Here is a 57,671-nt window from a genome sequence, read left to right on the forward strand (position 1 = left end):
AGAACACGGGTCTTGCCTGTGCCAGCACCTGCGAGCACAAGCACAGGACCATCAAGGCTTTCAACCGCATCGCGCTGCTCAGGGTTTAAGCTATTAAGATAATCCGTGCTTGGTTGCGCCCCACCACGCGCTGCCATGGCACGGCTGGTAATGCTGCCACCAGAAGGGGTGGGGGCGGGAACGTGAGCGGGTGGAAGGTCTGCTTGATCAACATCTTCAATTCGCGCCTCATCTGGCAAATAACCACCATCTGGATCATCGGCGGCAAAAGCCTCATCCCCCATGCCACTGCCATCATGGGCGGGCACATCTTCCCACCCTTCAGGCGGGCTAAGGTCGTCATTCGATGGTTTGATAGGTTGGCGGCTCATGGGTGTTCAACATTGCGAATCTTTACAAGGAGAACACTATAGCAACACTGGGACGGTTTGTTGATGGGGTGGTGAATGTTGTTTTGAAGAAATTAGGATGGAATTTTCGAGCACTCTTCGGCTTAATTCTGTCCTCGTGATTGAGCGCTGGGGTTGCTGTGCGTTCTTATAATCACAGGCTTAAACAGAACCGTGAGGAACTGTGAATTGTGCTGTTTTGAATGCTCTGCGAGGCTACCCGCTCAACTTAGGAGAAAAGATTATGCGGTTTATTACAGTTCTTATTACTATGTTCTTCTTGTCGTCGCTGAATGTTTCGGCCGGAGGATCTGTAGGCGGAAATCTTAATGGAAAGCATGAAGGCGCCATTGAGCCACTCGTTGAAGAGCTTAGAAAAGCAAAGTTCGGCAACAGTAATAAAGTACGCGATGAAAAGCGCAGCGGTAAAGATGAAAAGCGCAGCGGTAAAAAAGCAAAGCGCGGCTAACAAAAGAGCCTCTGCCCCACAAGGGGCGGGCACTGGCGCGTGAGCGGAGTTTATTAAAAACGACGACGTGTGTTTGAAAAAGACCCCTTATGTATTCGACAATATCCGTTGCTTCATCTGTTCAATATTTGCCTTGGTATTTTGTAAGTCTGCGCTGATCTGATTTGTCGCATTGCATTGTTGATCAATATCAGCCGACAATTTGTTGCTCAAAGAAGATAAATCTTTTATGCGCTGGTCTGCATCAGAAATTGACCCAATCGCTTCATTGATCAGTGTAGAGGTGTTTGTGGATTCGTTCGCTATCTGATCTGTTGCTTTGGCTGCTTGGTCGGCTAGGTCTTTGATCTCTGAGGCAACAACGGAAAATCCTCGACCATAATCACCAGCTCGAGCAGCTTCGATTGTGGCGTTTAATGCCAAAAGCCGCGTTTTCTTGGACACATCCTCGATGACATTAACGAAGCTATCTAATCCCTCGATAATATTGTTCATGTTTCCGACTATGCTGGTTAGCTCAACCATTTTTTCCAAGGTTACGCCGCACTCGCTTGAACTTTGATCAGCAATTTTAAGAGAAGCCGTCGCGCTTTCGGTTAGCGTGTGAGAGGAGCTAACAATTTTTTCAAATTGTTTTCCAACTTCATTGTCGAAGTCTTCAAACATATTTTCCAAGGCTTTGTCGGCAGCCTTCTCCGAGGTGACGTTATCGTATTCCTCGATAGAATAAGATAATTCTATGAAAAACATTCGGATGATGGCTTGAACCTTTTTAAATTCAATACTGCTGCTGTCTTTTAGAACCAATCCGACCATTTTTTCCAGCAACACTGCGCCGGAGGCTACATATAGTTCGCTGGTCAGGCCGCATCGTTCATGCGCCTTTCCAATTGCGCTTGCGTTAGCGGCAAATTTGGCGTTGTTTTTACCTTCGAAAAAGAGGTCCCATTGCTCAAATTGTTTTTCGTTAATGTGCGCAACCAGATCTTCAGCCTTAATATTATCCCGCTCGCAAACACTTTCCACAATTTCAAGCATCTCTGGTACGGCTAGAACCTTATCATAAAACGCATCCATGATTTCTTTGCGGCGCGGGAGGATGTCTGCTCTGCAAGCCTGAAGGAGCTCTGTGTCCTCCGCAGTCAGAGGTATCAATGCGGAAATATTGTTCATGAAATAGCCTTTGACATAACTTTTATAGTAAGCTGACTAGGTTAGTTTAGATTGGTTAATCAGGTTTAAATTCTCTGTATCTTTCCAAGATTAAAAATTATCAGATAAAAACGGCTTATCAAATAGGGATGCAAAAACTAATAAAGCAAGACCATTATGGATGGCATGCTTTCCAGCTTTTTGATGGGCGAAGGTCGTCGTTGGTTGGTTTGGGTGGTTTGCAATATGATGAATTTATTGCTGCTCATACCGTTAAATTCAGTATTTGTCCGAATACTTAAATAAAATTATCATATTAAATAGGATAAATATAATTCATTAACTTTTTTAATTGAATTAAAAGTAATAAATTTATGAAAATATATTCATTGATAATTTTTTAATGTGGGTTGTTGGAATTTGACATGGAGCGACATTGTTTTGAGTAGAGTAAAATTATACATCAGCCTTATTGTCTTATCTTTATTCGCTTCGCTGGCGATTAATCCTAATGTTGTGCTGAATGCCCTAGGTGGGGCGTATGAAACGGGCTTTGTGGTTTCTCAAAACGATGTAAAAGCGGCTAAGTGGTACGGTATCGCGGCTGAAAGAGGCAACACAAACGGGCAATATAAATTAGGCTATATGCACCAAAAAGGCCGGGGTGTTCCTCAAAGCGATGAAGAGGCGGTTAGGTTGTATCGCCTTGTGGCAGCAAAAGGCTATTCTACGGCTCAAAATCAATTAGGTATTATGTACAAAAATGGCCGCGGTGTTCCTCAAAGCGATGAAGAGGCCGTTAAGTGGTACCGTCTCGCGGCAGAGCAAGGCGATCCATCCGCGCAACGCAATTTAGCTTGGATGTATGCCAAAGGGCGCGGTGTTCCTCAAAGTGAGGAAGAGGCGGTTAAAAGGTACGGTCTCGCGGCTGAGCAAGGCGATCCATACGAGCAATTCAAATTAGGTTGGAAGTATGCCAAAGGTGATGGCGTTTCTCAGAGCGACGTTGAGGCTGTTAAGTGGTATCGTCTGGCTGCCGATCAAGGTAACTCCCGCGCACAAAACAATCTAGGGCTGATGTATGCCAAAGGTCGAGGTGTTTCGAAAAGCAATGCCAAGGCGGCTAAGTGGTACCGTCTTGCTGCTGAGCAGGGTAATGCCACCGCACAAAACAATCTTGGTCTCGGGTATTATACCGGACGCGGTGTTTGGCAAAACGACGCAAAAGCTATTAAGTGGTATCGTCTTGCTGCGGAACAGGGTCATGCTGGCGCACAACGCAATTTAGGTTGGATGTATGAGAGTGGTCGTGGTGTTTCGAAAAGCAATGTCGAGGCTGTTAAGTGGTATCGCCTTTCAGCTGATCAAGGCAATGCATCTGGACAAAACGATCTAGGCCGGATGTATTCCAAGGGACGTGGTGTTCCTCAAAATGATGCGGAAGCCGTTGAATGGTACCGTCTCGCCGCAGAACAAAACCACGCGTATGGACAAAGTAATCTAGGCTTTATGTACGAAAAAGGCCGTGGTGTTCCGCAAAGTGATGCAGAGGCAGTTAAGTGGTACCGTCTCGCGGCTGAGCAAGGCAACGCGCTGGGACAAACCAATCTGGGCGTTATGTATGCCAAAGGTCGTGGTGTTTCTCAGAGCAATCGAGAGGCTGTTAAGTGGTATCGTCTGGCTGCCGATCAAGGTAATGCAACCGCACGGGGTAATTTAGGTTTTATGTATGCCAAAGGTCGTGGTGTTTCTCAGAGCAATCGAAAGGCTGTTAAGTGGTATCGTCTAGCAGCTCGGCAGGGCAATGCTTCTGCCCAAAACCGTCTGGGTTTTATGTATGAAAAAGGTCGCGGTGTTTCTCAGAGCAATGTCAGAGCGGTTAAATGGTACCGTCTCGCTGCTGAGCAAAACCATCAATACGCGTTAGATAAGCTCAAAGTGCTTAAGAGATAAAACGCGGAGATTTGTCGCTTTTAAAAACAATGGTAGTTTGTTTGCAGAGCAGGGTCCCCTCAATCCCCCAGCAAAACCACAAAGCTTGTCACTGGCACCGCTTGGCAAGAAAGCTTCCAATTGCAAATCCTAATCTATTAACGAGAAAATGAAGTAGAAAAATCACGATGAATCCTGCAATCGCTGCCATGACTAAAATAAAATTAGAGGTGTTTTGTACAGCTTCAAGTGTACTTTGAGATGAGCTTGGATTCTTAAATCCTAAGCCCATAAAAATAGAAAAAATGATGCATGTGATGAAACTCAAAAATGCAGAATGAAACCATTTGTGTCTGTTGTTTAATTCTATTTTATCTACGAATTTTATCAAAAACCCAGAAATAGTGGGTGGGATCAATATTACGGTTGCAAAAAATAGGTTTGTTGCAATTTTCGGAATGTTGTAATTTACATATAATAAAATGAAAAATGGGAAAAAATAATATAATAATATTTTGTATTTCATCTTTATGCCTAAAAATATTTTAATTTGATTGTAGGTAATTTTGGTTTTTCAAATATTAATTTATCCGGTATTACGACGTGCAGCTGATGGGGTTGGATTTAAATATCTTGTAAAATTGGAAACTTACGGCTGCGCTGCCTAATGTAGGTCCCTATGAGTAATAAATTGGGTTGGCAGGCTAATACCAAGCCCCGCTCATTCCCCCAGCAAATCCACAAAGCTCGTCACTGGTACCATAAACGACGTCTTATGAGGCGCGATACCGACCATTATGCCGATGAACGTCAGGCCATCTTCACCACGCTCAAACACCGGCCCGCCGGAGCCGCCGAAGTTTGTGTCGCAGTCTGTGTGCCATAGTTTCGAGGTGCCACCGCGCATACGGCATGTTTCGTCGATTGCGGGCAGGGTGGGGCGGTCTTTGGAATAGAGGATGTGGGCAAGCGGAAGGTTTTTTGTCGGCAGTGGTGCGGCAAGCGGGGGCGTTTCAAGCTGCATCGGTTTGTTTAAAATTAAGACAGCAACATCGGTTGCGAAAAACGCATGGTCTGGCGGCAATTTTAGTTTGAAGTTTGGCAGCAGTCTTACTTCTTTGACGGTAGAATGGGCCACGTGCTTATCGAGACGCTTTCCTGCGACGAAGTGGATTGTATCAGGCGCTGCGAGCTTTCCGGTGCGATTGCTGTGAATACAGTGGGCTGCTGTCACCACTTGGTTGGGTGCAATGAGCGTGCCTGTGCACGTACTTTTTCTTGCGAAGCGGGCAACATTGACGCGGCCAATGGCGTTATAAAAGCCATCGCTTTCAGTGAGGATACGTCGGCTATCAATGCCGATCACACCGAGTACGCGGCTTTGGGCTGTCGCTGTGTTTATTGTGCCAACCAACATCAACAGCGATAGACTTGTTGCGAGGCGTGTGATCATCGGTGTTCTTCTTCGCTCGTGCTGATAAGAGCAGAATTGAATTGTCTTAAGACATCCACCTGCTGCAGATGCGCGACGATCTTGGTTGCATCATCACTATCGACCACCAAAATACGTGTGCGCCCACCTGTATCAAAAGCGCGAAGGGCTGCTTCTAATGTGTCTGTAGGGCGTAAATAGGTTTCACCAGATGCGGGGTCAAAGGTTGTTTCCTCTTCGTCATCTATAGGCTGCATCAATTCGCTAACACGGGCATTTTTGAGCAGGTATTTGTGCGGGCCATCTTGCACGAAAAGGCCGCGCATTTCGAGCTGCCAGTGGAAGAAGGAGCGGCCATGGAAGGCTTGGGTCAGCCCGTAAGAAATCGCAATGGTGACCATCAAGGCAATGGTTATTTCATAGCCGCCGGTTAGTTCAAACACGATCAAGACTGTTGAGATAGGGGCACCGATAACACTTGCTGCAACGGCGCCCATCCCAAGCATGGCGTAAACCCCGCCGCTGGAGGAGAGATCAGGGAACATGCCCGAAGCGATGATCCCAAATGCGCCGCCTGTCATGGCGCCAAGATAGAGGGCCGGTGAGAAAACGCCGCCACCAAAGCGTGATGCGAAGGTAATCGCGGTTGCTATTGTTTTTGCAAATAAGAGGGCAAAAAGCATAGAAAGCGATAATTTGCCTAAGAGGGCAAGGTTTGTTGCCTCATAGCCAACGCCCAGAACTTCGGGGTAGAACATGGCGATGAAGCCGATCAAAAACCCACCGATGATAGGGCGGAACAAGAGGCGTATTTTGATGTTCCGTGCGATCCAGTCTGTGCCCACAAGAGAGGCTTGAAAGGCGATAGCGACAAAGGCGCAAATAACGCCCAGTATGGCGAAAGCTGGAAACTCCCAGTAAGATGTTATGTCATAGTCAGGGATCAAAAAGGCCGCTGTTTCGCCAAAATAAACGCGCGATAAAACCGTGCCTGCAACAGAGGCAATGGCGATCGGCACGAAGGCTGTGGCGGCGTAATGGCCCAGAATTACTTCGTGGGCAAACAAGACCCCAGCGATGGGCGCGTTAAAAGAGGCTGACACGGCAGAGGCAACACCACAGGCTAAAAGCGTGCGCTCTGGCTTGCCCGTTAGATTGAGCCATTTTGAGAAGAAGGCTGACATCGTCGCGCCCAAATGGACGACTGGCCCTTCGCGGCCTGTTGATGCCCCGAAGCCAAGTGAGATTGCGGAAATGATCGCGCTGAAGAAGCCTTCTTTAACGCTCACATTTCGTCCGCTCATGACGCGGGCTTCTATAACGTCGGCAACGCCGAATGCACGCCTGCCAGACATTAGTTTTTCAAGCATCAATCCAACGATCAAGCCACCGAATGCAGGGGCTATCAAAACAATCCACCAAGGTTGGGATCGGGCAGCCGTGGCGACGAATTCACTCATGTCTCGAAGCCACGCTAATTGAACAAAACCGATTAACTCACGAAAAGCGATGGTGGCGATGCCAACGATTGCACCAACGATGAGGCCTGCCATCCATAGGGTTGGCTGTTTGGTGGTCCAAAAATAGGTGAGATTTGGTTTGACCCAACGCGCGACTACCATTGCCCCAGGCACAAGACGGAGTATGGCGATAAGAGGATCACGAAAACTCTTTTTGGTTGGCATTTGGTCGTCGTCTTTAGATAGGGACATTGGCGTTTTGGGACGTTTCAGCTGCGTTTTGAAGTTAGCGCGGTTTCATAAATCGAAGAATAGAGAATCGACCTTTGTTTATGAGGTTACGCCTCAGTGGGCATGAAATCAAAAACTGTTATTGCCTTTCCCCTTAATCCGATGACAAATAGGGCTCAAATGCAGGTGATCATGTTGCGATGACCTTTGGAAATATCAGATGATGAGAGTTTAAATGTCAGCACCACAAAAAATTGCGAAAAATGAAGTAGGCATTGAAACGGCGATCAGCGTTTTAAAGCAGCGCTTTGATGAGCGTTTGTCGACGGCGCAAGCGGTTCGTGAGCAGCACGGGCATACAACGACATTTTTAAAGAACGAAGCGCCAGATGCGGTGATTTTTGTGCGCTCGACTGAGGAAGTATCCGACATCGTGCGTGTGTGCTCAGAATATGAAGTGCCGGTGATTGCCTTTGGTACGGGCACCTCTTTGGAAGGCCATGTGAATGCGCCGCATGGGGGTATCTCGATTGATCTTTCACAGATGAACGAAATTCTGGCCGTTCACGCTGAAGACCTTGATTGTGTGGTACAACCCGGTGTGACCCGCATGACGCTTAATACCTATTTGCGTGATACTGGCCTTTTCTTCCCGATTGATCCGGGTGCTGATGCAAGCCTTGGTGGCATGGCTTCAACCCGCGCGTCTGGCACCAATGCGGTGCGTTATGGCACGATGAAGGAGAATGTTATTTCGGTAACAGCGGTGATGGCGGATGGCCGCATTGTAAAAACGGCACAACGAACCAAGAAATCATCCGCAGGCTATGATCTCACCCGTTTGCTCATTGGCGCTGAGGGAACGCTTGGTATTATCACTGAATTGACCTTGAAGCTTTACGGTATCCCTGAGGCAATTTCTGGCGGGTCATGCTCGTTCCCATCTGAGGAAGCGGCTTGTAACGCGGTGATCCAGACCATTCAAATGGGCGTACCTGTCGCCCGCATCGAAGTGATGGACGCGCTGCAAGTCAAAGCGATCAATCAATATTCGAACCTTTCATTGCGCGAAGAGCCGTTGTTGTTGCTGGAATTTCACGGCACTGATGCCTCGGTTCGTGAGCAGGCTGAATTGTTCAAAGAAATTGCCGCAGATAACGAAGGTGGCGAATTCATTTGGACGACTGATGCGGAAGAGCGCACCAAACTTTGGCAAGCGCGCCATGATGCTTATTGGGCCGCTTTGCAACTTGTGCCGGGAAAAAAGGGCATTTCAACCGATGTCTGTGTGCCAATTTCTCGTCTTGCAGAGTGTATGGCTGAATCCCAAGCTGACCTTTTGGAGGTTGGTCTTATGGCACCAATTGTCGGCCATGTAGGGGACGGCAATTTTCATGTGCTGCTTTTGGTTGACGAAGATAACGCTGAAGAAGTAGAGCGGGCAGAGCAATTTGTGTCGCGGTTAAACATGCGTGCGATCTCGATGGACGGAACGTGTACGGGCGAGCATGGCATTGGCCAACGCAAGCAAAAATATCTAACCCATGAATTAGGCGATAGCGTCGACTTCATGCGTACGATCAAGCAAGCGCTTGATCCGAAAAACATTATGAACCCGGGTAAAATTCTCGCGGTTTAAAGGGGGGATGACTTGATTACTATTGACCTGAACGAGATTGAACGTGAAAGCAAAAAAGCGCTGATTGCGCATGGGGCCGCTGATTGGGTGGCAACTGAGGTTGCAAAAGCTGTTCGCAAAGCAGAAGCAACGGGCAATCGCATTTGCGGACTTTATTACCTTGAAAGCTATTGCAAGCAGCTTGTTAGTGGGCGTGTTCTCGGTGATGTGGAGCCTGTGGTCTCTAAACCCAAGCCAGCCAGTGTTTTGGTGGATGCAAAATTTGGCTTTGCACAAGCCGCATTCTCGCGTGCTCTTGCAACAGCTGTTGAGACGACGAAAGAAATGGGTACTGCGTCCCTTGCAATTGCGCATTCCCATACTTGCACATCGCTTGGCTATTTTACCGAACAAATCGCAGAAGCTGGATTGATCGGCATTGGTCTTACCAATGCGTCCGCCGTTGTTTCTCCTCCTAATGGCAACAAAGCGGTTCTTGGGACCAATCCAATCGCGATGGCAATTCCGGCAAAAGATGGCGGCGTTCGTTTTCAGTTTGATCAAAGCACCAGCGCGATTGCTCTTGGCAAAATTACAATGGCGGCTGCCGCAGGTGATGATATTCCGCTCGGTTGGGCTGTGGATGCTGACGGCAAACCAACCACGAACCCGAAAGAGGCTTTGAAAGGCTCGCTCGTTTCTAGTGGTGGTTATAAAGGCTATGGCTTTGGCTTGATGGCTGAAGTGCTTGCAGCTGCTGTTACAGGGTCAGTCAATTCAGTGACCATAAAAACCATCAAGCATCCCGATGGCCCGCCCCATGATCTTGGTCAGTTCTACATGATGATAGACCCAAGCGTTCATTCAGGTGATGGCTTTTATGAGCGGATTGAGATTTTAGCGGATGCTGTGACGTCGCAAGAGGGTGCAAGGTTGCCGGGATCGTTGCGGGTTTTGCCGGATAGCGTTGAGCTTGATCCTGCCGTTTGGGACTTGACCAAAACGCTTGCTGGAGGACCGCAATGAGCGCGCCTTTAATCGATTGTCTGCAATACGCCAATTTTTCTGAGAAGATTTTTCAGCAAATGCATGAAGGCAAAGTGAATGCTGTGCATGTGACAATTGCGTATCACGAGAGCTTTCGTGAGATGATCCTTAATTTGGAACAATGGAACCGGTGGTTCGAATTGTATCCAGAGCTTATTTTTAAAGGTGAAACGGGCGATGATGTGCGTCGTGCCCAAAAAGAAGGGCGCACGGCGATCTTCTTTGGGTTTCAAAACCCATCACCGATTGAAGATGATATTGGCCTGATCGAAATCTGCCACACACTCGGCATTCGCTTTATGCAGCTGACCTATAACAATCAATCCCTGCTTGCGACGGGCTGTTATGAGGAAAATGATACGGGCGTGACCCGATTTGGCAAACAAGCGATCAAAGAGATGAACCGTGTCGGCATGGTGGTCGATATGAGCCATTCAGCAGATCGCTCAACGCTTGAAGCAATCGAACTGTCTGAACGCCCCATTGCAATCACGCATGCAAACCCTGCGTGGTGGCATCCGGCTTTGCGGAATAAGTCGGACGACGTTTTGAAGGCACTGACTGGGCGCGGTGGTATGCTCGGCTTTTCGCTTTATCCGCACCACTTGAAAGATGGTACGAATTGCACGCTGGAAAGCTTTACCCAGATGATTATGGAAACGGCAGAGCGTTACGGTGTTGAAAACATTGGCATTGGCAGCGATCTCTGTCAGGATCAGCCAGATAGTGTTGTGACGTGGATGCGGGTTGGCCGTTGGTCGAAAGAAATGGATTACGGCGAAGGCTCAGCAAGCGCTCCCGGATTTCCGCCAGACCCTGCATGGTTTCAAGGCAATCTTGATTTCGGCAATATTCGCGCCGGATTGGAGAAGGTCGGTTTTTCAAACGACAATGTGGATCAAATCATGGGTGGCAATTGGCTGCGCTTTTATGATCAATCCTTCGGCCCACAATAAAGGTCGCTTCTGGGAGGGAGACAATGGCAGAAGTAGAGCATCTAGCAGAGTGGAATGAAGCGCCGTTGCGCGCACCCTCCGATGTGATGCGTCTTGAGCGCATGGGTTCATTTTTCCCAACCCGCCTAAGTTTTATGCGTACACTGACCCGCCGCTTGGCCCGTGAAGAAGCTAAGGTCTCTCGGCCTGTCTTTGATATGGATGATGAAGGCCACGGTCGTGCTGTCTACTCTGTCGATGTTGGCGGCAAGACCTACAGCCTTGTCGCTTTCTCCATCAAGCTTGATCCGAATAAGCGCACGGACCGTGTGATTGCTGAAGCGTGGGATACGAGCTACGCGCTTTACGATGGTGTGCCGTCAAAAGAGGAAGTTGATCGGTTAGAGGCCAATGTGCCGCATCAAGAAGCAGGCAGATGTTGTGCTAAAGATTTGATTTTAAGCCGCGCGAATAAATCAGTTCGTCTGTTTGAACATGTGGTCGATTGCCTTTCGAAAGGCGAGCAGCCTCAAATGGCGCAGATTGATGAAATTGGCTATTTGATGCGCACCACTGCGGTCTATGGCAATGGCAAATTTGGTATTGCCGACCGCACGAAAATTTGTGAGCGCGACGGATTGTCTGGCCCGTTTCAGGCGGAGATGCTGACGGTTTGGCTCATTCGAGGCTTTACCCATGATCTCGCCAATCACGTTGCGTCAAAACGAGGTGGCGATAAAGCGGTAGAACTTTCTGACGACATTAAACGCCATCTAGGTATCGGCAATTCCACAGGCCTTGGCATGGCACCCTTTTTGGTAAGCCATCCTGTTTTGATCAACAGCTGGATGCAAGTGCGTGAAACGGCTCTTGCAAGAGTGCGGGTCGTTGAAAGCTTAGATGAGAGTGCGGCCAAACGCGTTTTGGACTTGGTTGAGCGAGTGACCCGTCATTTAGCGCAATGGAATGTTGTCGACGAACGGCAAATGAACCGGATTGAAGTGGTGCGCGATGAATGGGCAACCATTACGTCGCAAATAGCGCTGGAAGCTCTAGTCCAACCTTACCCTTACGAGCAATTGTTAGAGCTTACAGAGAGCTGTTCGCTTGAATGTCAGGAATTGATGATTGCCCTTGTTCTTGAACCCAATGGCGAATTGATCGACGGCCTCGAAGAATGCATGGCAACGCCCTATGAAGCCCGACTTGAGCCGGCGATGAGTGTTGGTGCGCTTAAGGCCTTCATCGACGACAAAATGAAGTGGGCCTTGTCGCTTGATTTTGATCAAGCCAACGAGACAGCGCAATTTTGGTATGTGTCTGAGGAGAAGTTAGAGCCACGTCTCGGCCTTCGTTATGAAGAAGAGGGCGCGGAACTGGAAATGCCACTTGATATTGCAAGGCGCGTTCAAGCGCTTTACCGCGATATGGAGGGCATCGACCCAGACCAAACAATGGCTGAGTTCCTAATCGCCCACCCACATCATCGCTATGCAGCAAAGCGGGCGCAAACAATGGCACGTTTTCCTTATAGTGAAATCCAAGATAATTTGATCAGTGAGCGCTGCCTGCCCATCGACATGTTGCGCTGTAAACTGTCGTTTTTTGGTGCGTCAAAATTTGATCCAAAATCAGACCGCTGGACCCGCATCACGCTTTATCAAGGAGCACCGTTGTTTCATGAACTTGGCACCGACCAAGCCGATGACTGGTGGCTTCCAGCTTTGGAAAGAGCATAATGTTTTCACTTAATGAGATTTCAGCAACGCTTAAAAAAGCTGCAATTGGCAGTGGATTTGATGTTGGCCGTGCTGAGGATATTGCCAAGGCTGGATGCTGGTTGATTACTTCTGGTCGCGATGGAGCAGGCGTTGTGCTGCAAGCGATTGAAGCTGGACCGCAACCAATTAATTTTGACGAAGAAAATGGCCATTTCCAAAATGTGCATGTTGCGTCATGCGGATTGGCTGCTGTTGATATTGTGGAAGGCTCCGAACGCTTTGTCGTCTCTTTCGGCCCGCTTGATGTTCCAGAATTGCAACTTGGTTTCGTTGGTGTTGCAAGTCGCGCCAATGATAACGACTACACGCTCGCATTTGGTAGCAAAGGTGGTGTTCTTTTATGCGTTGAGCCAGATACGTCGCTTGATGATTTCTTTGGCGATAAAGCCGCAAAAATGACGCTTTGGACCGTCCGTCAGGGCGTGGTTATTTCGCAAGATGACCAAACAAACCAAGGCGAAGGCCATCGCATAGACCTAGAAGCATGGGTTAAGCTGCTCGATCTCGCCCATAAAACCTATGTACCAGCCAGTGAGGCTTCTCGTTTGTCGGGTGCTGGGGCTGGTTTGGTGGATAACGACTGATTTTATAGGTATAGTTCCCTAAAAAACGGTTGTATGAACGATTTTTAATCGCAATACTTGAAAATGCCACAGAAACATGTGTTGATTTCAATGAAGCTATCTGTGAGTCGGTCAACTTTTCATTCGGCCGACACAATACAAACTAAGAGGTGATGAATGGCTGATTATTATGCTGATGTAAAAAATTATGACAGTGGTGCGACCGAAGGTGTGGTTAAGAAGATTGTTAACCATTTAGGGATCGCCTTGCGCAACCGCGATTCATCGCTTGTTTCTTGCTCTGACGATACAGAACTAAGTCGTGTTCGTGAAAAGTGGTTGAAAAAGAAATTGGGTGAAACCGATGATGCTGCTTGCGACAAAGTTATCGCGAAAGTCTGTGAGACAATGAAACCTTCTAAGTCAAACAAGTCGCGTGTTACCTTCTACTATCTTTGTGCAAAAGAAGTTGGCAAGCTCAGCATGTTTGAGTAAGCGATAATTCCGACACAAAACCCACAAATCTGTGGGCAAAGACTGTGTTTTAACGAGCGGGTTTGACCCGCTCGTTTTGTTTTTGGACAAGGGAACTCCGATTTTAAAAGAAGAGTGTTATGCGGCAATATTTGGATTTGATGCAGCACGTGCTCGATAAGGGCCACGTGAAAGAAGACCGAACCGGAACAGGCACACGCTCTGTGTTTGGCCATCAAATGCGTTTTGATCTGGCGGATAGCTTCCCAATGCTCACCACGAAGAAATTGCATTTGCGCTCCATCATCTATGAGCTGTTGTGGTTCTTAAAGGGCGAAACCAATATCGCATACCTTAAAGAAAATGGCGTTCGCATCTGGGATGAATGGGCGGATGATAATGGCGACCTTGGGCCTGTCTACGGCTATCAATGGCGCTCTTGGCCGTCGCCTTCTGGCGGATCAGTTGATCAAATTTCCAAGGTCATGGATCAGATCATCAATACGCCAGATAGCCGTCGGATGATTGTTTCTGCTTGGAACCCCGCTTTGGTAGACGATATGGCGCTGCCGCCTTGTCACGCGCTGTTTCAGTTTTATGTGGCAGATGGGCGATTGTCTTGTCAGCTTTATCAACGCTCTGCCGATATCTTCCTCGGTGTGCCGTTCAACATTGCCTCTTATGCGCTTTTGACTTTGATGATGGCAAAAGTCGCGGGATTAAAACCGGGCGAATTTGTTCATTCCCTTGGTGATGCTCACCTTTATTCAAACCACCTTGACCAAGCACGCGAGCAATTATCGCGCACACCAACTGCAATGCCGGTTATGAAAATCAAAGACCGCGAGCAGGGCATTTTTGATTTTGAGTATGAAGATTTTGAGCTGATCGGTTATGAGGCCCAACCACACATTAAAGCTGCTGTTGCGGTTTAAGGGGTGGTGATGAGCAAGCCGATGATTTCAATGATGGCAGCCGTTGCAAAGAACCGTGTGATCGGTGCTGATAACGATATGCCGTGGCGCCTATCAACTGATTTAAAGCGCTTCAAAGCCGTTACGATGGGCAAGCCGATCATTATGGGGCGGCGAACCTTTGAAAGCGTTGGTAAAGCGCTGCCAGGTCGGCTGAATATCGTGATTAGTCGCAGCACTGACCTTACCCTTGAGGGTGCCGAAGTGGTTGCCACGTTGGACGAGGCGCTTGAGGTTGCAACGAATACTGGTACTGACGAAATTATGATCACAGGTGGCGGTCAGATTTATGCACTGATGATGGACCGTGCTGACAAGCTTTATATAACTGAGGTCGATGCTGAACCTGAAGGGGATACGGTCTTTCCTGAAATTGATCTTGCTAACTGGATAAAAGTTCACGAAGAAGACGTACCACGCGGCGAGAAAGATAGTGCAGAGACGATTTACCGCATTTTTGAGCGAAAGTAGCCAATATTTCGTTCAATTCGTATCGTTAAGCACTTGAATTTACCTTGTTTATGACCAGTTTCACCCTATGACTTCCAATCTGAGTGGAAACTAGCAATATATCTTTAAACACCGTCTTGGCGTGTGATGCATTGTAACGGTGCAAAAGCTTGCTATAAAGCGACCCAATTGCAATCGCGCAACGAGGTTGGGCGAATGTTAGATTTGGATCACGGCGATCCGTAACTTTTGAGGAACAAATATGCCTTGGAGCAATAATACCGGTGGCGGCAACAAAGGCCCTTGGGGCGGCGGCGGCTCAAATGGAAATGGCGGCGGCGATGGCGGCGGTCCGTGGGGCGGCAACGGCAAAAATGGTCGTGGCGGCGGAAACGGTGGCGGCGGTGGTAATGGAAACAATCCACCACCTGACCTCGAAGAGATGCTTCGCAAAGGTCAAGATCAGTTGAAACAAGTATTGCCCGGCGGCGGTGGTGCATCCAACTTCATGCTTGGCGGTGTCATTCTTATCGCGGCTTTTGGTTTGTGGTTGATGCAATCATTTTACACCATCCAGCCAAACCAGCTCGGCGTAGAGCTTGTTTTTGGTAAGCCAAAGCAAGAAATTTCAGGGCAGGGCCTTCACTTCCATTTCTGGCCAGTTGAATCTGTAGAGACTGTTCAAGTGACGGAAAACCGCATTACGATTGGCGGCACATCGGCACGTGGCGGAACAGCTGCTGCTGGTCTTATGCTTTCAGGTGACCAAAACATGGTTGAAGTTGAATTTGCCGCTCTTTGGCAGGTCAACGATGCAGGCGCTTATTTGTTTAATGTGCAAGACCCGCAAGAGATGGTGACGAAAGTTGCTGAAAGTGCGATGCGTGAAATCGTTGGTCGTCGTCCGGCGCAAGACATCTTCCGTGACAATCGTGCATCGATCTCTGAGGAAGTACGTGCGATTACGCAATCAACTCTTGAGAGCTATGGCACTGGCATCCAAATCAACCGGATCACAATCGAAAACGTGGCACCGCCGCGTGAAGTTGCTGATGCGTTTGACGAAGTGCAGCGGGCTGAGCAAGACGAAGATCGTTTTGTTGAAGAAGCCAATCGCTATTCAAACCAAAAACTGGGTGCAGCCCGTGGTGATGCCGCGCAAGCACGTGAGACAGCTGCTGGTTACAAAAAGCGGATTGTTGAAGAAGCAACTGGTGAAGCAGCACGTTTCGTCTCTGTTTATGACGAATACGCGAAGGCACCAGAAGTAACACGTAAGCGTTTGTTCCTTGAAACAATGGAACGTGTGCTTCGTAGTTCAAACAAAGTTATTTTGGGTAGTGAAGGTGCTGGCGGCCAAGGTGTTGTCCCGTATCTACCACTTCCAGAAATTGAAAAACGTGCCCGCGGCGCGAATACAGGAGGTCAGTAATCATGGCTAATCGTTTCCCTTTAATCCTTGGCGGTTTTCTGATTATCGCTTTCATTATCTACTCATCCATCTTCGTGGTGAATGAGCGGGAACAGGCTCTTGTGCTTCGCTTTGGTGAAATCAAACGCCAGATCAAAGAACCGGGTCTTTATTTCAAAGTTCCAACTAACATCGTTGATACGGTGCAGGTTCTTGAAGACCGTTTGCTTCGCTTGGACCTTGAAGACATTACGCTTCAGGTTTCTGGTGGTAAGTTCTACGTTGTGGACGCTTTCGTTGTGTACCGCATCGATGACCTTCGCCTCTTTAGAGAGCGTGCAGCGGGTAACATTCTTCAAGCTGAGAGCTTGCTGCGTACGCGTTTGAACGATGGTCTTCGTGACGTTTATGGTCGTCGCGGCTTTGAGGCAGCATTGTCTGAAGAACGTAATGCGATGATGGCGGAAGTTCGTGACCTTCTATTCGGTCAGGTGAATTCATTCGGCATGAAAGTTGAAGATGTCCGCGTTCGTCGTACAGATTTAACCGCTGAAGTTTCAGACCAAACATTTGCTCGTATGTCGGCTGAACGTTTGGCAGAAGCTGAAAGACTGCGTGCGCGTGGTCGTGAGGCTGAGCAGCGCATTAAAGCGGTTGCTGATCGTCAAGCTATTGAGATTGTAGCTGAAGCAAACCGTGACGCAGAAATCCTCCGTGGTGAGGGCGATGCTGAACGTAACCGTCTATTTGCTGAAGCCTTTGGCCGAGACCCTGAGTTCTTTGAGTTTTACCGCTCAATGAGTGCTTATGAAAGAGCGCTACAAGACACAGGCACAACGCTTGTTCTGTCTCCAGACTCAGAATTCTTCCGCTTCTTCCAAGATGATAACGGCGCGAAGAAGTAAGACACTCAAAGGGTATCGCGATGACGGATTTATTTGTTGGCATCGCGATTGCCTTGGCGTTTGAGGGTATTATCTACGCCCTCTTTCCTGACCAGATGAAAGCAATGATGGCGCAGTTGTTAACTGCGCCATCTTCGTCTCTAAGAACCGGTGGTGTTATAGCACTTGCAATTGGCGTCTTTATTGTCTGGTTGGTTCGTGGCTGATTGGCCTTGAACTATTTGACCATCTCCAACCAAATAAAAGCAGTTTTTTGATCAAATACCCGTGACGGGACATTGATCTGCTTGTTGTTTACGCTCATGTTAGGTTCAACGAATTCTAATATGGAGTACCCCCTTGGTCCGTGTCCGTGCTGCTAGCAAAAATAACCGCCTCTACGCACAATTGATCAGCCTTTTTGTTGCGATCGCTTTGATGATTGCAGGCTCCATCTCCTTTGCAAAAGCACATGATGGGCCTGAATCCGTTGCCGATCTTGCTGAGAATGTTCTGGATGCGGTGGTGAATATTTCCATCATCCAAGGCGGCAACACCACAAGGCCGAGGCGCAACACCAGACCAGATGATGAGCCAGACCTTCCAAAGGCACCTGAGGATTCTCCGTTTGAAGAATTCTTCGATGATTTCTTCAAAAAGCAGCAACAACCAGGTGAGGGCAACCGTGGTCGTCGTGCACGCGGGCAGGGATCTGGTTTTGTCATTGATCCTGAGGGTGTGATCGTCACCAATAATCATGTGATTGAGGGCGCTTCTGAAATCATTATTGATTTCAATGATGGCAGCAAATTAAACGCAGAATTGGTGGGGACTGACGCTAAGACTGATTTGGCGGTGTTGCGTGTGAAAGCCGACAAACCATTGCCTTATGTGAAACTTGGTTCTTCAGATGACGCTCGCGTTGGCGATTGGGTGATGGTGATTGGCAACCCGTTTGGCCTCAACAGCTCCGTGTCTGTCGGCATTATTTCAGCCCGCAATCGTGATATTCAATCAGGCCCTTATGATAATTACATTCAAACTGATGCAGCCATCAACCAAGGTAACTCTGGCGGCCCGTTGTTTGATAAGAATGGTGATGTGATTGGTGTTAATACCGCGATCTTCTCCCCTTCAGGCGGCGGCTCGGTTGGTATTGGTTTTGCCGTGCCAAGTGATACAGCGCGCTCTGTTGTTTCCCAACTCCTAGAATTTGGTGAAACACGTCGCGGTTGGTTGGGTGTTAATATTTTGCATGTAACAGACGAACTTGCTGAGAGCCTTGCCCTTGGCAAAGCGCGCGGTGCCATGGTTTCTGCCGTAACGGCTGCTGGCCCAGCGGAGAAAGCTGGCCTGTTATCAGGTGACGTTGTCATCAAATTTGATGGCCGTAATGTTCGCGTTATGCGTGATCTTCCTCGTATGGTGGCTGATACACCTGTCGGTAAGGAAGTGGATGTCACCGTTTTCCGTGATGGCAAAGAGGTGGACTTAAAGGTCAACCTTGGTCGCTTGGATGAAGACGAGAAAGTTGCTTCTGCTGATGATAGCAAGACGGATGAAAAGCCGAAAGAAGTGACGCCAGAAGATGGCGCGGTTCTTCAACTTGGCATGAGCTTTGAGCAGCTTGACGATGGTCTGCGCGAAAAGTTGAAAATCGCGAAGACTGTTGAAGGCGTCGTCATTTCTTCTATCCAGTCAGGATCTCTTGCAGAAGAAAAAGGCGTTGAAGTTGGCGATGTTGTTCGCGAACTGAGCCAAACTGAGATTAAAAATCCTGAGGATGTTAAAGCGCGTCTTGCCGCTCTTAAAGAAGCAGACCGCCGCGCTGCTTTGTTCTTGCTTGAAAACAAAGAGGGCGAATTACGCCTCGTTGCAATCCGGCTTGACGACTAGTGTTAGCGAACAAAATCTGCCTTGCTATACCCTTGAAGGTAGAGCAAGGCGGTTAGGTCGCCGTGGTTGATTGCCATGTCGGCTGCTGTCGCGACTTTAGGTTTCGCGTGGACCGCAACGCCTGAGCCTGCAAGTTCAATCATACCAAGATCATTAGCACCATCACCAATTGCCATTACGTCGCTTGGCGTGAGGCCTTTCATCGCGCAAATTTCTTCAAGCGCTGTTACCTTCGCCGCCGACCCAAGGATGGGATCAGCAACGGTTCCAGAGAGCTGGTTGCCGTCAACTTCCAGTGTGTTGGCACGGTTTTCGTCAAAGCCTAACATCTCAGCAATACGGGCGGTGAACATTGTAAAGCCGCCGGATACGAGTGCGGTATACCCGCCGTTTGCTTTCATGGTTTGAACCAACTCGCGGCCGCCTGTGCGAAGGGTGATCTTGTCGCGTACCACCTCGTCAATGATGCTGAGATCAAGGCCTTTTAAAAGACCAACACGCTCACGCAGTGCTGGATCAAATTCAATCTCACCGCGCATGGCGCGTGCGGTGATGTCAGACACCTTGTCTTTAATGCCGATAGCGTCAGCCAGCTCATCAATACACTCTTGCTCGATCATGGTGCTGTCCATATCCGCAATCAGGACCGTTTTTCGCCGCCCTTGTATGGGTTGAATAGCCATATCGATGCGTTGTTGATCCAACTGAGGAGCAATCAATGCTGCTTGGGTTGCCTCATCCGCATTCACGGGAATATCACAGGCTATGCCGTCGGCAAGTTGCGTCACATCTAGCTTGCGACCTAAATGGTCAGCAAGGTCGTTTAATATACGATCTGTTATTTGCCCGTGGTCAGGATGTGATATGAGGGTGATGACGTGAGTTTGTTGAGACATAGGAATTGCTTATTTTGGGAGAGTTGGGAGAAGAACGTGCGGTTTTGATAGCTGGACCAACCGCAAGCGGCAAGTCCTCCTTGGCACTTAGTTTGGCCAATGCTGCAATAAAAGTAGGACGCGTCCCTATTATTTTAAATGCCGACAGCATGCAGGTCTATCGTGAGCTTCATATTATCTCGGCAAGGCCATCAGCTGAAGATGAAGCTTTAATGCGGCATAAGCTTTATGGGTTTGTGCCATCAAGCGAGGCTTATAATACAGGCCGATGGCTTGATGATATTGGGGCAGAACTCAACGCGTTGAATGAAAAAACACTACCGATTATCGTGGGTGGAACAGGGCTTTATTTTAAGGCGCTGACTGAGGGTTTTGCTGTTATGCCGACCGTGCCTGATGAAGTGCGGGCAGAATTGCGCGACCAGTTGGAACGGGAAGGGGCGGCAGCACTTCATGCAAGTCTTGAACGCTTAGATCCGCAAACAGCTGAAAATTTAAAACCCTTGGATAGCCAGCGCATTTTACGGGCATTGGAGATCATCAAAGTAAGTGGTCGCTCGATCCGTGATTATCAATCGGAGGCTCAATCCAACCCACTTTTGGATGCTGCAACTTGCAGGAAGATCATTGCGCTGCCAGACCGTGCAGCCCTTTATCAGCGTATCGAAGAGCGTTTTGACGGTATGGTGGCTGCTGGTGGGCTTGAGGAAGTTGAAGCATTACAAGCTCTTAACCTCGATACGTCTCTGCCTGCCATGAAGGCGATTGGTGTGCCGCAGTTTATTGATCATTTGTCGGGCGACCGTTCGATTGAAGACGCAATAGACAATGCGAAGCAAGAAAGCAGGCGCTATGCTAAACGACAAATGACATGGATGCGTAATCAAATGGATGATACTTGGGAGCGCATCAATACATTTGAAATATAAGCGCTTTCATCCTAGCAATTCTTACCTATTGTACAGTTAATAAATCTGTGCAAACTTTCCCTAGAGGCGAATTGAGTTTTTAACATCGTCAAAGGGTAGAGTAATGAGAGTAATTATTACAAGTTTGGCTCTTATTTTGAGCTTATTTATTACCCCATCTTTCGCAGCTCGCGTAGAAGCAAAGGTGGATTTGTCACAGCAGAAAATGCACGTCTATAAAGGCGGTCGTTTACAATACACATTCAAGATTTCATCAGGTAAAGCAGGCTTTCGCACGCCAACAGGCCGTTGGGGTGTGACGCGGATGCATCGTAAATATTTTTCACGCCAATATCATGGTGCGCCGATGCCGAACTCGATCTTCTTTCATCGTGGCTACGCTATCCACGGTACTAACAAAGTTAGTCGTTTAGGTCGCACTGCATCACACGGCTGCATTCGCTTAGCACCGGGTAATGCGCGGGCATTGTTTAATCTTGTTCAAGCAAATGGTCGCAAGAATTTCCGCGTCTCCATTCGTCATTAAGGGTAGGCCTTAGGGCCGGCACTCTTTTGTAATGAGTTCTTTATAGAGTGCTTGAAGGCGCTGGGTCATTGGTCCGGCGCCTTTCTCTTTGCCAATTGGCTTGCCATCAATTTCAGCCACAGGTGTTTGCGCGCCAAAGGTGCCAGTTAAAAATGCCTCATCAGCGCCATAGGTATCAAACAGCGAATAGTTACGTTCAAAGACAGGAATATCGTTAGCCTTGCAAAGATCGATGATCTTCTGGCGGGTAACGCCATTCATGCAGTAATCACCTGTTGAGGTCCAAACTTGGCCTTTTCGCACGATGAAGAAATTACAAGCATTGGTGGTGTTCACAAAACCATGTGGGTCAAGCATCAAGCCTTCATCGGCCCCTGCTTGTTCTGCCTGCAAGCAAGCAATTACGCAATTTAGCTTTGAGTGTGAATTATATTTTGCGTCTTGGCTCATAGGCAGGCCGCGCACTTGCGGCACAGTGGCTAGACGAATGCCCGTTTTATGGAGCGCTTCAATCGGTTTTGAATGTTCCATAATAATCACGACCGTTGGGCCAGATTGTGAAAGGCTAGGGTGCTGAAAAGGTTTCACCTTGGTGCCTCGCGTCACCATGAGGCGGCAATGAACATCGGTGGTCATGCCATTGGCGTCAGCAAGGCGTTGCAGCGCATCGGCCATTTCGGTGCGGCTCATGCCTATATCTAAACTCACCGCTTTACAGCTTTCGTAAAGGCGATCCATGTGATCATCAAAAAAAGCCCAACGCCCATCATAAAGCCGCATGCCTTCCCACATGCCGTCACCCAACAAGAAGCCGGAATCGTAAACAGAAACCTTCGCCTCATCGCGATGAACGATATCGCCGTTGATGAATATTTTGATGTCGCGATTTCGTTGGTCTTCCTCGGAAGAATGGGTAGTGTGGTTGTCGGTCATTTTTGAAGAAGGTCTCCGTTGTGACGAAAATCATAGCCATGTGGTCAGGTCCACGCAATCTATCAACTGCAATGATGCGTTCTTTTGGTGCGCGAAATGATTGCAATGTAATGGATGAACCGTTTTATGCGGCTTATTTGCATGCGACAGGTTTAAAGCATCCGCTTTATCAAGAGATTATCGATGATGGTTTGATCGACCCTGCTGATGTGGTAGCGCACTGCCTTGGTGCCGATGATAAGCCAATCTCCTATCAAAAACATATGTGCCATCACATGATCGATGGCTTTCCGCTTGATTGGCTCGATCAGGTGACGAACGTGTTTTTGTTGCGCGAACCTGCGCGTGTATTGGCCAGTTATGCGGCGAAGGTTGAGACGGTGTCTGCGATTGATATTGGCTTTCCGCAGCAACGCGCATTAATGGACCGCGTTATTAAAGGCGGTGGCACGCCGATTGTTGTGGAAGCAGCCGATATTCGCCGCGATCCTCAAAAGATGCTTGAAGCCTTGTGTTCTGAGGTCGGGATTTCGTTTGATCCGGCCATGCTGTCATGGGCGGCAGGGGAGAGGGACGAAGACGGGGTGTGGGCCAAGCATTGGTATGATGCTGTTTGGAAGTCGACAGGCTTTGCACCTGCCGAAGTAAGCCCGCTTCCCTCATTGCCTGATAACCTTGCCGTCATCGAGAATGAGGTGATGCCAGATTATGAGTTTATGCGCTCACATTGCTTGAGTGCATAACGCCACATAATCGATCAACCGACTTTGATCACCATTTTGCCGAAGCTTTTACCGAGCAACAGATCGTTGAACGCTGATGGTGCGTTTTCAAGACCATCAACCACCTGCTCTTTGTAAGTGACCTTGCCTTCTTTCAGCCAAGCCGACATATCTTTGACGAAGGCTTTATAGTCATCCTTGCCGAAATTATCGAAGATGATGAAGCCTTGCATTTTGACCTTCATACGAAGGATAGCGCCCATAATGGCGGGGCTGAAATCTGGACCTTCTGGAAGGCCTGTTAAATTGTACCAAGCCACGACGCCACAAACAGGAATGCGGGCGAAGGCGTTGAGCAAGGGCAGGACTGCAAATAAGACTTTGCCGCCGACATTTTCCCAATAGACATCAATACCGTTAGGGCAGGCTGCTTTTAGTTGAGCTGCAAAGTCGTCTGCCTTGTGATCAAGGCAAACATCAAAGCCGAGATTGTCGACAACATGGGCACATTTTTCTGCACCACCTGCGATGCCCACAACACGGCAACCTTTGATCTTTGCAATCTGCCCAACAGTCGCACCAACAGGGCCGCTGGCTGCGGCAACCACAACTGTTTCTCCCGATTTGGGCTCACCAATATTGAGAAGGCCAGCGTGAGCGGTGAAGCCCGGCATGCCCATAATGCCCAAAGCCCAACTTGGATTTTCTGGAGACTTGCCAAGGTTCATCACCTCAGTACCATCAGATACGGCATAGTCCTGCCAGCCACTGCCGCTTAAAACATAGTCGCCCGTTTCATAACCATCTAGGTTGGAAGCCACCACTTGTGCGACAACTTGCCCCGTCATCACCTCATCAATTTTAACAGGCTCCGCGTAGGATTTCGCATCATTCATTCGGCCCCGCATATAAGGGTCGAGTGAGAGGTAGCAGGTGCGCAATAACATCTCGCCAGCTGCAGGTTCAGGCACATCGACTTCTTCTAATCTTAATGTCGCGTCATTGGGCAGTCCATGCGGACGTTCTGCAAGGACGATGCGGCGGTTGATTTTGGATGATTGAGACATGGTGAGACATTCGCAAATGAGAAGAAGGGGTACTCACCTATCTAATGAGGATGCGCTTGTGCATGCAAGGTTTTGTTTTGATCTGTCCCAATTTACCTCACCCCTTGACACATACTTTCTCCCCGCTTACTCATTATGTAACTGATAAATTTAGGTAGAGATAATGACCAGAATTCTAGTCGTGGTGATGAAGCACAGTGCCGGAGACGCAATTTAAGCGTCTCGGATAGGTACTGTGCGGCAAATAGGCTCCCAAAGGGGGCCTTTTTTATTGCCGTTTTATCATAAGCTAGAGGGTTGGAATTTTTGTTCAACAACGCTAGGAAACGTGCTTAAGCTAGGGCCGATGGAGAAGATTATGAGTGCCGACAAGACAACTGACGCGATAAAAGCAGGAGCCGCCGCATCTGGTGAAGAGATGAACGGTGCTGAAATGGTTCTGCAGGCCTTTCGTGACAATGGTGTGCAACACGTGTTCGGTTATCCAGGCGGTGCGGTCCTGCCGATTTATGACGAGATTTTCCAGCAAGAAGATATTGAGCATATTCTTGTGCGCCACGAACAGGGTGCGGGCCATGCGGCAGAAGGCTATGCGCGTTCTACAGGCAAACCCGGTGTTGTTATCGTAACCTCTGGCCCAGGCGCCACCAACATGGTGACAGCCCTTACAGATGCCATGATGGATTCAATTCCGCTGGTTTGTATTACAGGCCAAGTGCCAACGCATTTGATCGGCAATGATGCTTTCCAAGAATGTGACACAGTTGGCATTACGCGGCCCTGCACCAAGCACAATTGGCTCGTTAAAGACGTCAACGATTTGCCGGGCATTTTACATGAAGCGTTTCATGTGGCGACAACTGGCCGTCCAGGCCCTGTGGTTGTTGATATTCCAAAAGATGTGCAGTTTGCTTCTGGCCTCTACACAAAAGGCCAACGCCGTTATCACAAGAGCTATAAGCCGCAAATGCAGGGCGATGCTCATGCAATCCGTGCGGCTGTTCAGGCAATGGCTGCGGCCAAAAAGCCGATCCTTTATACAGGTGGCGGTGTTGTAAACTCTGGCGATGGCGCGACTGCAAAACTTCGCGAGTTGGCTGAGCTTACTGGCTTTCCGCTCACATCAACATTGATGGGCCTTGGTTGTTATCCAGCGTCCGGTGATCAATGGCTTGGTATGTTGGGTATGCACGGCACCTATGAAGCCAATATGGCGATGCATGGTTGCGATGTGATGGTCTGTATCGGCGCGCGCTTTGATGACCGCATTACAGGGCGCACAGACGCCTTCTCACCAGACTCATTGAAAATCCATATTGATATGGACCCATCATCAATCAACAAGAACATCAATGTTGATATTCCAATTGTTGGCGACGTGGAAGAAGTGCTTTCTGCCATGATCCACGTTTGGAAAGAAGAGCAGCGCAAAGTTGATGCGGTTGCTCTTAATGATTGGTGGAGCCAAGTGAATAAATGGCGCGGCCGCAACAGCCTTGCCTATAAGCCAAATGATGATGTGATCATGCCGCAATACGCGATTGAGCGGTTGTATGAAAATTCAAAAGGCCACGACACATACATCACCACTGAAGTGGGCCAGCACCAAATGTGGGCAGCTCAGTATTTCGGTTTTGATGAGCCAAACCGCTGGATGACATCTGGTGGCCTTGGCACAATGGGCTACGGTTTCCCTGCAGCCCTTGGTGTGCAAGTGGCTCACCCGGGTAGCTTGGTGATTGATATTGCGGGCGATGCATCCATTCAAATGATGCTGCAAGAAATGTCGACTTGCGTACAGTTCAACTTGCCAGTGAAAATCTTTATTCTAAACAATCAATATATGGGCATGGTGCGCCAGTGGCAGCAATTGCTTCATGGTAATCGTTTGTCGAATTCTTACTGTGATGCCTTGCCAGATTTTGAAAAGCTCGCGGAAGCCTATGGCGGTGTTGGCATGTCTTGCCAAAAGCCAGATGAACTTGATGACAAAATTCAAGAAATGATTGCCTGCGACAAACCAGTGATTTTCGATTGCCGTGTCGCAGCTCTTGCCAATTGCTTCCCAATGATCCCATCAGGCAAAGCGCATAACGAAATGTTGCTTAGCGATGAAGTGTCCGATGAGGATATAGATCAGGCAATTGATGAAGAAGGCGCTACGCTCGTCTAATCAAGTCTGAGGTTTGTTGGTGCCAGAGGTTCGATGATGATTGCAAGAATAGGTGTCATTGGTGTTGTTGTGGCAGCGCTGCTTGCTGCTGTCGTTTGGTTCACCGTTGATATTGATCGGCGGGTTATCATACCCACCACGATTGCAAGCTTAGAGCCACCGCAAGGCTATGAACCGTCTTTGCGGTTTCCCGGTGTGGAAGACACAAACACGGATGGTTCCTTCACGCTGAACTCGTTCCCTGTTCAAGCCATTGGCTCATTAGGCGAGATGTTCGCCTCTGTTGACCGCGCAACGCCGACACTCAACAATCGTGGGATCACGGTTGAAGAGACGATACCTATTACATGGCAAGGCAAGCAGGTTTTGCTCTTTCGTGGCAAGCAGAACAATGATGAAGGCGTTCCTCATGAAAAATGGATCGCCGTATTCGTTGCGGAGCGCCCTTACATGATGGCCTTCCAAGAACCTGTTCCTGGAAAGCTTCGCCAAGAGGATGTGATCAAGACTTTTTCATCTCTGCGTCTTGATGGTGTCGCCATCAATAGAACGCAGTAATAAGTTCTGCTTAAGTCGGCATTTTCGCGAAAGTTTTAAGGTCGCTATCCATTGCCGTAGATGGAACCGCGCTGTCGCAATAAATATTGACGCTTGGCTTGATCTCATCTTTTTGCTGAACACTGCCCGCACGCAAAGTGACAACACCTTCGCGGCCTGAGTTCGTACCATAAATCTGCGTCCCGCATTTTGGGCAGAAATAGCGGGTCATTGTGCTGCCGCGATCTGATTTATGTTGGTAGGCGTTGAGTTCACCCGTAACTGTCAGGTCATCTTCAGCGAAAAATAGGTTGGTCCCATAAACAGAACCCGTGAGCGTTTGGCAGCTTGTGCAATGGCAATTCATTGTCAGCTTAATCTCACCATCGGCCACATAGCTCACCGAGCCGCATAGGCATGAACCAGTCAATTTTGTCATTGTTGTTTTCCCCAAAATGATGACTGGTATAGAAGGGGAATGATCGTCGTTTGGCAAGTGCTTATTGTGTGCGGTGTAATATAGTGTACTGGTCAAAGGAGTTATAATCTCACCCAACATTTGAGGCCGCTTTGAGCGATAAAAAACCCGCAGGACTTGCCGATTATGCGTTGCTGTTTGGCCTTGCAGCGCTTTGGGGGTCATCGTTTATATTCATCAAAATCTCAGTAGATAGCATCCCGCCACTTACGCAAACGACGTATCGTTTGTTCATCGGTATGTCTCTCACATGGCTGCTCTTCGCGTTTTTTCGCGATGCTCTGCCGCGCTCGCCACGGGTTTGGTTGTTAATTGTCCTGTCTGCATTGGTTGGGGTGGCGCTACCGTTTTGGCTCATATCATGGGGGCAAACTGCTGTGGCACCCGGTTTGACGGCCATCTTCATGGCGATCATGCCGCTGGGCACTTTGTTGATGGCTCATTTTTTTACAAAAGATGAGAAATTTTCAAAGTTGAAACTGATCGGTGTTGGGTTTGGCATCTTCGGTATCATGCTGCTGGTCGGTCCTGCATTGTTAGGGCAACTGGGTGGCGACTTTCTGCACCAAGGTGCAATTGTGCTTGGTGCCCTTTGTTATGCACTCAATGCGGTGGTTACAAAATATCTGCTTGAAGTGCCAAAACTGGTGTTAGTGATGTTCCTGATGACCTTTGGGTTCATCATGGTTCTCCCTGTGGCCTATTTCCAAGAGGGTGAGTTTCATTTTGACTATGATTTATTGCCGATGCTCTCCATTTTTGTGCTTGCTGTGTTTCATACGGTGATTGCAGGTTTTGTCTTGGTTTTGATTGTTCAAAGGCAGGGCGCGAACTTTTTTAGCCAGATCAATTTGCTGGTTCCCTTGTTCGGTGTTTTGTGGGCCTTCTTGATTTTTTCCGAGCGACCGTCCATTAACGCGGGAATTGCATTGATTTTCATTTTGGCAGGCGTCATTGTTGCCCGAGGTAAAGTGAAAAACACATAGAATAGGGCTTACCAATGTCTTCCGATCTCGCCACACCTGACCAACCACAATCAGCTTACTTCCTAGTTGCAGGTGATGATACACCTGTCACCCATACGCTTTCGGTCTTGGTCGACAATGAGCCGGGTGTCTTAGCCCGTGTTATTGGCCTGTTTTCTGGCCGTGGCTACAACATTGAAAGCCTCACTGTTTCTGAGACAGAGCACGAAAAGCAATTGTCGCGCATTACCATTGTGACGACAGGTACTGAAGCTGTGTTGATCCAAATCAAAAGCCAGCTTGATCGCATCGTGCCTGTGCATGAAGTGCGGGACTTGACGTCCATCGCGCTTTCTAAGGGCTATGAAAAACCACTGGAGCGCGAACTTGCGCTTGTGAAAGTACGTGGCACGGGTGAAATTCGTTTAGAAGCGCTGCGCATTGCGGAGGCCTTTAAAGCTGAAGTGGTGGATGCAACGACCGATCATTTCATTTTCCAAATCACAGGCCGCACGCCGAAGATTGAACAGTTCATCGCCATTTTGCGCCCGCTTGGGTTGGTAGAAATTTGCAAAACTGGTGTTGCCGCTGTTAGCCGTGGTGCTGAAGCAATCAACGACACTGCCAACGCTGCGAATGATTGATAGCGATGTCTGGCTAAGGCTGGTTTTATTTATTGGGGCGGGCCTAATAACACCCGGACCCAATACAATGATGGTCTTGGCCTCAACTACCAATTTCGGGTTTAGGCGCACGCTCCCGCATATTTCTGGCGTGCTGGTTGGCACCTTCTTGGTCTTTGCCTCTGTCGGCCTTGGCCTCCATGCACTGCTTACCCTTTATCCAGCGCTTGAGATTTTCATCCAGATTGTGGGCGTTTGTTATCTCGCCTATCTTGCGATCAAAATTGCGATGGCCAAGGGTCCGTCGGAGGCTTCATCGGGTGCGCCTTTGTCCTTTTGGCAGGGCATTGGTGTGCAGGCTGTCAATGTGAAGATGATGGGGCTTGCTGCTGGTGTGTTGGTAAGCTATCCCGTATCGAGTAACCCAACTCTCAGCATCTTCTTGGTGGCGCTGACCGCGGTGCTGCTCAATGGTCCGTGTTTAAGCCTTTGGGGGGTGTTTGGCTTGGGCATGAAACGGTTTTTATCGAATGCTTGGTCACTCCGTTTGTTCAATCTGGCTCTGGCGGGGTTGATCTTTTTGACGTTAATACCAATTGTCAAAGAGTTGCTGGCAAAGTTTTAGGAATACACCCAATGGTTTGCGAACTTTCGGTCAATTTGAATGCTGTGGCATTGTTGAGAAATCGACGTGATTTGCCGTGGCCGAGTGTTGTCGATCTTGGCCGCATTGCGCTTGATGCGGGCGCGATTGGTTTGACGGTTCACCCGCGACCAGATCAACGTCACACCAGAACCAGCGACGTGCATGAGCTTTCAACTCTGTTAAATTCGCCAGACTATGCCGACAAAGAGTTCAATCTGGAAGGCTATCCAGAGGAACGCTTCTTGGCTTTGTGCGAAGCGGTGAAGCCGGAGCAGGTGACCTTTGTGCCAGATTTACCGGGGCAGGAGACATCTGACCACGGTTGGGATGTTTCGCCCAACGAAGAGCTGCTTATCCAATCCATCGAGCGCATGAAAAAATTTGGAGCGCGGGTGGCGCTGTTTATTGATGCTGATGACCGTTTGCCTGAATTGGTGAAGCAGGTCGGTGCAGACCGTGTTGAACTTTATACCGGCCCCTATGGTGGCAGCCCCCTTGAGAGCGCGCGGGCAAAAACGGCCCTTGAGGCTTTAGGAAGAACGGCGGCGGCTGCTGAGAGCGCGGGCCTTGAGGTGAATGCGGGACATGATCTCACCGTTGCCAATGTGCCAGCCTTGGTCGACGCCGCGCCGCAAATTGTTGAGATGTCTATTGGCCACGGCCTCACCGCTGATGCGCTGACTTATGGCATGGCTGGTTCTGTCAAACGTTTCATCGCTGCCATGCAGGATGAACTGCCGTTGTTTGATGACGATGATCTCTTCTAATCAAACGTTTTGAGCGGTGAGCGCTGCACGATGAAGATCGCGGCGAGTGGTGCGACGAAGGTGATGATCAAAATGGCAATCAGCAGATAACCCAATTGATCGTAATTCGCGACGACTTCTATCGCCCCCGTCTCTTGGTTTTTCACTTCCCGCGTAATGATGAAAATCTTGTTGAGATAGGTTGTCAGCAGCGATGCGGCGGATAGTGCTAAGTTGATGAAAGACGCCATCACCGCGAAGAAGGTGGCTTTTAAATTCGTCGGCGCATTTCTGGCAATCCATGCAAGTAGTGGGATGACGGCGATTTGGCCAAGCGGCGCTTCAATGGCTGTGTCTAACACCGCGATAAAGCGAGCATCCACCACGCCGCCTGTGAGCGATGATGTCCAGTTATGAATGCCATAATAAAGCGCGATGGACGGCACGAACAAAATGGTGCCAGCGACCGTCAAAATGATAATGATCGTATTGATCGGCTTTTCTGCCATCAATGGACGAAGCACGATCATGCCCGCCAGCGCTAAGAACGCGGTGATCAACGACAGGACGGCCAAGAATTGCTGGTCGAATTTCAACACATCAATTTCAAACCACCCAAGGCCGGGGCCGGGGCTTGGCATGGCGCGGAAAATGAAAACCACGATGGCCGTGCCAAACAGCATTTTCGCTTTGGCAGGTGTCAGCTCTTTGGCAAGCATGCGCATCATGAAAATGATGATAGCGAGCGAGGCGACAAACACGATTTCCTTCGCGCCCACAACATCACCAAGGCCGACGGTGAGGGACAAAATAACGAAGACCAAGCCACCGCCGAAGAACCACATGTTCGGCGTGGTCGGGTCGCCTGTGCGGTCTACGAGATCGGTGATCTTATCTTTCGCCATGCCGATCGCACGAAGGGCGGCGCGGCGTTTTTGTTTGAGGAAACTAGCAAGCAGAACGCCTGAGATAGAGACCAGCGGAATGATGAGGGCTGCAAAATATATCTGCCCGTAAATCGTAACCTTCTCCGCCTCGCTCTTTTGTTCAATCCCGTCGAACATGAAGATATTGACCAGCGCCACAGAGACGTACCCCGTAAACAGCGCGATGCGCCCAAGGGTCTGCATGGTGGTGTGCTGGATTTTGAGGCTGGTGTCGTCGATGTCATTGCCCTGATCATCGGTTGCAGGCACGGCTTCCACGGCCATGCCGTCCGCCACCACATCTTGCAGCACATAGCCGCAGGGGGCGAGCAGGGTGGCGAGCACATACCAATATTCAGCGGGCATATAGGCGCGCATTTCTTCAGGCGAGGTGATGAGGCCGTACATGATGGAAAGGCTGGCAGCGAGCAGACCCGCGCCGAGATAAACAAGGATCGCCTTCCAACGCCAAATAATATCCACCAAATGCCCAAGCGGCATTTTCAGCGTCCACGGCAGCACGGTCCAAAAGGTAAGGCTTACAAGAAACTCGGCCGACAGCCCCAAATAATCTTTAACAAAAAACACCCCAACGATGCTCGTAAGCCCCTGAATACCCGCCGCGAAATAAACCATGAGCGGCGGCAAAAACGACCAACGAAACTGATTGCGAAGATCAGAAAATGTGCGGTCAAACCAAGTGGCGAGCATGGGGGGGCTTTCAGGGTTGGGATGTTTGGTGGGGTTAGTTGTAACTTATTTGTTTCTGATTTGCATATGCCATGCAAAATATCTGTTAGGTAACTTGCAGTGTGACACGCCTGTCATTTACTAAGCATTGGCCACTATTGATAAAAGGAAAGTTTTAAATGCGGTTAGTTACGCAAAATCTGCGGCATGGTGGTGGTAACCGTATTAGTGAATTGGTGAAGTATATCGCGGTGTATGAACCGGATATTATTGCGTTCACTGAATTCCGAATGAATAAATTTCAAGACCTTGCTGATGCTTGTCGCCAAGCTGGGTTTATGTATTTTGAGCATTATGCCGATGTGCCGCGGTTAAATAAAGTTGCTGTTGCCTCGCGCGTTCCCCTTGTCATTGACGATGTTTCACCCTTATGTGCCGGCTGCGACTTGGGGCATTTATTGAAATTCTCAATAGGCGAATTTTCTGTGATTGCGGCCTATATCCCCATCCATAAGGATCTTGATACCGAGGCATATTTCAAGCGTATCGTAGAAATAGCGCATCAAGAACCTATTCTCCTTTTGGGAGATTTGAATACTGGTGATCCCGATTTGGATGGTGATGGCTATAAATTCATATATTCAAAACAGTATCATGAATTGGTGGAGGCTGGCCTTGCTGATTGCTATCGAAATTTAGTTGATGGAAATGATGTTTCTTGGCGGCACTCAAGGGGGAAACGACGGGGTTTTCGAATTGATCACGTTTTGGCCGCTCGAGAAGTTATGGAGCGAGTTACAAAGATTGAGTATGACCATACTATTCGGGAGAAGAATTTGAGCGACCACAGTATGCTGTTTGTTGATATTGACTAATTATGCATTTCCAATTTTGTTGGTTACTTTTTTGCGACATTTATCTTTCCAAAACTTTCCCCTTGCACCAACCCCCACACTCCTCTAAAAGGCGTACTGTACCGTACGGTACGGAAAATCTATGAGTACCTAACACCCCATGTTGACCAAAGCCCCAGAGACAGAATTGTCAAACCGTCAAAGCGAAGTGCTGAGTGCAGCGCTGGATTTGATGGTGGAGACGGGCGATGGGTTCACTATGAATGGGGTGGCGGCGCGGGCTAATTGTTCTAAGGAAACGCTCTACAAATGGTTCGGCGACCGTGATGGATTGCTGACGGCAACCGTTCGTTGGCAGGCATCGAAAGTGAAGATCGACGCGCCCACAGGTGAGCAGCCGGATAGGGCGGGTTTGCAGGATATTTTAGAACGTTTCGCCGAGCGCTGGCTCACTGTCTTATCGGGCGATGTATCCGTCGCGCTTAATCGGTTGGCGGTTAGTCATGCGGCGTCTTCTAAGAGTGATCTTGGCACCATCGTTTTACAAAACGGGCCTTTTGCAATGGCGGCGCGTTTAAAACCAATTCTTGACCTTGGCCGTGAGGCTGGGGTGATTGAATTTACGACCACGGATGAAGCGTTTCGTTCGTTTTTCGGCCTTGTGGTGCGCGACATGCAAATTCGTGCGCTGTTGGGTGATGACGGCGGCGCGGATCTTGTTGACGTTAGCCAAGATGCTAAGCGGGCAACACAACAATTCTTCGCGCTATATGGCGCACAACAACAATCAAAGACACACGCAAATTAGGGAGAACACCATGCGCGTTTATTATGATCAGGATGCAGACCTGAACCTTATCAAATCTAAAAAAGTGGCCATCATTGGTTACGGTTCACAAGGCCGTGCCCATGCGATGAACTTGAAAGACTCAGGCGTTGAAGGCGTAATCGTCGCTCTTCGTGCTGGTTCAACAACTGCGCTTAAAGCAGAAGCTGATGGCTTTGAAGTGAAGACAGTGGCAGAAGCGGCAGCCGTTGCAGACCTTATGATGATGGCAGCACCAGATGAGCTTCAAGCAGACATCTACAATGACCACATTGCAGCAAATATCCGCGATGGTTCTGCGATTGCTTTTGCTCACGGTTTGAACGTTCACTTCGGTCTTATCGAGCCAGCAGCATCCATCGACGTGATGATGATTGCACCAAAAGGCCCAGGCCACACAGTGCGCGGCGAATACCAAAAAGGCGGCGGCGTGCCGTGTCTTGTTGCGATCGACCAAGACGCATCAGGCAACGCGCTTGATTTGGCTCTATCATACGCATCTGGCGTTGGTGGCGGTCGTTCTGGCATTATTGAGACAACATTCAAAGAAGAGTGCGAAACTGACTTGTTCGGTGAGCAGGCAGTTCTTTGTGGTGGTTTGGTTGAACTTATCCGCGCTGGTTTTGAAACATTGGTTGAAGCTGGTTACGCACCAGAAATGGCTTATTTCGAATGCTTGCACGAAGTGAAGCTTATCGTTGACTTGATCTACGAAGGCGGCATTGCCAACATGAACTACTCAATCTCAAACACAGCTGAGTGGGGCGAGTACAAATCTGGTCCACGTGTTGTGACATCTGAGACAAAAGCAGAGATGAAGCGCATTCTTGATGACATTCAAACAGGTAAATTTACATCTGAGTGGATGCAAGAGTGTAAAGCTGGTCAGGCCCGCTTTAAAGGTATCCGTCGTTTGAACGATGCACACCAAATTGAAGAAGTTGGCGAAAAACTTCGCGGCATGATGCCGTGGATTAAGTCCAACGCATTGGTTGATAAAGAGAAAAACTAAGTTGATAAACTTAATTTAAAATTTATCTTTTATTACAATGGTTTAGGGCTGATTTATCAGCCCTTTATCATTTATTTAAGCGTTATTTTTAAAAGATTTTTAAACTATTTCAATGATAGTCTTTCAATATTGTGTTATATTGTCCCCGTTTGCTGCGTTGTGGCCGAGGTTTGGTAAATGTCTGAAATCTCTCAAAATACTGAAGAAGAGCGTAGAGCCGCACCGCGCGCGCGCGCGTTAAAGAAGGGCACTATTGCCTTTAAAGAACGCTATTGTTCTGCAGAATGCATGGTCAGAAATGAATCTGAAAGCGGTGCATTGTTAATGGTTTCACAAAACCAAGTTATTCCGAATGTTTTTGAATTAAAAGTTTATCCTGAACGCGATTTTCGTATCGTGGAAGCTATTTGGCGCACGCCAGATGCGATGGGTGTTCGCTATGCCGGTCAGGTTCCAGCTGCACCTGTTGCTGCGCCCGCCGCGCCTGTTGTTGCGCCCGCCGCGCCTGTTGTTGCGCCCGCCGCGCCTGTTGCTGCGCCCGCCGCACCTGTTGCTGCGCCCGCCGCACCTGTTGCTGCACCCGCTGCGCCTGTTGCTGCACCCGCTGCGCCTGTTGCTGCGCCCGCCGCACCTGTTGCTGCACCCGCCGCGCCTGTTGCTGCACCCGCCGCACCTGTTGCTGCACCCGCTGCGCCTGTTGTTGCACCCGATGTACCTGTTGTTGCACCCGATGCACCTGTTGCTGCACCTGTTGCTGCACCAATCACACCTAGCGTACCAGTTGATGCGTCTAGCGTGCCTGTTGCTGCACCAGCCGCACCAAGTGCGCCAGCTGCTGCACCGAACCCACATTCTACATGGGATGGAACTGAGCGCCGGAAGCAAAATCGTCGTCAAACCGACCGTCGCAGTTAATTTATCGGGCTTATCGCTGTTTCTACCATCTTATTAATTGCGTGTTTGAACGCATCAGATTATCAAAAGTAAACTTTGATCATCTGAGGCACCCTAATGCTCACTTTATTCGAAATTATTGCGCTTATCCTGTCGATCTCCGCTGTCTTAAGCTGGATAAACAGTACCTTCGTGAAATTGCCGCATACCATTGGCCTTTTGGTCATGGCGCTTGCGACGTCTTTTTTCCTAATTTTGCTGGAAGCGGCCTTCCCAGATTTGGGCCTGACGGATGCGGTGCAATCTGCGATTGGGCAGATTGATTTCTTTGAAACAGTGATGAACGGCATGTTGGCGTTCTTGCTGTTTGCTGGCGCGTTGCATGTCGATTTGAATTTGATGCGGGCGCAAAAATGGCCAATCGGATTGATGGCGACCTTCGGCGTTGTGCTTTCAACCTTTATTGTCGGCACTTTGTTCTGGCTCTTGGCTCATTTTTTCGGCGTGCCAATCTCATATGCGTGGGCGTTGGTCTTCGGCGCGTTGATCAGTCCGACAGACCCTGTGGCCGTACTGTCGTTGCTCAAATCAATCAGTATTCCAGATTCACTAGAGGCTAAAATTGCGGGCGAGAGCTTGTTTAATGACGGTGTTGGCGTTGTAGTCTTCACGATCATTGTAGCCGTTGCTGTTGGCGCTGATGGTGGCAATCTTGATCCGCTCCACATTGCTGAATTGTTCTTCGTTGAAGCAATCGGCGGCGCGGTGCTTGGCATGTTGGTCGGCTATGTTGTCTACCGCATGATGGCTGCGATTGATCATGACATGGTGGAAATTCTCCTGACCCTCGGTCTTGTGGCTGGTGTTTATGCCGTTTGTTTGCGCTTGCATTTATCAGGGCCGATTGCGGTCGTTGTTGCGGGTCTCTTTATTGGCAACCGTGGTGCAGAGCGTGCCATGAGCGAAGACACGCGTGAGGCATTGTTTGATTTTTGGGAGATGATTGATGAGATTTTGAATTCAGTCCTTTTCCTTCTCATTGGTCTTGAAGTGTTGGTGATTTCCATTGATCCATCGTTTGCTTGGATTGCTGTTCTGTCGATCCCAATCGTCTTGTTCGCCCGTCTTGCAGCGGTATCAATTCCGATCCTGACCTTGTCGCTAGGCTTTGCATTCTCAAAAGGTGTAATCCCTGTGCTCACATGGGGCGGCGTGCGTGGAGGCATATCTGTGGCGCTTGCTTTGTCATTGCCAACGGTTGGTGCGAAGCCATTGATTATGACTGCAACTTACGCTGTGGTGATTTTCTCCATCGTTGTGCAGGGGCTGACCATTAAAGAAGTTGTTCGCCGAACAGTCGGTTAGGATATATCGTTATGAAATCACGCCCTTACGCCGTCCTTGATGTGTTTACGGATACACCTTTTCAAGGCAATCCGCTGGCTGTTGTTCTTGATGGGGAAGGGCTGGACACTGCCGCAATGCAGAAAATTGCGGGTGAGTTCAATCTGTCAGAAACGGTTTTTGTTTTTCCACCCGAAGATGCGGGCAACAATGCAGCGCTAAGAATTTTCACGCCATCAGCAGAGCTTCCCTTTGCGGGTCATCCAACTGTTGGTACAGCGGTTCTACTTGCAAAGCGTGCGCTTGGTGAGGTGGAGCTACCAACTGATATGGCGGTGGCACTTGAGGAGAAGGTTGGCCTTGTAAAGACAGGTGTTGTCGCTCATCCAGGTAGAACAGGTCACGCAACCTTCACTCTGCCTGCAACACCTGTGGAAGTAGCGCCTGCGGTCTCGCGGGTTTATATCGCTGAGGCCTTGGGTCTTCATGAGGATGATATCGGGTTTGATAAACATCGGCCCGGCGTCTTTAGTGGCGGCGTACCGTTTTCCCTTGTGCCCGTTACAAGCGTGAAAACCGTCGAAAACATCAAACCCAACTCACCTGCGTGGGCGCGTGCTTTTGATACGGCAGAGCGAGATAACGCATTCGTTTATGCGCGTGGCGGTGTGTCTGATAAGGCCGCGTTTCATGCCCGTATGTTCTGGCCAAAAGCAGGCATTGTTGAAGACCCTGCTACGGGGTCGGCTGTCGCAGCATTCGTTGGTGCGATCTTGAAATATGAAGGCCTTGGCGATGGCAGTCATACGCTCCTGATTGAGCAGGGCTATGAGATGGGTCGCGCTTCTGACATCGTTTTGGAAATTGATATTGAGGACGGCGAGTTTCTCGCCGCCCGTATTGGTGGTTCTGCGGTTATCGTGGCAGAAGGCACGCTTTATGCGTAAAGTATTTTAGCCGCCCAGCAGCACTTTGATGTCGGTCACATCTTGCATGCAGCCTTCCACATCACCTTGCGCGTTGCGCGTAATTGCAGATTCACGCAGCGCCGTTACCTTAAGCAAAACCTCAGGCTTTAGCTTCGTCGTTTGAATAACGGTGTCAACGGCTTGCAACTCAGCGGTGCAAGCTGTCTCTTGCGCTTTTGTTGGTGTCGCCATGGCCACAACAGTAAGTGCGGCGGCGGCTATTGTTGAAGCAACAAGTGGATTTTTTGCAATTTTAAACATTGTCTTTTCCTTCTGTCGTTTTGACTTTTACATGCGCCGTTTTTTGCGGCGTGGGCAGAACAAACGCTGTGCATGTGGCGGACAAAGGGCTGGAATGTGTCGCTGGTTTGGCAATTGGAAGGATTGCGATCTCTTTTGATTAACGGGGATTTTTTGCGTGAACTTTATCAGAAATGCGGCTTGATTAACGAATTCGTTGTCTTTTGAGATTCTACTGGTTATAGAATTAACGAAGAGACGTTTATGGGGACTGGCCTGTGGCTTGTTTAAACCAAAGATTTGAACTGTTGGATGGTGCGCAATTTGTGCAGCCAAACACGTCCGCGCGTACTCTGCTCCTTCAAAGCCTCCTCCTTAGACGCCCCTGAGCGTCGGCAGTCGGTTATGGACCGGACGGACTTTCAGGGGATGTTAAAGACAGGGCGCTTGGCGAGTGTGATACCGCCTCCCTTGAAAACCAAGCCAACATATTCAAATCGCCCAACAGATGAGGCGTACCGTATAGGACTGATACGATGACAAATAATAACGATAGCGACCGTGTAGTAATCTTTGACACGACTTTGCGTGATGGCGAACAATCACCGGGCGCAACCATGACCTTGGAAGAAAAACTTCAGGTGGCTGAAGTGCTCGACACGATGGGTGTCGATATTATTGAAGCAGGTTTCCCGATTGCTTCTGATGGTGATTTTGAAGCCGTCTCTAAAATTGCTGAACGGGCTGAAAATTCAATTATTGCAGGTCTTGCCCGAGCTATTCCCGGTGACATTTTGCGCTGTGGTGACGCGGTTAAAAACGCCAAGCGTGGCCGTATCCACACATTCGTTTCTACTTCGCCTATTCACCTGCAATATCAAATGAACAAGAACGAAGAAGAGGTCTTGGAAATCATCACTGAGACTGTGACCCTTGCTCGTTCATTGTGTGAGGATGTTGAATGGTCTGCGATGGATGCAACGCGCACGAGCTTGGAATATCTCTCGCGAACGGTTGAAGCGGCGATTAAGGCTGGGGCGACCACGATCAATTTGCCTGATACGGTCGGCTTTGCGACACCTGAAGATTATCGCATCATGTTTAAAACCATCCGCGAAAATGTGCCGAACTCTGACAAGGCTGTTTTTTCTACCCATTGCCATAATGATTTGGGCCTTGCGGTTGCAAACTCTTTGGCAGGGCTTGATGGCGGTGCGCGTCAGATAGAATGCACCATCAATGGCCTTGGAGAGCGTGCTGGCAATGCAGCCCTTGAAGAAGTGGTGATGGCATTGAAAACACGCAACGACATGTTGCCGTATCATACAGAAATTGAAGCCACGCATTTGATGAAAGCATCGAAATTGGTGTCCGTCGTGTCGGGTTTCCCTGTTCAATACAACAAAGCGATTGTTGGTAAGAATGCCTTTGCGCATGAGAGCGGTATTCACCAAGACGGCATGTTAAAGAATGCAGGCACCTATGAAATCATGACGCCTGAATCTGTGGGTGTGAAAGCAACGTCCTTGGTTATGGGCAAACACTCAGGCCGCCATGCGTTTAAAGAGAAGCTTTCTGATCTTGGTTATGAATTGGGCGACAACGCGTTTTTGGATGCCTTCAAGCGCTTTAAAGATTTGGCAGACCGCAAGAAGAATGTTTACGACGAAGATATTGAAGCATTGGTCGAAAACGAAGTCGCAACAGCAAGTGACGCCAACAAAGTGGAAGCTCTTACCGTTATTTGTGGCACCGGTGGCCCGCAAAAAGCGATCATCACGCTTGATTTAGATGGTCGCCACGTGACGATGGAAGCGCAGGGCGATGGTCCTGTTGATGCGACATTCAATGCGATTAAGTCGATCATTCCGCACAGTGCAACGCTTCAGCTTTATCAAGTTCATGCGGTAACAGAGGGAACAGACGCACAAGCCGAAGTATCTGTTCGTCTTGAAGATGAAGGACACCAAGTTACAGGCCGTGCAGCAGATACGGACACGTTGGTGGCGTCCGCAAAAGCTTACTTGTCAGCACTTAATCGTTTAACAGTTAAAAAGGCACGGCCTGAGGCATTGAAAGCTAGCTAAAGCCAAAAGGTACTTAACATGATCAATGCTCTGCCTCATACGGGCAGGGCATTTGTCATTTGTTAAGGCTATTGTTCTTTTTCGCGAATACTCACGCAAAATTTAATGATAATTGATTGTATTTATACGGTTTTTCGCCACATTTTAAATGTTAATCACTGTGAGCGCGCCAGAATGGGCCGCGCATTCATTTTCTAATGAGATAAGAGGCAGTAACTTGTTGAATACAAGCTTGAAGCGTTTGAGTAGTGCGATGCTCCTTTCTGTGAGCATGGCAGTTGTACCTGTGGCGTCCCTTGGGGCGAGCACGGCATTGCAACCTGTTGTCGATACAGAAACGCTTACCACGCATCAACAATTTGCCAGAGAACAGCTTACCGCGACGATCCGACTTTATGACGAACACATGCGTGTTGCCGAGACAGGGCAGTATCTCGATAAAGTTCAATTGGATGAGAGCAAAAAGCAATCAACCCGCTCCTCTATCGCCGCAACAGGCGCAGGACTGATGTCCCTCGTTTTGGGTGCTGAACTGGGCGTTATTGATGATGCGGCAGAAAAAGCAGCCTTCACGCTTGCTAATTTGCTCAACAAGGATCCTGAAGCGACATTTTCAACACCGCGCTCGAAGAGTGGCTGGTACAAGCATTTTATCGATGCTTATACGGGCGAAGGATTGGGTGGCAGCAAGCAGGTTTTCTCAACCATTGATACCGCTATTTTGGGTGTCGGTGCTTTCAAGGTAGCGAAATATTTTGAGCAAACAGCCGCAACAGATCCAGCCGCACGAGAAGCAGCAAGGCTTGCTCGGGAGATATTAAATACGACGGATTGGGGGCAGGCATCACGCTTTGGACCTGCGCCGGGTCTGCACCAGATATTCCGTGGACATGAAGAACTGACTGAAGATCGTTGGTGGTCTTTGCCATTTGATGAGTATGTGGTGTTGCCGTGTCTTGGTCGTGCTGTTGAAGCTGAGCAAGGTCGTGTTGGTCCAGCGACCAAATTCTGGGATACTTATTTGAGTGATGTTGCAAGTCTGCCGCAAGCAGAGTTTGCGGGGCACTCTGTTCTAGCCGTGCGCGGTAAGCGTTTTACCTCTCACTTTACTCATCAGTTTGCTTATTATTTTTGTGGTGAGCTAGGTAGTGATGAAAAATACCGCGCGGAATTGAATGACGTGATGCAGGCGGACAAAGCTTGGTTCATGCAGAACGGCGGCGAAAACCACCAAGACCATTGGTGGGGTTTGGGTGCTGGTTCTGAAATCAAGTTCGATAAAGAAGGCAACATCCGTTATTCTGGTTATGGCGTTCAAAAAATTGGTAAAAACCCAAACCAGACATTTTCTCCAGCGATTATGGCAGGCTTTCTTCCAGCTGAACGCGCAAAAGTGGAGCCTCTTAAAGAGGTGTCATTTGTGGCTGGCAATCAGCAAGATTGGAACAACCAATCTGTGCCTGGTCATTCTGAAATCATCGAAGATTTGATGACGCTGCATAATCGCGACGAATGCCGTTATCAGTATAAGGGTCTCGACTTTTTGTGGCGCTGTACGGCTCACGACCCATCGCTAAAGGTGCGGGCCGTTGAGGGTGTTGATTTCTCAACTTATATGCTCGGCCTTGCGTGGTTCGATCCAGCCATTGGTGGAGAGTTCTTTGAGAATTATTCAGCCAAAGTACGCCCGATGTTTCCTGAAGCTCGTGAGCGTCGCGCGAGTTTGAAATAGGGCCTGACCCTAATCGCGCGACTATTTGCCTCGCTATAGTCTAGCGCTTGGAACGCTCATAAAAAATAAAGCCGATGAAGTTCATCAAGATTTGAGCGGCCAAGAAGCTGGTTGATCCGCTTTGGTCATAGTCTGGTGCGACTTCTACGAGATCAATGCCCACGACTTCACCGCGTTTGGTGAGGCCTTGTAGCAGCTCCAACACCTCATAATATAAGAACCCACCATGGCTTGGTGTGCCTGTGCCTGGGGCGATGGATGGATCAAAGCCGTCAATGTCGATGGTCACATAATAGCGTTTGCCCGCGGGTACGCGCTCAAGGACGGCTTCAACGCCGAGCTTTCTAATTTGGCGTACGGACAAAATGTCAGAGCCAACAGCGCGCGCTGCGTCATAACCTTCTTTGGCAGTAGATGAAACATTGCGAATGCCGAACTGGCTGAGGCCTGTCACATAGTCTTTTTCAGAGGCGCGACGCATCGGATTACCGTGGCCATAACGAACACCGTGGCGCTCATCAACAAAGTCTAGGTGGGCATCAATTTGTACGAGGTGAAATGGCTCTTCGTCGCTGAATGCATTGATGCAAGGAATGTTGACCGAATGGTCGCCGCCAAGCACCACCGGTAGGGCACCAGCTTTCAAAATTTTGCGAACTGCCCACTCAATATTGGCGTGGCTTTTTTCTGTGTTGGTGTGAATAATGTCAGCATCGCCCATGTCGACAATCTGCACATCTTTAGAATCAAGATAGACAGCATCATCTTCATGGTCGTAAGCCCCTGCATGACCAAAGGAAAATAATGTGGATGCTTCGCGGATACCGCGTGGTCCAAAACGGGCGCCAGCGCGGTATTGTGTGCCAAAATCAAAGGGCGCGCCAAGAATTGCACAGCTGCCTTGAATGTTGTCAAAATCTAGACCAATTGGCGCTTTTGCAAAGGTGCAATGGCCTACAAATGGCAAATTTAACCGCCCACTCTCGTAGCCGTGATTGTCATTATTGTTCGTCATTTTGGACTGCTCTCCAATTCATCATGCTGCTGTAATTTGCATCATGCTGCAGTTTTATGCATTTTTCTGCTTTACAAATGCCTCTGCATTGTTGAACCATAGGAAATCACGTTTGAAAAGTACTAGTTTGATGACGTGAAAGGAAAGCCAGTAGTAAACTGGTTCGGGAAATAAAAGGGTAGTAGGTGTCTGAACAACATCATGTGCGTTTCGTAAACGTTCAAAAGAGTTACGACGGGGAAATACTCGTTGTTAAAAATCTGAATCTCGACATCAACAAGGGCGAATTCGTCACTATGCTTGGGCCATCAGGCTCCGGTAAGACGACTTGCTTGATGATGTTAGCTGGTTTTGAAGCCGCAACTCATGGCGAAATTTTGCTGGGTGATCAACCCATTAACAATATCCCACCGCATAAACGCGGCATTGGGATGGTTTTCCAAAATTATGCGCTTTTCCCGCACATGACGGTTGGAGAAAACCTCGCTTTCCCTCTACAGGTTCGCAAATTGTCGAAAGCTGTGCAGGAAGAGAAAGTGAAGCGGGCGCTTGATATGGTGCAGATGGGCGCTTTCATTGGTCGCCGTCCAGCCCAACTTTCAGGCGGTCAGCAACAACGTATCGCGCTTGCACGGGCATTGGTGTTTGAACCAGAGCTCATCTTGATGGATGAGCCACTCGGCGCGCTTGATAAGCAGCTGCGCGAGCATATGCAGTATGAAATCAAACATATTCACGAGAACCTAGGCGTTACCGTTGTTTATGTTACCCATGACCAATCTGAAGCTTTGACCATGTCTAACCGCGTTGCGGTGTTTAACGACGGTGTCGTGCAACAGCTTTCATCCCCTCAAGCGCTTTATGAGCAGCCAGAAAATAGTTTTGTCGCCCAGTTTATTGGTGAAAATAATAAATTGAACGGCAAGATTGAAGGCACAGATGGCAATATTTGTGCTGTTCGCTTAGCGGATGGAAATTCTATTTCTGCTCTTGGCGTTAATGCGCAAAGCGGTGGCGATACCACTTTGTCTATCCGACCTGAGCGCATTGTTGTTAATCCAAGTGATGATCAGGTGGATAGCAAACTCAGCGGTAAAATTGCTGAATTGATTTATTTAGGTGACCATATTCGCGCCCGCATGTCTGTGAGCGGGAATGATGAGTTCATCGTAAAAGTTCCAAACAATGAGCATGCTGTTTCATTGTCGGAAGGAGATGAGGTTGTTGTGGGATGGCGTGCGAATGATTGTCGTGCGTTGGACCCGATTGCCTTTTAAATTGCTGAGTGACAAACTCAGTGAATTGCCCGAAATACGGGCCTACTAGGGAGAGTTGAAAAATGAAAATGAAACTTCTTTTATCAGCAGCCGCAGCCCTCGCGATTACCGCTGGTTCTGCATCTGCAAAAGATCTGACTGTTGTATCTTGGGGTGGTGCTTACACCAAGTCTCAAGTTGAGGCTTATCACAAGCCATGGCAGGCAAAAACTGGTAAAACCATCACGTCTGAAGACTACAACGGTGGTATTGCTGAAATTAAAGCACAAGTTGAAGCTAACAACGTAACATGGGACATCATTGACGTTGAATTGTCAGACGCTGTTCGTGCATGTGACGAAGGCTTGATCGAACCAATCGATCCATCAATCTTGCCTGCTGGTGCAGATGGCACAGCTGCTGCTGATGACTTCTTGCCAGGTACATTGCATGAGTGTGCTGTTGCCAACATCGTATGGTCAACAATCTTCGCTTATGACAGCTCAAAAATCGCAAATGGTCCTAAGACTATTGCTGATTTCTTTGACACATCTAAGTTCCCAGGCAAACGTGGCCTTCGCAAAAACCCTAAAGCTAACCTTGAAATGGCTTTGATGGCTGACGGCGTTCCTGCTGCAGACGTTTACAAAGTACTTGGTACTGCTGAAGGCGTTAATCGCGCATTCGCTAAACTCGACACCATTAAAGGTGACGTTGTTTGGTGGGAAGCTGGTGCTCAGCCGCCACAACTTCTTGCTGATGGCGAAGTTGCTATGACAACTGCTTACAATGGCCGTATCTTCAATGCTGTTGCTGGCGAAGGTAAACCATTTGAAATCGTTTGGGATGGTCAAGTTTGGGATTTGGATCTTTGGGTAATTCCAAAAGGTTCTAAGAACAAAGAAGCTGCCCTTGATTTCTTGAAGTTCTCAACTTCTACAAAACAACTTGCAGCACAGGCTTCATGGATTTCTTATGGTCCAGCTCGTAAGTCTTCAGGTGCCCTTGTTGGTAAGTTCCATAACAAAGACATCGATATGGTTCCACAAATGCCAACAAATGCAGCAAACTTGAAAAACGCTACACAGAACAACTTTGAGTTCTGGGCGGATAATCAGGATGAGCTTAACGAGCGTTTCAACGCTTGGCTTGCTGGCTAGTCCAAAACTTTGACATGCGGGAGGTCTTTTGACTTCCCGCATTTCTTTTACTTAAACTCTGGAAGAGATTTATGGCCGATAGCGCGCTTTCATCGCAACGACTTCACGATGTACCAGACCAGCTCACAACAGCTGACGGCATACCGTTAAAGCGCAAACTCGCAATATCAATGCGCCGCGCACGCTGGCGGGCATTTTTGATGACGGCACCGCTTGTCATCTTCATGTTGATTTCATTCGTTCTACCCATTGGGCAAATGCTGACACGAAGCGTCTACAATGACAGCTTCAGCAAAGCCCTCCCTAATTTTTCTTTAGCACTGCGTGATTGGGACCAGTCTGCCTCCTCGGATGGCCTGCCTGATGAAGCGTTGTTTAAGCTGCTTGCAGAAGATATGGCTGTCGCCCGCAAGGATCGCACGATTGGACGTGCTGCGACCCGTATCAATTATGACCATTCCGGCACGCGCTCGCTGTTTATGGGAGCCGCACGTAAAGCCAAGAATTTTGAAGCGCCATACAAAGAAACCTTCCTCGATTTGAAACCAAAATGGTCGAATGTTGAGATGTGGGCAGCTATGAAGCGCGTCGCAAGCGACACCACGACGGGATTTTATCTCGCAGCAGTTGACCGTACTTATGACGTGAACAACGACGTTGTTGAGCAAGCTGAAGTGCGGCAAATCTATGTGAAGCTGTTTTGGCGCACACTTTATCTGGCCGGAGTAATCACCGTTTTATGTTTCCTTTTGGCTTATCCAGTTGCTTATCTTCTATCGGTCTTGCCATTGGCAAAATCGAACTTGTTGATGATCCTCGTGCTGTTGCCGTTTTGGACATCATTGCTTGTTCGTACGACTGCATGGATTGCCTTGTTGCAGACGGAGGGCATCGTCAATGATGTCTTAGTGTGGCTTGGCATTATCAGTGATGATGGCCGGGTGCAGATGATTTACAATCAAATGGGCACCATTATCGCGATGACCCATATCTTGCTGCCGTTTATGGTGCTGCCACTTTATTCCGTGATGAAGACAATTCCGCCAAGCTACATGCGTGCGGCGCGTTCTCTCGGTGCAAATCAGTTTACAGCCTTCGTCAAAGTCTATTTCCCACAGACGATACCGGGAATTGCAGCGGGTACCTTGCTCGTCTTCATTCTGGCGATTGGTTATTACATCACACCAGCTCTCGTTGGTGGACAAGATGGTCAGTTGATTTCCAACATCATCGCTTTCCATATGCAAAAATCGCTTAACTGGAGTTTGGCGGCCGCCCTTGGTTCCATTCTGCTTGCAGGCGTACTCATCCTCTATTGGCTCTACAATAAGCTGATAGGCATCGATAATTTGAAGTTTGGGTGAGGGCACAATGGCACTACCAGCACACGCAACACCGGTCGAAAAAGTCTGGCATTACGCTTATCTCGTGATTTGCGCGCTGATTTTTGTATTCCTAATCGTGCCGATCATCATCATCGTTCCGCTTTCGTTTAATGCCGAACCGTATTTCACCTTTACTGAGGGAATGCTGGGTTTCGAGTCGGATGCTTATTCAACGCGTTGGTATCAAGATATCTTTAAAAATGGGATGCTGAACCCTGAGGCTCCGCTTTCATGGGCATGGTTCTCTGATGCCTGGAACAATGCGCAATGGATTCGTGCAACGCGCAACTCGTTCTTTATTGCTACCATTTCGACAATCGTTGCAACCACGCTCGGTACATTGGCGGCACTCGGCCTTTCGCGTCCTGAAATGCCTGCTCGTTCGCTCATTACTGGCCTCTTGATCTCACCGATGATCGTGCCGCTGGTTATCACGGCAACAGGCATGTTTTTCTTCTATTCAGATATTGGCCTTGCAAAGACCTATACAGGCGTGATCCTTGCCCATGCGACACTCGGCATTCCGTTCGTGATCATCACGGTGACCGCGACGCTTTCAAGTTTTGACACAAGCCTTATTCGCGCTTCAGCCAGCTGTGGTGCAACGCCAACAACCACCTTCTTTAAAATCATTATGCCGCTCATTTTGCCGGGTATGATTTCGGGTGCTTTGTTTGCCTTCATCACGTCGCTTGATGAGGTTGTGGTGATGTTGTTTGTTGCAGACGTTGAACAGCGCACAATTCCGCGCCAGATGTTCTCAGGACTGCGTGAACAGATCTCGCCGACTATTCTTGCGGTTGCGACTGTTTTGGTCATCATTTCGATTGGACTGCTTACAACAGTAGAATTGCTTCGCAGACGTTCAGAACGCCTACGCGGTCTATCGCCCGGCTAAGCGAAAAATTTAAACGAGGGGCGAGCAAGGAGTGCAGGCTTTATAGTTTGCAAGCTGCCCCATGTTTGCTTCATCAAGATTTAAAATTTACGGTTCAATTCCAAGGTTGATGATTGTTGCGACAATCTCAGTTGCCTTTGTTGTCTTCACATTGATGAACCAGCAAGCGCGGGCACAGCTTGCCAAAACGGACGTTAATTTAGTCCTCGCGATTGATTGCTCTTATTCCGTGAATAAGGCTGAGTTCGACCTTCAAGTGCAAGGTATCGCGTCAGCCCTCACATCCAAGGAAGTAATTGACGCGATAGAAGGAGGGCAGCACGGCAAAATTGGCCTGTCTGTCTACCAATGGTCAGGACCGGAGAACCAAGTTATCGTGATGCCTTGGGCCGTTGTCAGTAATGAACAAGAAGCCCGCGCCTTTGCCGCCCGTTTGTTAGCGGAACCTCGACAAACAGCAGAAGGGGTCACAGCCATCGGCAGCGCCTTGTCTTTTGCCGTTGACCACTTGAATGGTGCACCCTTTCCAACCGAGCGCAAAGTGATTGATATGCAAGCAGATGGCGCAAGTACATGGTCACGCGGTCTGCCCATTCGTGCGGGGCGAGATAAAGCCGTTGCGCAGGGCATCGTTATCAACGGTCTGCCAATTTTGAATGAAGTGTCTTACCTTCACTACTACTTTGAAAATCATGTGATTGGCGGCGAGGGCGCTTTTATCGAGATCGCGAAGGATTACAAATCCTTTGCTAAGGCAATCAAGCGCAAGCTCCTGCGAGAAATACAGGGGCAATTCATTTCATAACAGAAGGAGCTTTTAGCCAATCATACCGTGGCGTGCTGCAACATCGGCAACGCTGACACGTTTTGCAAAAATTTCGCGATCAAGTTTCGTATAGCCAAGCGCCAATAAGCCGCTTTCAATCAAGTCACGATCATCATCAATCATCGACATTTTAGGTTGATGGCCATTTTTTGCAGCATGTTCCAAAGCTTTATGGATGGCAGGCTCTAAGAGGTCGAAATGTTTTACGCCGGGCCCTGTGAAAAGCAGGTTTTTCGGGTTTGCCAGCATGATCAAATTACCGAGACCAGTGCCAAGAGCTGAGCCGGCTTTATCAAATGCCTGCTTCGCCTTTTCATCGCCATTGCGGGCGACGTCTGCGAGCTTTTCCATTTCCTCTTGGCTTGGCGTGATGTCCGCCGGATCAAGGTCCGCGAGGTTCTCATTGGCAAGACGCATGATGCCGAAGTCAGAGGCATAAGCCTCGATGCATCCTCTGCGACCACAACGGCATAGAGCACCATCTGCCTCAAGTAACATGTGACCAAATTCAGATGCAGACCCTTCAGCCCCTTCCAAAAGGTCGCCGTTAACATAAAGGCCTAAGCCGATGCCTGACCCTAAATAAAATACGGCGAAGGAATCGTTGAGAGCTTCGTTTTCAACATGCAGCAGGTGCGCGATTGAATTGGTATCATTGGCAACCAAACAGGGAGCGTTGAGAACATCTGTTAAAGGGGCTGCCACTGGAATGTTGCGGGCAGAAAAAGCAGGGCTCCAGATGATTGAACCACGTTTTGCATCAACAGAACCCTGACAAGCAACGCTGATAATTGAAATATGATCAGCTGATAGCTGATTGCTTTCCAAAAAGGCCAATGCACTGTCGACAATAACAGCACCAAAAGCATCAGCACTTAGACTGGCGGTTTCAATTGTATCATTGTGCCTTGCCAGAATATTGCCGCAAAAATCTGCAACCGTGAGTGAGATGGCATTGTGAGTGAGGCGAATACCCAGCATGCGGGCGGCGTTTTCTGCGAGTTTAAGTTTAACCTTGGGACGACCACGCTGAGTGTTGCGGTGTTTTTCGGTTTCTAACTTGTCCGTTTCAATGAGCCGCTCTGCGAGCATATCATTGGTGATGGCTGAAATTGTTGCGGGGCTTAGGCCTGTCTTTTCCCCAAGCTCGATACTTGCCAAAGCACCGTTATGGCGCAGCGTTTCCAAAACCAGCGAGCGGTTTTGTTGTCTTACAAGTTCTGTATCAGCTTTACTACGCGTGTTTTTCATGACGGACCTGATGTTTGCATAGTCCCGCGTATCAATTCTCACGGTACAGTGCAAGTGATCGCGTTACTTCACGACCATAAGGTTGTATTAGACTGGTGATAATCGCGAATCGAGAGGCTTTTATAGGATGAAACAGTTTTCAGCTACTACCACTTTAGAACGATTGGCCGACTCAATGGCCAGTCAACACATGCGCGATCTTTTCACAGTTGGTGAGGGGCAAGGTGAAAGTCGATTTGACACCTTTTCGTTGAAAGCTGGTTCGTTTCTGCTCGATTATTCTAAGAACCAAATTGATCAATCTATTGTCGATGCATTGATAACGCTGGCCCATGAGGCGAAGGTCGATGCAAAGCGTGATGAAATGTTTGCAGGTCGCCCGATCAATGCAACGGAGGGGCGGGCTGTTTTGCACACTGCCTTGCGGGCACCGGAAGATTATCCATTAGAGCTAGACGGTGTTCGCGTCGCTGATGATATTCACCGCGTACTCAAAGCGATGAGCGATTTTGCGCGGGACGTGCGGCTTGGTGCGTTGCGTGGTTCTAGCGGCAAACCTTATACAGACGTGGTCAACATCGGAATTGGCGGTTCTGACCTTGGGCCTGTCATGGCGGTTGGTGCATTGGCGCCTTACCATGATGGTCCGCGTGTTCATTTCGTCTCAAATGTTGATGGCGCACATCTCACCGATACACTGAAATCACTTGATCCTGAAACAACGCTTTTCTTGGTTGCGTCGAAAACGTTCACCACACAAGAAACCATGACGAATGCAAATTCTGCACGTGCATGGATTTTGGGTCACCTTGGTGAGGAAGCAGTGGGTGATCATTTTGCTGCAATTTCGACCAATCTTGATGCCGTCTCTAATTTCGGCATTCAACAAGAACGCGTTTTTGGTTTTTGGGATTGGGTTGGCGGCCGTTATTCAATTTGGTCCGCCATTGGGCTTCCTTTAATGATCGCCATTGGTCCAGAGAATTTTCGTAAGTTCCTCGATGGGGCGCACGCGATGGACCAACATTTCCAGCAAGCACCGCTTGATAAGAATATGCCGGTGCTGCTTGCCATGCTGGGAATTTGGTACCGAAATTTCGTTGGATACCCAAGCCATGGCGTGATGCCTTATGATCAACGATTGGCGCGTTTTCCAGCCTACCTTCAACAGTTGGATATGGAGAGCAACGGCAAACGTATTGGTCTTGATGGCGCTGCGGTGGAAGGTGAAACGGGCCCGATTATTTGGGGAGAGCCAGGCACTAATGGTCAGCACGCTTTCTATCAATTGATCCACCAAGGAACCACGACTATCCCGTGCGATTTCGTTCTAGCGGCTCATCCGCAAGAAGTTCTTGGTGATCATCATTCTATTTTGGCTGCCAATTGTTTTGCCCAGTCTGAGGCATTGATGCGCGGTAAGACATTGGAAGAAGCAACGGCAGAACTTTCAGCCTCTGGCATGAGTGAGGAAGACATCGCTCGTCTCGCACCCCATAAAGTTTTCCCGGGCAACCGTCCGTCTAATACGCTTTTATATGACCGCCTTGATCCTGCAACGCTTGGCGGCTTGATTGCGCTTTATGAGCATAAGGTCTTTGTGCAGGGCGTTGTCTGGGGCATCAACTCTTTCGATCAATGGGGTGTTGAACTTGGCAAGCAATTGGCAAACACGCTGCTTCCTATGGTCAAAAGCGAAAAGCCTGTCAGTGATAAAGACAGCTCAACCGCTGGGCTTATCGCGGCTTATTTAGCGAGAAAATAGTCGCCATAAACTAGTTATAGGTCCGCCCTTCTTTAGAGCGGGCCAGAGCTTTCCCCTGCTGCCCTTCGCGGTGCAGGGTGTAGAGTGATGCGGCAATGATAACGCCTGCGCCGATCATCGTATTGAGATCTGGAATTTCTGCAAAAATGAGAAAACCCAAAATCGAGGCGTAGACCAAGCGGGTATAATCAATGGTAGAAATCGCCGTTGCTTCGCCCGCTTTATAAGCACGTATATTGGCGGCTTGAGCGATCACTGAGACAAGGCCCAAAAGCCCCATCCATAACCATTCTTCCAGTGTAGGCGTGACCCAAAAATAGATGGTTGGGACAATCATTAAAAGCCCAACGAAAATTGCCTGAAAAGATAAAATCGTGATCGCTTGATCTACCTGAGAAAGCTTTCTGATTATCACCATAACAAGGCCAGCGCATGCCGCACTTAACAAGGCGGCGAGTGACCAAATATCGAAATTTGCAAAGGTCGTCCAACCATCTTCTGGTGCGATCATAATGATGACCCCAACAAAGCCGACGACCACCGCGCTCCAACGACGAATACCGACGGTTTCTTTCAAAAAGATAATCGCCAAAATTGTGATGAACATGGTTTTGGAAAAACCAATGGCTGTTGCCGTTGATAGGGGCAAGTGGATGAAGGCTGAAAAACCCATGATCATCGCAGAGGTTGCTGCCACCACGCGCAATGCTTGAAGGCCCGGCATTTGTGTTTTGAGTGAGTTCGGCAGGCCGCGAATGATGACGGGGGCGACAATGATGGTCATGGCCAATTGTCTAAAAAACAAAATTTCAAAAATGGATATTCGCGAGCCAATGACTTTGATGATTGCCACCATCACAGAAAACATAAAAGCACCCATCAACATCCATATCCCACCCCGCACATTGTGGTGTTGTCTTTGCCACCAAATGTTGAAGCGTTTCGGCAAAAGGCGAGATTGTATGTTGGACATATCCCAGATGTGATGCAAATTGCGGGTAAGGTCAAACTTTAACCATTGCCGCCGCTCAAAAAAACGATAAGTTCCAAACACAAACCTCGGTTACATCACTTTTATGGTGCTTTTCATGAATGACCTTTCTCTGGTAAAATTTGGCCAAAAATCTAATGTCGGTGCATCTATCATCCGCAAAGAAGACGATCGCTTTGTCAAAGGCGAAGGCTTTTATCCAAGCGACCATAAACCGGATGGATGTTTGAGCGCCTATGTGGTGCGCTCGCCTTTTGCCCATGCGCGATTTGAGATCAAAGACACCAGTGCAGCGCTTGCAATGGATGGCGTTCATTTGGTGATGACCCATGCGGATATTGCTGAGTTTGGTTCGTTGCCAAATGTGGTTCCACGCGGGAAAAATGCTGATGGCAAACCCTATGAGCAACCGCCACGTTTGGCGCTATGTGAAAATACAGCACGTTATGTTGGTGATCCGATTGCTTTCATCGTTGCTGATAGTCGTGCGATTGCAGCGGATGCGGCTGAGCTTTTGGATATTGATTATCAATCACTAGACGCGGTCGTTGGCATCGAGGCTGCAATGGCTGACGGTGCGCCGCTTGTTTGGGACGGATTTGAACCCAATAATATGGCGTCAGAATCAAAGACTGGTGACGCGAAGGCTACAGCGGATGCTATGGCAAAGGCGGACCGCGTTGTTGAGTTCAAGGTGATCAATAATCGCTTGGTTTGCAACTATATGGAAACGCGCGCCTGCGTCGCCGAATATAGCGCCGATGACGACATGCTGACCCTCACGCTTGGCAGCCAAGGTGTTTATTCAATTCGCGCTAAACTTTGCGATGCAATTATGGGCTTGGATCCTGAAAAAATGCGTGTTGTGACGCCTGATGTTGGCGGCGGATTTGGCACCAAGTTATTCATGTACCACGAGTATCCACTTTGCCTTGCAGCAGCAAAAAAGCTGAAACGCCCAGTGCGTTGGTTCAGTGATCGTACCGAGCATTTTCTAACCGATGTGCATGGGCGCGATAACATAAGCACGGCGCGTTTGGGGCTTGATAAAGACAATCGATTTGTCGCGCTTGATGTTGAGATTTTGGCTGATATGGGCGCGTATCTTTCTGATTATTCAACGCTCGTCCCGTGGTTTGGCGCCGCTATGGCAACTGGCCTTTATGATATTCCGGCAGCCTCAGCTCATGTGAAATGCATTTTCACCAACACCACACCGACAGATGCTTATCGTGGGGCGGGACGTCCGGAAGCAGCTTATTTGATGGAGCGTTTGGTTGACTACACTGCGCTTGAAATTGGTATCGATGCAAACGAGCTGCGTCGGATCAATTTTATCAAAGAGGGTCAGTTTCCCTATAAAACAGCGACTGGCCGCAAGATTGATGTTGGCGAGTTTGACGGGCACATGACCCGCGCGATGGACGTTGCAGATTGGGATGGGTTCGAGGCGCGTCGTGCTGACAGTTTGAAGAATGGAAAACTGCGCGGCATCGGATTATCAACTTACATTGAGGCCTGTGCCTTTGCTGGTTCTGAGCCTGCTCATGTGAGTTTGCAAGATGATGGTTCCGTGCTTCTGCGCATTGGTACGCAATCCACAGGGCAGGGGCACCAAACTGCTTATGCGCAATTTATTGCAGCACGGCTTGATCTTGATCCAGATCAAATCCATGTGCACCAAGGCGACACGGATGTCTTGAGTTCTGGCGGTGGCACAGGCGGATCGCGTTCCATTCCGATTGGTGGTGTTTCTGTTAATCAGGCAGCGTTCGAACTTGGTGAGAAATTGCGCGAGATCGCTTCTGATAAGCTTGAAGCGTCTGTCGAGGATTTAGAGTTTTCAGGCGGGCATGTTGAAGTGGTTGGCACCGACCGACGGATTAGCTTTGCTGATATTGCTGAAGCCAGTGATGAGGTGCTAGTCGGCAGCGCGGATGTTCCTCAAGATGAGGCAACTTATCCCAATGGCACGCATGTGTGTGAGTTAGAACTGGACCCGAATACAGGTGTCGTCGAACTTCTAACCTATACCGTGGTGGATGATTTCGGTGTGACAGTGAACCCGCTCTTGCTTGCGGGGCAGGTGCATGGCGGCATCGTTCAAGGCATTGGGCAGGCGCTTTTTGAGCGCACTGAGTTTGATGAGACAGGGCAACTGCTCTCAGCGAGTTTTATGGACTACGGCATTCCGCGTGCGGACCAGTTCCCTGATTTCCATTTTGAAACGCGCAATGTGCCTTCAACCACCAATGCGCTTGGCATTAAAGGTGCGGGCGAGGCGGGCGCTATTGGCTCAACGCCCGCGGTGATGAACGCCTTGGTGAATGTGCTTCACCGCGAATACGGCATCAAGCACATTGATATGCCAGCATTGCCGCATGTTATTTGGGATGCGATTGAAGGTGCAAAATGACCGCTATAGCCGTCACAATTGCGGGATCTGACAGCAGTGGCGGCGCGGGCATTCAAGCCGACTTGAAAACCTTCTCCGCGCTCGGCGTTTATGGCGCGAGTGTGGTGACGGCTTTAACGGCGCAAAACACAAAAGGCGTCACGGGTATCCATGACGTTCCAGCCTCCTTTGTGCGCGAACAAATGGATGCTGTGTTTTCTGATCTTGATGTGACGGCCGTGAAGATTGGCATGTTGTTTAATGCTGAAATTATCATGGGCGTTGCTCAAGGTTTAGAAGCCCACGATTGTGGGGCCGTCATTTTAGACCCAGTTATGATCGCGACCTCTGGCGACCCGTTGCTGGTTGATGAAGCCGTGAACGCGATGCAAGAATATCTATTCCCGCTCGTTGATTTGATCACACCCAATCTGCATGAGGCAGCCCATCTAACGGGTCTTGAGATTGCTAAGAATGACGCAGAGATGGAGACCCAAGCAACTGCACTTTTAAAGCTTGGCGTTAAAGCCGTTTTGATTAAGGGCGGGCACAGTGCAGGCGATGAGGCGCGTGATTTCTACTCTGATGGTAATGAGAGTTTCTGGTTATCTTCCAAGCGGTTTGACACCAACAACACGCATGGAACAGGCTGCACGCTTTCCTCAGCCATTGCTGCGGGGCTTGCTAAGGGCGTGACAATGGGTGATGCCTTGGAGATGGCGAAGGCATATCTTGCTGAGGCTATTGCCAATGCAGACACCTTAAAGATTGGCACGGGACATGGCCCCGTGCATCATTTTCATGGGTCTTGGAAAGACTAAACAGCGCCGTTAAAGAGGCCGCCATCAAGCAGAATATTTTGGCCTGTAATATAGCCCGCATGATTAGAACATAAGAACGCGCAGGTGTTGCCGAACTCTTCTGGATTGCCGAAACGCTTTGCTGGAATTTCATCCCGCTGTTTTTGCGCTGCTGCTTCAAAATCAATGCCCTGTGCTTTAGCGGAACCTGTGATGCCACCGCGTAGGCGATCTGTGTCCATCTTGCCCGGCAAAATGTTATTCATGGTTACATTGTGGTGGGCAAAGGTGCGGCAAACGCCAGCCATAAAACCTGTAAGACCAGCACGCGCGCCAGATGATAGATCCAGTCCTTCGATCGGCATTTTGACAGACAAAGATGTGATGTTGACGATACGGCCAAACTCACGTTCTTTCATGCCTTCAATCACGGCTTGAATAAGTTCGATTGGCGTAATCATGTTTTGAACAACGCCCGCCATCATCGCCTCACGGTCTAGTTCTTGATAGTTCTTGCGGGGTGGGCCGCCATTGTTGTTGACCAAAATATCTGGATTTGGACAAGCCTCAAGCAATAGGCGCTGACCCTCAGCCGTGCTGACGTCAGCAGCAACTGCTGTTACGTTCGCACCCGTTTGTGCGCGGATGGCACTGGCTGTCGCTTCGAGCACTTCCACATTGCGGCCATTCAGAACAACGTCGCAACCTGCTTGTGCTAAGGCCTCCGCGCAGCCACGTCCCAACCCTTTGCTCGATGCACATACAATCGCCTTGCGGCCTTTAATACCTAAATCCATATCTGCACAGTTCCTTATTTTTAACCCGCAGGGGTTTTTGATTGATGTTGTAACCTACCATAGCTACTTATCTTACCAGCGTCATAATTTTGAGACATCGATTTGGCAAAATATTGGGAAATAAGTTGAGAAACGAAATATGAAAATCGTCATTGTTTCAGACGCTTGGTATCCGCAGGTCAATGGTGTTGTACGCACGTTGGAACGCACCGTCAGTGAATTGAATACGATGGGGCATGAGACACATGTGGTCTCGCCTCAGCCATTTTACACGGTCCCTTGTCCGACTTATCCTGAGATTAGATTATCACTGACGACGGCAACGGCTGTTGGTGGTGAGATTGCAAAGCATAACCCTGACCATATTCATATTGCAACTGAGGCAACGCTTGGCAGAGCGGCGCGGTCTTATTGCCAATCCAATGGGCGCCCGTTTACGACAAGCTATCACACGCGCTTTCCTGAATATTTAAGCGCGCGGTTTCCCATCCCTATTTCATGGACATATGCCTACCTTCGCAATTTCCATAATTCAGGCAATGGCTGCATGGTTGCGACACCGTCACTAAGGCATAATTTGGCCGCGCAAGGATTTACGAAACTCGTGCCTTGGACGCGTGGTGTTGATAGTGAGCTTTTTCATCCTGATAAGCGAGTGGACCTAGGCTTTGAAGGACCCGTTCAACTTTATGTTGGGCGTGTGGCTGTTGAAAAGAACATCGAAGCCTTTTTGGAAACCAGTGTTGGCGGCACGAAAGTCGTGGTTGGTGATGGGCCTGCACGCGATGAACTTGAAGCTAAATATCCAGATGTGAAATTTGTCGGTACGAAATTTGGTGATGAACTTGCGCGTTATTACGCATCGGCAGATGTCTTCGTCTTTCCAAGCAAAACGGATACATTCGGCATCGTCATGTTGGAAGCACTCGCAAGCGGTGTTCCTGTTGCAGGCTATCCCGTCATGGGCCCCGTCGATGTGATCGGCCATGATAAAACAGTTGGTCGCTTGTCTGAAAATTTGGGTGAAGCAATAGAGCAAGCATTACGGTGTGACCCTGCTGTCTGCCGAAGTTTTGCCGAAGAGCGGTCTTGGCGCACTGTCGCAGAAATGTTCTTGGAAAATGTTGAAGCCATTTACAAAATCAAAGAACCACGGGTGAAACGCGATGCGATGGTTTCGCTTTCATCAGAACGGGTATAATCTCTGCCGATAAAGCCAA

55 protein-coding genes are annotated in these 57,671 nt (G+C 48.9%); 40 read left to right on the forward strand and 15 right to left on the reverse strand.

Translation table 11 applies throughout. The features are described 5' to 3' along the window. Window positions 1-371: UvrD-helicase domain-containing protein (locus ABJO30_14765; protein MEP3234085.1), on the reverse strand; the 371-nt coding region annotated here is incomplete at its 3' end. 262 nt (window positions 372-633) lie between these two features. Here ABJO30_14765 and ABJO30_14770 point away from each other — a divergent pair. Beyond that, entirely contained in the window at window positions 634-858 is a 225-nt protein-coding gene (locus ABJO30_14770) for a hypothetical protein (protein ID MEP3234086.1), read from the forward strand. Window positions 859-945: 87 nt separating this feature from the next. Here ABJO30_14770 and ABJO30_14775 read toward each other — a convergent pair whose 3' ends face one another. Beyond that, window positions 946-2,031: a globin-coupled sensor protein gene (locus tag ABJO30_14775; protein MEP3234087.1), complete on the reverse strand. Its 1,086-nt coding sequence runs from the start codon at window positions 2,029-2,031 to the stop codon at window positions 946-948. Window positions 2,032-2,451: 420 nt separating this feature from the next. Here ABJO30_14775 and ABJO30_14780 point away from each other — a divergent pair, with 420 nt between their 5' ends. After that, window positions 2,452-3,963 (forward strand): SEL1-like repeat protein, encoded by a 1,512-nt coding sequence (locus ABJO30_14780; GenBank protein ID MEP3234088.1) that lies wholly within the window; start codon window positions 2,452-2,454, stop codon window positions 3,961-3,963. Window positions 3,964-4,051: 88 nt separating this feature from the next. Here ABJO30_14780 and ABJO30_14785 read toward each other — a convergent pair whose 3' ends face one another. The 3 genes from ABJO30_14785 to ABJO30_14795 form a co-directional block, all read right to left on the reverse strand. Continuing rightward, window positions 4,052-4,468 (reverse strand): hypothetical protein, encoded by a 417-nt coding sequence (locus tag ABJO30_14785; GenBank protein ID MEP3234089.1) that lies wholly within the window; start codon window positions 4,466-4,468, stop codon window positions 4,052-4,054. 195 nt (window positions 4,469-4,663) lie between these two features. Next, window positions 4,664-5,395: a trypsin-like serine protease gene (locus ABJO30_14790; GenBank protein MEP3234090.1), complete on the reverse strand. Its 732-nt coding sequence runs from the start codon at window positions 5,393-5,395 to the stop codon at window positions 4,664-4,666. After that, the gene (locus ABJO30_14795) at window positions 5,392-7,059 is read right to left on the reverse strand and encodes a chloride channel protein (GenBank protein ID MEP3234091.1); all 1,668 of its coding nucleotides are present in this window, start codon (window positions 7,057-7,059) and stop codon (window positions 5,392-5,394) included. Before ABJO30_14795 ends, ABJO30_14790 begins: the two co-directional genes overlap by 4 nt. Before the next feature lie 241 nt (window positions 7,060-7,300). On the opposite strand from ABJO30_14795, the gene ABJO30_14800 reads away from it, so the two are divergent. From ABJO30_14800 to ABJO30_14855, 12 genes are all read left to right on the forward strand, one after another. Further along, the gene (locus tag ABJO30_14800; protein ID MEP3234092.1) at window positions 7,301-8,704 is read left to right on the forward strand and encodes an FAD-linked oxidase C-terminal domain-containing protein; all 1,404 of its coding nucleotides are present in this window, start codon (window positions 7,301-7,303) and stop codon (window positions 8,702-8,704) included. 12 nt (window positions 8,705-8,716) lie between these two features. Further along, window positions 8,717-9,709 (forward strand): Ldh family oxidoreductase, encoded by a 993-nt coding sequence (locus ABJO30_14805; GenBank protein ID MEP3234093.1) that lies wholly within the window; start codon window positions 8,717-8,719, stop codon window positions 9,707-9,709. Then, window positions 9,706-10,686, forward strand: coding sequence for a membrane dipeptidase (locus ABJO30_14810; GenBank protein ID MEP3234094.1), 981 nt, complete (start codon window positions 9,706-9,708; stop codon window positions 10,684-10,686). Before ABJO30_14805 ends, ABJO30_14810 begins: the two co-directional genes overlap by 4 nt. A 23-nt stretch (window positions 10,687-10,709) precedes the next feature. Next, window positions 10,710-12,404: a hypothetical protein gene (locus tag ABJO30_14815; GenBank protein MEP3234095.1), complete on the forward strand. Its 1,695-nt coding sequence runs from the start codon at window positions 10,710-10,712 to the stop codon at window positions 12,402-12,404. Then, window positions 12,404-13,030 carry a DUF3726 domain-containing protein gene (locus ABJO30_14820; protein MEP3234096.1) on the forward strand — a complete coding sequence of 209 codons (627 nt, stop codon included), beginning with the start codon at window positions 12,404-12,406 and terminating at the stop codon, window positions 13,028-13,030. The genes ABJO30_14815 and ABJO30_14820 overlap by 1 nt, the downstream gene beginning before the upstream one ends. A gap of 156 nt (window positions 13,031-13,186) precedes the next feature. Then, entirely contained in the window at window positions 13,187-13,504 is a 318-nt protein-coding gene (locus ABJO30_14825; GenBank protein MEP3234097.1) for a DUF2853 family protein, read from the forward strand. 119 nt (window positions 13,505-13,623) lie between these two features. Beyond that, complete coding sequence (locus ABJO30_14830) at window positions 13,624-14,418, forward strand: thymidylate synthase (GenBank protein MEP3234098.1); 795 nt, start codon at window positions 13,624-13,626, stop codon at window positions 14,416-14,418. A 9-nt stretch (window positions 14,419-14,427) separates the two neighbouring features. Next, window positions 14,428-14,928, forward strand: a complete 501-nt coding sequence (locus ABJO30_14835) for a dihydrofolate reductase (GenBank protein MEP3234099.1) — start codon at window positions 14,428-14,430, stop codon at window positions 14,926-14,928. A gap of 241 nt (window positions 14,929-15,169) precedes the next feature. Next, window positions 15,170-16,339 carry an FtsH protease activity modulator HflK gene (gene hflK, locus ABJO30_14840; GenBank protein ID MEP3234100.1) on the forward strand — a complete coding sequence of 390 codons (1,170 nt, stop codon included), beginning with the start codon at window positions 15,170-15,172 and terminating at the stop codon, window positions 16,337-16,339. Beyond that, on the forward strand, window positions 16,339-17,223 hold the full coding sequence (locus ABJO30_14845; protein MEP3234101.1) for a protease modulator HflC: 885 nt from the start codon (window positions 16,339-16,341) through the stop codon (window positions 17,221-17,223). Before hflK ends, ABJO30_14845 begins: the two co-directional genes overlap by 1 nt. Before the next feature lie 20 nt (window positions 17,224-17,243). Further along, on the forward strand, window positions 17,244-17,429 hold the full coding sequence (locus ABJO30_14850) for a DUF2065 domain-containing protein (protein MEP3234102.1): 186 nt from the start codon (window positions 17,244-17,246) through the stop codon (window positions 17,427-17,429). A 133-nt stretch (window positions 17,430-17,562) separates the two neighbouring features. Beyond that, window positions 17,563-19,098: a Do family serine endopeptidase gene (locus ABJO30_14855; protein ID MEP3234103.1), complete on the forward strand. Its 1,536-nt coding sequence runs from the start codon at window positions 17,563-17,565 to the stop codon at window positions 19,096-19,098. Window positions 19,099-19,100: 2 nt separating this feature from the next. Here ABJO30_14855 and serB read toward each other — a convergent pair whose 3' ends face one another. Next, the gene (gene serB / locus ABJO30_14860) at window positions 19,101-19,994 is read right to left on the reverse strand and encodes a phosphoserine phosphatase SerB (GenBank protein MEP3234104.1); all 894 of its coding nucleotides are present in this window, start codon (window positions 19,992-19,994) and stop codon (window positions 19,101-19,103) included. A gap of 14 nt (window positions 19,995-20,008) precedes the next feature. On the opposite strand from serB, the gene miaA reads away from it, so the two are divergent. Together miaA and ABJO30_14870 are read left to right on the forward strand one after the other, a co-directional pair. Then, complete coding sequence (miaA, locus tag ABJO30_14865) at window positions 20,009-20,923, forward strand: tRNA (adenosine(37)-N6)-dimethylallyltransferase MiaA (protein ID MEP3234105.1); 915 nt, start codon at window positions 20,009-20,011, stop codon at window positions 20,921-20,923. A 103-nt stretch (window positions 20,924-21,026) separates the two neighbouring features. Continuing rightward, on the forward strand, window positions 21,027-21,449 hold the full coding sequence (locus tag ABJO30_14870) for a L,D-transpeptidase (protein MEP3234106.1): 423 nt from the start codon (window positions 21,027-21,029) through the stop codon (window positions 21,447-21,449). A 9-nt stretch (window positions 21,450-21,458) separates the two neighbouring features. On the opposite strand, the gene ABJO30_14875 is transcribed toward ABJO30_14870, so the two are convergent. Beyond that, window positions 21,459-22,382 carry an aminotransferase class IV gene (locus tag ABJO30_14875; protein ID MEP3234107.1) on the reverse strand — a complete coding sequence of 308 codons (924 nt, stop codon included), beginning with the start codon at window positions 22,380-22,382 and terminating at the stop codon, window positions 21,459-21,461. Between the two features lie 20 nt (window positions 22,383-22,402). Between ABJO30_14875 and ABJO30_14880 the strand changes: the two genes are divergently transcribed. Beyond that, window positions 22,403-23,125 carry a hypothetical protein gene (locus ABJO30_14880; GenBank protein MEP3234108.1) on the forward strand — a complete coding sequence of 241 codons (723 nt, stop codon included), beginning with the start codon at window positions 22,403-22,405 and terminating at the stop codon, window positions 23,123-23,125. 14 nt (window positions 23,126-23,139) lie between these two features. On the opposite strand, the gene ABJO30_14885 is transcribed toward ABJO30_14880, so the two are convergent. Next, window positions 23,140-24,171: an NADP-dependent oxidoreductase gene (locus tag ABJO30_14885; GenBank protein MEP3234109.1), complete on the reverse strand. Its 1,032-nt coding sequence runs from the start codon at window positions 24,169-24,171 to the stop codon at window positions 23,140-23,142. Between the two features lie 358 nt (window positions 24,172-24,529). On the opposite strand from ABJO30_14885, the gene ABJO30_14890 reads away from it, so the two are divergent. Both ABJO30_14890 and ABJO30_14895 read left to right on the forward strand, forming a co-directional pair. Continuing rightward, window positions 24,530-26,344: an acetolactate synthase 3 large subunit gene (locus ABJO30_14890; GenBank protein MEP3234110.1), complete on the forward strand. Its 1,815-nt coding sequence runs from the start codon at window positions 24,530-24,532 to the stop codon at window positions 26,342-26,344. Between the two features lie 33 nt (window positions 26,345-26,377). After that, window positions 26,378-26,902 carry a hypothetical protein gene (locus ABJO30_14895; GenBank protein ID MEP3234111.1) on the forward strand — a complete coding sequence of 175 codons (525 nt, stop codon included), beginning with the start codon at window positions 26,378-26,380 and terminating at the stop codon, window positions 26,900-26,902. A 10-nt stretch (window positions 26,903-26,912) separates the two neighbouring features. On the opposite strand, the gene ABJO30_14900 is transcribed toward ABJO30_14895, so the two are convergent. Further along, window positions 26,913-27,320, reverse strand: a complete 408-nt coding sequence (locus ABJO30_14900) for a GFA family protein (GenBank protein ID MEP3234112.1) — start codon at window positions 27,318-27,320, stop codon at window positions 26,913-26,915. A 131-nt stretch (window positions 27,321-27,451) separates the two neighbouring features. Between ABJO30_14900 and ABJO30_14905 the strand changes: the two genes are divergently transcribed. Genes ABJO30_14905 through ABJO30_14920 form a run of 4 tightly spaced genes read left to right on the forward strand, consistent with a single transcriptional unit; the run spans window position 27,452 to window position 30,360 of the window. Further along, entirely contained in the window at window positions 27,452-28,345 is an 894-nt protein-coding gene (locus ABJO30_14905) for a DMT family transporter (protein MEP3234113.1), read from the forward strand. A gap of 14 nt (window positions 28,346-28,359) precedes the next feature. Continuing rightward, a complete protein-coding gene (ilvN, locus tag ABJO30_14910; GenBank protein MEP3234114.1) occupies window positions 28,360-28,968 on the forward strand; it encodes an acetolactate synthase small subunit in 609 nt (202 codons plus the stop codon). Further along, window positions 28,961-29,572: a LysE family translocator gene (locus ABJO30_14915; protein ID MEP3234115.1), complete on the forward strand. Its 612-nt coding sequence runs from the start codon at window positions 28,961-28,963 to the stop codon at window positions 29,570-29,572. Before ilvN ends, ABJO30_14915 begins: the two co-directional genes overlap by 8 nt. Window positions 29,573-29,583: 11 nt before the next feature. Continuing rightward, complete coding sequence (locus ABJO30_14920) at window positions 29,584-30,360, forward strand: pyridoxine 5'-phosphate synthase (protein MEP3234116.1); 777 nt, start codon at window positions 29,584-29,586, stop codon at window positions 30,358-30,360. Here the strand turns inward: ABJO30_14920 and ABJO30_14925 are convergent. Further along, window positions 30,357-31,976, reverse strand: coding sequence for a hypothetical protein (locus ABJO30_14925; protein ID MEP3234117.1), 1,620 nt, complete (start codon window positions 31,974-31,976; stop codon window positions 30,357-30,359). The two genes, ABJO30_14920 and ABJO30_14925, sit on opposite strands and share 4 nt — an antisense overlap. Window positions 31,977-32,134: 158 nt before the next feature. Here ABJO30_14925 and ABJO30_14930 point away from each other — a divergent pair, with 158 nt between their 5' ends. The 6 genes from ABJO30_14930 (at window position 32,135) to ABJO30_14955 (ending at window position 37,832) form a co-directional block, all read left to right on the forward strand. After that, window positions 32,135-32,830, forward strand: coding sequence for an endonuclease/exonuclease/phosphatase family protein (locus ABJO30_14930; protein MEP3234118.1), 696 nt, complete (start codon window positions 32,135-32,137; stop codon window positions 32,828-32,830). Window positions 32,831-32,969: 139 nt separating this feature from the next. Further along, window positions 32,970-33,617, forward strand: a complete 648-nt coding sequence (locus ABJO30_14935) for a TetR/AcrR family transcriptional regulator (GenBank protein MEP3234119.1) — start codon at window positions 32,970-32,972, stop codon at window positions 33,615-33,617. A gap of 10 nt (window positions 33,618-33,627) precedes the next feature. Continuing rightward, window positions 33,628-34,647 (forward strand): ketol-acid reductoisomerase, encoded by a 1,020-nt coding sequence (gene ilvC, locus ABJO30_14940; GenBank protein ID MEP3234120.1) that lies wholly within the window; start codon window positions 33,628-33,630, stop codon window positions 34,645-34,647. A 177-nt stretch (window positions 34,648-34,824) separates the two neighbouring features. Further along, window positions 34,825-35,562: a hypothetical protein gene (locus ABJO30_14945; protein MEP3234121.1), complete on the forward strand. Its 738-nt coding sequence runs from the start codon at window positions 34,825-34,827 to the stop codon at window positions 35,560-35,562. A 96-nt stretch (window positions 35,563-35,658) separates the two neighbouring features. Then, a complete protein-coding gene (locus ABJO30_14950; protein MEP3234122.1) occupies window positions 35,659-36,906 on the forward strand; it encodes a sodium:proton antiporter in 1,248 nt (415 codons plus the stop codon). Between the two features lie 11 nt (window positions 36,907-36,917). Then, window positions 36,918-37,832, forward strand: a complete 915-nt coding sequence (locus tag ABJO30_14955; GenBank protein ID MEP3234123.1) for a PhzF family phenazine biosynthesis protein — start codon at window positions 36,918-36,920, stop codon at window positions 37,830-37,832. A 6-nt stretch (window positions 37,833-37,838) separates the two neighbouring features. Here ABJO30_14955 and ABJO30_14960 read toward each other — a convergent pair whose 3' ends face one another. Beyond that, window positions 37,839-38,114 (reverse strand): hypothetical protein, encoded by a 276-nt coding sequence (locus ABJO30_14960; protein ID MEP3234124.1) that lies wholly within the window; start codon window positions 38,112-38,114, stop codon window positions 37,839-37,841. Window positions 38,115-38,629: 515 nt separating this feature from the next. Between ABJO30_14960 and ABJO30_14965 the strand changes: the two genes are divergently transcribed. Beyond that, the gene (locus ABJO30_14965; protein MEP3234125.1) at window positions 38,630-40,180 is read left to right on the forward strand and encodes a 2-isopropylmalate synthase; all 1,551 of its coding nucleotides are present in this window, start codon (window positions 38,630-38,632) and stop codon (window positions 40,178-40,180) included. Between the two features lie 253 nt (window positions 40,181-40,433). After that, window positions 40,434-41,912: a hypothetical protein gene (locus ABJO30_14970; protein MEP3234126.1), complete on the forward strand. Its 1,479-nt coding sequence runs from the start codon at window positions 40,434-40,436 to the stop codon at window positions 41,910-41,912. A gap of 40 nt (window positions 41,913-41,952) precedes the next feature. On the opposite strand, the gene speB is transcribed toward ABJO30_14970, so the two are convergent. Further along, a complete protein-coding gene (gene speB / locus ABJO30_14975; GenBank protein ID MEP3234127.1) occupies window positions 41,953-42,927 on the reverse strand; it encodes an agmatinase in 975 nt (324 codons plus the stop codon). Window positions 42,928-43,112: 185 nt separating this feature from the next. Here speB and ABJO30_14980 point away from each other — a divergent pair, with 185 nt between their 5' ends. From ABJO30_14980 to ABJO30_15000, 5 genes are all read left to right on the forward strand, one after another. After that, window positions 43,113-44,204, forward strand: a complete 1,092-nt coding sequence (locus tag ABJO30_14980) for an ABC transporter ATP-binding protein (GenBank protein ID MEP3234128.1) — start codon at window positions 43,113-43,115, stop codon at window positions 44,202-44,204. 62 nt (window positions 44,205-44,266) lie between these two features. Continuing rightward, a complete protein-coding gene (locus ABJO30_14985; GenBank protein MEP3234129.1) occupies window positions 44,267-45,343 on the forward strand; it encodes a polyamine ABC transporter substrate-binding protein in 1,077 nt (358 codons plus the stop codon). A 71-nt stretch (window positions 45,344-45,414) separates the two neighbouring features. After that, window positions 45,415-46,707: an ABC transporter permease gene (locus ABJO30_14990; protein ID MEP3234130.1), complete on the forward strand. Its 1,293-nt coding sequence runs from the start codon at window positions 45,415-45,417 to the stop codon at window positions 46,705-46,707. A 7-nt stretch (window positions 46,708-46,714) separates the two neighbouring features. Beyond that, window positions 46,715-47,626 carry an ABC transporter permease gene (locus tag ABJO30_14995; GenBank protein MEP3234131.1) on the forward strand — a complete coding sequence of 304 codons (912 nt, stop codon included), beginning with the start codon at window positions 46,715-46,717 and terminating at the stop codon, window positions 47,624-47,626. 61 nt (window positions 47,627-47,687) lie between these two features. Continuing rightward, the gene (locus ABJO30_15000; protein MEP3234132.1) at window positions 47,688-48,431 is read left to right on the forward strand and encodes a DUF1194 domain-containing protein; all 744 of its coding nucleotides are present in this window, start codon (window positions 47,688-47,690) and stop codon (window positions 48,429-48,431) included. 12 nt (window positions 48,432-48,443) lie between these two features. On the opposite strand, the gene ABJO30_15005 is transcribed toward ABJO30_15000, so the two are convergent. Next, window positions 48,444-49,703: an ROK family transcriptional regulator gene (locus tag ABJO30_15005; GenBank protein ID MEP3234133.1), complete on the reverse strand. Its 1,260-nt coding sequence runs from the start codon at window positions 49,701-49,703 to the stop codon at window positions 48,444-48,446. A 127-nt stretch (window positions 49,704-49,830) separates the two neighbouring features. Here ABJO30_15005 and pgi point away from each other — a divergent pair, with 127 nt between their 5' ends. After that, a complete protein-coding gene (gene pgi / locus ABJO30_15010) occupies window positions 49,831-51,468 on the forward strand; it encodes a glucose-6-phosphate isomerase (GenBank protein ID MEP3234134.1) in 1,638 nt (545 codons plus the stop codon). A 10-nt stretch (window positions 51,469-51,478) separates the two neighbouring features. Here the strand turns inward: pgi and ABJO30_15015 are convergent, their stop codons facing one another. Next, window positions 51,479-52,441, reverse strand: a complete 963-nt coding sequence (locus ABJO30_15015) for a DMT family transporter (protein MEP3234135.1) — start codon at window positions 52,439-52,441, stop codon at window positions 51,479-51,481. 115 nt (window positions 52,442-52,556) lie between these two features. Here ABJO30_15015 and ABJO30_15020 point away from each other — a divergent pair, with 115 nt between their 5' ends. Further along, a complete protein-coding gene (locus tag ABJO30_15020) occupies window positions 52,557-54,875 on the forward strand; it encodes a xanthine dehydrogenase family protein molybdopterin-binding subunit (protein ID MEP3234136.1) in 2,319 nt (772 codons plus the stop codon). Continuing rightward, window positions 54,872-55,675: a bifunctional hydroxymethylpyrimidine kinase/phosphomethylpyrimidine kinase gene (thiD, locus tag ABJO30_15025; GenBank protein ID MEP3234137.1), complete on the forward strand. Its 804-nt coding sequence runs from the start codon at window positions 54,872-54,874 to the stop codon at window positions 55,673-55,675. The genes ABJO30_15020 and thiD overlap by 4 nt, the downstream gene beginning before the upstream one ends. On the opposite strand, the gene ABJO30_15030 is transcribed toward thiD, so the two are convergent. Then, the gene (locus ABJO30_15030; protein ID MEP3234138.1) at window positions 55,672-56,451 is read right to left on the reverse strand and encodes an SDR family oxidoreductase; all 780 of its coding nucleotides are present in this window, start codon (window positions 56,449-56,451) and stop codon (window positions 55,672-55,674) included. The genes thiD and ABJO30_15030 overlap by 4 nt on opposite strands. Window positions 56,452-56,590: 139 nt before the next feature. Here ABJO30_15030 and ABJO30_15035 point away from each other — a divergent pair, with 139 nt between their 5' ends. Beyond that, the gene (locus ABJO30_15035; GenBank protein MEP3234139.1) at window positions 56,591-57,652 is read left to right on the forward strand and encodes a glycosyltransferase family 1 protein; all 1,062 of its coding nucleotides are present in this window, start codon (window positions 56,591-56,593) and stop codon (window positions 57,650-57,652) included. Window positions 57,653-57,671: the final 19 nt, after the last annotated feature.

It is taken from the genome of Hyphomicrobiales bacterium (assembly GCA_039973685.1).
In the GTDB taxonomy this organism is placed as follows: Bacteria; Pseudomonadota; Alphaproteobacteria; order Rhizobiales; family JACESI01; genus JACESI01.

Bases quoted from the DNA above. Each gene is read 5' to 3' on its own strand.
- ABJO30_14850 (MEP3234102.1), top strand. From the start codon at position 17,244: ATGACGGATTTATTTGTTGGCATCGCGATTGCCTTGGCGTTTGAGGGT.
- ABJO30_14815 (MEP3234095.1), top strand. From the start codon at position 10,710: ATGGCAGAAGTAGAGCATCTAGCAGAGTGGAATGAAGCGCCGTTGCGC.
- ABJO30_14835 (MEP3234099.1), top strand. From the start codon at position 14,428: ATGAGCAAGCCGATGATTTCAATGATGGCAGCCGTTGCAAAGAACCGT.
- ABJO30_14930 (MEP3234118.1), top strand. From the start codon at position 32,135: ATGCGGTTAGTTACGCAAAATCTGCGGCATGGTGGTGGTAACCGTATT.
- ABJO30_15035 (MEP3234139.1), top strand. From the start codon at position 56,591: ATGAAAATCGTCATTGTTTCAGACGCTTGGTATCCGCAGGTCAATGGT.
- ABJO30_14955 (MEP3234123.1), top strand. From the start codon at position 36,918: ATGAAATCACGCCCTTACGCCGTCCTTGATGTGTTTACGGATACACCT.
- ABJO30_14890 (MEP3234110.1), top strand. From the start codon at position 24,530: ATGAGTGCCGACAAGACAACTGACGCGATAAAAGCAGGAGCCGCCGCA.
- ABJO30_14925 (MEP3234117.1), bottom strand. From the start codon at position 31,976: ATGCTCGCCACTTGGTTTGACCGCACATTTTCTGATCTTCGCAATCAG.
- ABJO30_14945 (MEP3234121.1), top strand. From the start codon at position 34,825: ATGTCTGAAATCTCTCAAAATACTGAAGAAGAGCGTAGAGCCGCACCG.
- pgi (MEP3234134.1), top strand. From the start codon at position 49,831: ATGAAACAGTTTTCAGCTACTACCACTTTAGAACGATTGGCCGACTCA.
- ABJO30_15015 (MEP3234135.1), bottom strand. From the start codon at position 52,441: ATGTCCAACATACAATCTCGCCTTTTGCCGAAACGCTTCAACATTTGG.
- ABJO30_14970 (MEP3234126.1), top strand. From the start codon at position 40,434: ATGCTCCTTTCTGTGAGCATGGCAGTTGTACCTGTGGCGTCCCTTGGG.
- serB (MEP3234104.1), bottom strand. From the start codon at position 19,994: ATGTCTCAACAAACTCACGTCATCACCCTCATATCACATCCTGACCAC.
- ABJO30_14985 (MEP3234129.1), top strand. From the start codon at position 44,267: ATGAAAATGAAACTTCTTTTATCAGCAGCCGCAGCCCTCGCGATTACC.
- ABJO30_14960 (MEP3234124.1), bottom strand. From the start codon at position 38,114: ATGTTTAAAATTGCAAAAAATCCACTTGTTGCTTCAACAATAGCCGCC.
- ABJO30_14895 (MEP3234111.1), top strand. From the start codon at position 26,378: ATGATGATTGCAAGAATAGGTGTCATTGGTGTTGTTGTGGCAGCGCTG.
- ABJO30_14900 (MEP3234112.1), bottom strand. From the start codon at position 27,320: ATGACAAAATTGACTGGTTCATGCCTATGCGGCTCGGTGAGCTATGTG.
- ABJO30_14830 (MEP3234098.1), top strand. From the start codon at position 13,624: ATGCGGCAATATTTGGATTTGATGCAGCACGTGCTCGATAAGGGCCAC.
- ABJO30_14825 (MEP3234097.1), top strand. From the start codon at position 13,187: ATGGCTGATTATTATGCTGATGTAAAAAATTATGACAGTGGTGCGACC.
- ABJO30_14820 (MEP3234096.1), top strand. From the start codon at position 12,404: ATGTTTTCACTTAATGAGATTTCAGCAACGCTTAAAAAAGCTGCAATT.
- ABJO30_15005 (MEP3234133.1), bottom strand. From the start codon at position 49,703: ATGAAAAACACGCGTAGTAAAGCTGATACAGAACTTGTAAGACAACAA.
- ABJO30_15000 (MEP3234132.1), top strand. From the start codon at position 47,688: ATGTTTGCTTCATCAAGATTTAAAATTTACGGTTCAATTCCAAGGTTG.
- ABJO30_14790 (MEP3234090.1), bottom strand. From the start codon at position 5,395: ATGATCACACGCCTCGCAACAAGTCTATCGCTGTTGATGTTGGTTGGC.
- ABJO30_14920 (MEP3234116.1), top strand. From the start codon at position 29,584: ATGGTTTGCGAACTTTCGGTCAATTTGAATGCTGTGGCATTGTTGAGA.
- ABJO30_14870 (MEP3234106.1), top strand. From the start codon at position 21,027: ATGAGAGTAATTATTACAAGTTTGGCTCTTATTTTGAGCTTATTTATT.
- ilvN (MEP3234114.1), top strand. From the start codon at position 28,360: ATGTCTTCCGATCTCGCCACACCTGACCAACCACAATCAGCTTACTTC.
- ABJO30_14995 (MEP3234131.1), top strand. From the start codon at position 46,715: ATGGCACTACCAGCACACGCAACACCGGTCGAAAAAGTCTGGCATTAC.
- ilvC (MEP3234120.1), top strand. From the start codon at position 33,628: ATGCGCGTTTATTATGATCAGGATGCAGACCTGAACCTTATCAAATCT.
- ABJO30_14885 (MEP3234109.1), bottom strand. From the start codon at position 24,171: ATGTCTCAATCATCCAAAATCAACCGCCGCATCGTCCTTGCAGAACGT.
- ABJO30_14775 (MEP3234087.1), bottom strand. From the start codon at position 2,031: ATGAACAATATTTCCGCATTGATACCTCTGACTGCGGAGGACACAGAG.
- ABJO30_14915 (MEP3234115.1), top strand. From the start codon at position 28,961: ATGATTGATAGCGATGTCTGGCTAAGGCTGGTTTTATTTATTGGGGCG.
- ABJO30_14875 (MEP3234107.1), bottom strand. From the start codon at position 22,382: ATGACCGACAACCACACTACCCATTCTTCCGAGGAAGACCAACGAAAT.
- ABJO30_14795 (MEP3234091.1), bottom strand. From the start codon at position 7,059: ATGCCAACCAAAAAGAGTTTTCGTGATCCTCTTATCGCCATACTCCGT.
- ABJO30_14935 (MEP3234119.1), top strand. From the start codon at position 32,970: ATGTTGACCAAAGCCCCAGAGACAGAATTGTCAAACCGTCAAAGCGAA.
- ABJO30_15020 (MEP3234136.1), top strand. From the start codon at position 52,557: ATGAATGACCTTTCTCTGGTAAAATTTGGCCAAAAATCTAATGTCGGT.
- ABJO30_14800 (MEP3234092.1), top strand. From the start codon at position 7,301: ATGTCAGCACCACAAAAAATTGCGAAAAATGAAGTAGGCATTGAAACG.
- ABJO30_14770 (MEP3234086.1), top strand. From the start codon at position 634: ATGCGGTTTATTACAGTTCTTATTACTATGTTCTTCTTGTCGTCGCTG.
- speB (MEP3234127.1), bottom strand. From the start codon at position 42,927: ATGACGAACAATAATGACAATCACGGCTACGAGAGTGGGCGGTTAAAT.
- hflK (MEP3234100.1), top strand. From the start codon at position 15,170: ATGCCTTGGAGCAATAATACCGGTGGCGGCAACAAAGGCCCTTGGGGC.
- ABJO30_14965 (MEP3234125.1), top strand. From the start codon at position 38,630: ATGACAAATAATAACGATAGCGACCGTGTAGTAATCTTTGACACGACT.
- ABJO30_14990 (MEP3234130.1), top strand. From the start codon at position 45,415: ATGGCCGATAGCGCGCTTTCATCGCAACGACTTCACGATGTACCAGAC.
- thiD (MEP3234137.1), top strand. From the start codon at position 54,872: ATGACCGCTATAGCCGTCACAATTGCGGGATCTGACAGCAGTGGCGGC.
- ABJO30_15030 (MEP3234138.1), bottom strand. From the start codon at position 56,451: ATGGATTTAGGTATTAAAGGCCGCAAGGCGATTGTATGTGCATCGAGC.
- ABJO30_14810 (MEP3234094.1), top strand. From the start codon at position 9,706: ATGAGCGCGCCTTTAATCGATTGTCTGCAATACGCCAATTTTTCTGAG.
- ABJO30_14950 (MEP3234122.1), top strand. From the start codon at position 35,659: ATGCTCACTTTATTCGAAATTATTGCGCTTATCCTGTCGATCTCCGCT.
- ABJO30_14785 (MEP3234089.1), bottom strand. From the start codon at position 4,468: ATGAAATACAAAATATTATTATATTATTTTTTCCCATTTTTCATTTTA.